This is a genomic window from Pseudomonas sp. P8_241 (genome assembly GCF_034008315.1).
Classification (GTDB): Bacteria; Pseudomonadota; Gammaproteobacteria; order Pseudomonadales; family Pseudomonadaceae; genus Aquipseudomonas.
In genome coordinates this window covers 4093619-4147500 of record NZ_CP125377.1, presented here as the reverse complement: position 1 = coordinate 4147500, position 53882 = coordinate 4093619, and the positions used below count along the sequence as shown (strand labels likewise).

Annotated in this window: 43 protein-coding genes, 2 rRNA genes and 5 pseudogenes (2 of these 50 running past the window's edge); 39 read left to right on the top strand and 11 right to left on the bottom strand. The window is 59.2% G+C overall.

Annotation, left to right across the window (positions count from 1 at the left end; translation table 11 throughout):
• From QMK58_RS18625 to QMK58_RS18605, 5 genes and pseudogenes are all read left to right on the top strand, one after another.
• Nucleotides 1–1698, top strand: a 23S ribosomal RNA gene (locus QMK58_RS18625) (it extends 1195 nt beyond the left edge of the window).
• A 157-nt stretch (nt 1699–1855) separates the two neighbouring features.
• Nucleotides 1856–1971 (top strand): 5S ribosomal RNA (gene rrf, locus QMK58_RS18620).
• 205 nt (nt 1972–2176) lie between these two features.
• Nucleotides 2177–2437 (top strand): annotated as a pseudogene (gene tnpA, locus QMK58_RS28995) (IS66-like element accessory protein TnpA); the annotation flags it as partial.
• 167 nt (nt 2438–2604) lie between these two features.
• A pseudogene (locus QMK58_RS18610) lies at nt 2605–3070 on the top strand (IS66 family transposase zinc-finger binding domain-containing protein); the annotation flags it as partial.
• A 2-nt stretch (nt 3071–3072) separates the two neighbouring features.
• A pseudogene (locus tag QMK58_RS18605) lies at nt 3073–3207 on the top strand (transposase domain-containing protein); the annotation flags it as partial.
• 52 nt (nt 3208–3259) lie between these two features.
• Here the strand turns inward: QMK58_RS18605 and QMK58_RS18600 are convergent.
• Nucleotides 3260–3583: pseudogene (locus QMK58_RS18600) on the bottom strand (zinc-binding dehydrogenase); the annotation flags it as partial.
• Between QMK58_RS18600 and QMK58_RS18595 the strand changes: the two are divergent.
• From QMK58_RS18595 to QMK58_RS18575, 5 genes and pseudogenes are all read left to right on the top strand, one after another.
• Nucleotides 3584–4327 (top strand): annotated as a pseudogene (locus QMK58_RS18595) (LysR substrate-binding domain-containing protein); the annotation flags it as partial.
• Nucleotides 4328–4540: 213 nt separating this feature from the next.
• Nucleotides 4541–5521 carry a quinone oxidoreductase family protein gene (locus tag QMK58_RS18590; RefSeq protein WP_053158333.1) on the top strand — a complete coding sequence of 327 codons (981 nt, stop codon included), beginning with the start codon at nt 4541–4543 and terminating at the stop codon, nt 5519–5521.
• Between the two features lie 14 nt (nt 5522–5535).
• Nucleotides 5536–6384, top strand: coding sequence for a TauD/TfdA dioxygenase family protein (locus QMK58_RS18585; protein ID WP_320395252.1), 849 nt, complete (start codon nt 5536–5538; stop codon nt 6382–6384).
• Nucleotides 6385–6463: 79 nt separating this feature from the next.
• Entirely contained in the window at nt 6464–7516 is a 1053-nt protein-coding gene (locus QMK58_RS18580) for a 3-keto-5-aminohexanoate cleavage protein (RefSeq protein WP_053158339.1), read from the top strand.
• Between the two features lie 96 nt (nt 7517–7612).
• Nucleotides 7613–8938 carry an MFS transporter gene (locus QMK58_RS18575; RefSeq protein ID WP_053158342.1) on the top strand — a complete coding sequence of 442 codons (1326 nt, stop codon included), beginning with the start codon at nt 7613–7615 and terminating at the stop codon, nt 8936–8938.
• 230 nt (nt 8939–9168) lie between these two features.
• Here QMK58_RS18575 and QMK58_RS18570 read toward each other — a convergent pair whose 3' ends face one another.
• Entirely contained in the window at nt 9169–10188 is a 1020-nt protein-coding gene (locus tag QMK58_RS18570; RefSeq protein ID WP_053158345.1) for an AraC family transcriptional regulator, read from the bottom strand.
• 257 nt (nt 10189–10445) lie between these two features.
• On the opposite strand from QMK58_RS18570, the gene QMK58_RS18565 reads away from it, so the two are divergent.
• From QMK58_RS18565 to QMK58_RS18525, 9 genes are all read left to right on the top strand, one after another.
• The gene (locus QMK58_RS18565) at nt 10446–11000 is read left to right on the top strand and encodes an RBBP9/YdeN family alpha/beta hydrolase (protein WP_053158348.1); all 555 of its coding nucleotides are present in this window, start codon (nt 10446–10448) and stop codon (nt 10998–11000) included.
• A gap of 107 nt (nt 11001–11107) precedes the next feature.
• On the top strand, nt 11108–12979 hold the full coding sequence (locus QMK58_RS18560) for a DUF1302 domain-containing protein (protein ID WP_053158350.1): 1872 nt from the start codon (nt 11108–11110) through the stop codon (nt 12977–12979).
• 39 nt (nt 12980–13018) lie between these two features.
• The gene (locus QMK58_RS18555; RefSeq protein WP_053158355.1) at nt 13019–14377 is read left to right on the top strand and encodes a DUF1329 domain-containing protein; all 1359 of its coding nucleotides are present in this window, start codon (nt 13019–13021) and stop codon (nt 14375–14377) included.
• 183 nt (nt 14378–14560) lie between these two features.
• On the top strand, nt 14561–15652 hold the full coding sequence (locus tag QMK58_RS18550; protein WP_053154895.1) for a WD40/YVTN/BNR-like repeat-containing protein: 1092 nt from the start codon (nt 14561–14563) through the stop codon (nt 15650–15652).
• A 16-nt stretch (nt 15653–15668) separates the two neighbouring features.
• Nucleotides 15669–18203, top strand: a complete 2535-nt coding sequence (locus QMK58_RS18545; RefSeq protein WP_053158359.1) for an efflux RND transporter permease subunit — start codon at nt 15669–15671, stop codon at nt 18201–18203.
• Between the two features lie 7 nt (nt 18204–18210).
• Nucleotides 18211–19989, top strand: coding sequence for an acyl-CoA dehydrogenase C-terminal domain-containing protein (locus tag QMK58_RS18540; protein ID WP_053158362.1), 1779 nt, complete (start codon nt 18211–18213; stop codon nt 19987–19989).
• A 17-nt stretch (nt 19990–20006) separates the two neighbouring features.
• Nucleotides 20007–21650 (top strand): fatty acid--CoA ligase, encoded by a 1644-nt coding sequence (locus QMK58_RS18535; RefSeq protein WP_320395251.1) that lies wholly within the window; start codon nt 20007–20009, stop codon nt 21648–21650.
• 53 nt (nt 21651–21703) lie between these two features.
• Nucleotides 21704–23815 (top strand): 3-hydroxyacyl-CoA dehydrogenase NAD-binding domain-containing protein, encoded by a 2112-nt coding sequence (locus QMK58_RS18530; protein ID WP_320395250.1) that lies wholly within the window; start codon nt 21704–21706, stop codon nt 23813–23815.
• 59 nt (nt 23816–23874) lie between these two features.
• Nucleotides 23875–25062, top strand: coding sequence for an acetyl-CoA C-acyltransferase (locus tag QMK58_RS18525; protein ID WP_320395249.1), 1188 nt, complete (start codon nt 23875–23877; stop codon nt 25060–25062).
• A gap of 49 nt (nt 25063–25111) precedes the next feature.
• Here the strand turns inward: QMK58_RS18525 and prpR are convergent, their stop codons facing one another.
• The gene (prpR, locus tag QMK58_RS18520; RefSeq protein WP_053158371.1) at nt 25112–27064 is read right to left on the bottom strand and encodes a propionate catabolism operon regulatory protein PrpR; all 1953 of its coding nucleotides are present in this window, start codon (nt 27062–27064) and stop codon (nt 25112–25114) included.
• Between the two features lie 236 nt (nt 27065–27300).
• Between prpR and QMK58_RS18515 the strand changes: the two genes are divergently transcribed.
• Genes QMK58_RS18515 through QMK58_RS18490 form a run of 6 tightly spaced genes read left to right on the top strand, consistent with a single transcriptional unit; the run spans nt 27301 to nt 32294 of the window.
• Nucleotides 27301–28356, top strand: a complete 1056-nt coding sequence (locus tag QMK58_RS18515) for a phosphotransferase family protein (protein WP_320395248.1) — start codon at nt 27301–27303, stop codon at nt 28354–28356.
• A complete protein-coding gene (locus QMK58_RS18510) occupies nt 28356–28721 on the top strand; it encodes a DUF6285 domain-containing protein (RefSeq protein WP_320395247.1) in 366 nt (121 codons plus the stop codon). The genes QMK58_RS18515 and QMK58_RS18510 overlap by 1 nt, the downstream gene beginning before the upstream one ends.
• Nucleotides 28718–29431, top strand: a complete 714-nt coding sequence (locus QMK58_RS18505) for a histidine phosphatase family protein (RefSeq protein WP_053158377.1) — start codon at nt 28718–28720, stop codon at nt 29429–29431. Before QMK58_RS18510 ends, QMK58_RS18505 begins: the two co-directional genes overlap by 4 nt.
• Before the next feature lie 22 nt (nt 29432–29453).
• Complete coding sequence (locus QMK58_RS18500) at nt 29454–30626, top strand: acyl-CoA dehydrogenase family protein (RefSeq protein ID WP_053158380.1); 1173 nt, start codon at nt 29454–29456, stop codon at nt 30624–30626.
• Nucleotides 30626–31405, top strand: coding sequence for an SDR family NAD(P)-dependent oxidoreductase (locus QMK58_RS18495; RefSeq protein WP_053158383.1), 780 nt, complete (start codon nt 30626–30628; stop codon nt 31403–31405). The genes QMK58_RS18500 and QMK58_RS18495 overlap by 1 nt, the downstream gene beginning before the upstream one ends.
• Nucleotides 31406–31463: 58 nt before the next feature.
• Entirely contained in the window at nt 31464–32294 is an 831-nt protein-coding gene (locus QMK58_RS18490) for an SDR family NAD(P)-dependent oxidoreductase (protein ID WP_320395246.1), read from the top strand.
• A gap of 536 nt (nt 32295–32830) precedes the next feature.
• Here the strand turns inward: QMK58_RS18490 and QMK58_RS18485 are convergent.
• The 4 genes from QMK58_RS18485 to QMK58_RS18470 form a co-directional block, all read right to left on the bottom strand.
• The gene (locus tag QMK58_RS18485) at nt 32831–33838 is read right to left on the bottom strand and encodes a zinc-dependent alcohol dehydrogenase family protein (protein WP_053158389.1); all 1008 of its coding nucleotides are present in this window, start codon (nt 33836–33838) and stop codon (nt 32831–32833) included.
• A 105-nt stretch (nt 33839–33943) separates the two neighbouring features.
• The gene (locus tag QMK58_RS18480; RefSeq protein ID WP_053158392.1) at nt 33944–35002 is read right to left on the bottom strand and encodes an NAD(P)-dependent alcohol dehydrogenase; all 1059 of its coding nucleotides are present in this window, start codon (nt 35000–35002) and stop codon (nt 33944–33946) included.
• A 179-nt stretch (nt 35003–35181) separates the two neighbouring features.
• Complete coding sequence (locus tag QMK58_RS18475; RefSeq protein ID WP_053158394.1) at nt 35182–36639, bottom strand: acyl-CoA reductase; 1458 nt, start codon at nt 36637–36639, stop codon at nt 35182–35184.
• Nucleotides 36640–36643: 4 nt separating this feature from the next.
• Complete coding sequence (locus tag QMK58_RS18470) at nt 36644–38083, bottom strand: hypothetical protein (protein WP_053158397.1); 1440 nt, start codon at nt 38081–38083, stop codon at nt 36644–36646.
• Nucleotides 38084–38370: 287 nt separating this feature from the next.
• Here QMK58_RS18470 and QMK58_RS18465 point away from each other — a divergent pair, with 287 nt between their 5' ends.
• The 3 genes from QMK58_RS18465 to QMK58_RS18455 all read left to right on the top strand — a co-directional run bounded on the left by QMK58_RS18465 (nt 38371) and on the right by QMK58_RS18455 (nt 40691).
• Nucleotides 38371–39522: an iron-containing alcohol dehydrogenase gene (locus tag QMK58_RS18465; protein ID WP_320395245.1), complete on the top strand. Its 1152-nt coding sequence runs from the start codon at nt 38371–38373 to the stop codon at nt 39520–39522.
• A complete protein-coding gene (locus QMK58_RS18460; protein WP_053158403.1) occupies nt 39519–39956 on the top strand; it encodes an acyl-CoA thioesterase in 438 nt (145 codons plus the stop codon). Before QMK58_RS18465 ends, QMK58_RS18460 begins: the two co-directional genes overlap by 4 nt.
• Nucleotides 39957–40022: 66 nt before the next feature.
• Entirely contained in the window at nt 40023–40691 is a 669-nt protein-coding gene (locus QMK58_RS18455) for a TetR/AcrR family transcriptional regulator (RefSeq protein WP_320396548.1), read from the top strand.
• A gap of 627 nt (nt 40692–41318) precedes the next feature.
• On the opposite strand, the gene QMK58_RS18450 is transcribed toward QMK58_RS18455, so the two are convergent.
• A complete protein-coding gene (locus QMK58_RS18450; RefSeq protein WP_053158420.1) occupies nt 41319–41753 on the bottom strand; it encodes a GFA family protein in 435 nt (144 codons plus the stop codon).
• A gap of 75 nt (nt 41754–41828) precedes the next feature.
• The gene (locus tag QMK58_RS18445) at nt 41829–42770 is read right to left on the bottom strand and encodes a carbon-nitrogen hydrolase family protein (RefSeq protein WP_053158423.1); all 942 of its coding nucleotides are present in this window, start codon (nt 42768–42770) and stop codon (nt 41829–41831) included.
• Between the two features lie 104 nt (nt 42771–42874).
• On the opposite strand from QMK58_RS18445, the gene QMK58_RS18440 reads away from it, so the two are divergent.
• Entirely contained in the window at nt 42875–43558 is a 684-nt protein-coding gene (locus QMK58_RS18440) for a winged helix-turn-helix transcriptional regulator (RefSeq protein WP_053158426.1), read from the top strand.
• Between the two features lie 96 nt (nt 43559–43654).
• Here QMK58_RS18440 and QMK58_RS18435 read toward each other — a convergent pair whose 3' ends face one another.
• Both QMK58_RS18435 and QMK58_RS18430 read right to left on the bottom strand, forming a co-directional pair.
• Entirely contained in the window at nt 43655–44257 is a 603-nt protein-coding gene (locus tag QMK58_RS18435; protein WP_320395244.1) for a TetR/AcrR family transcriptional regulator, read from the bottom strand.
• A gap of 157 nt (nt 44258–44414) precedes the next feature.
• Nucleotides 44415–44735 carry a 2Fe-2S iron-sulfur cluster-binding protein gene (locus QMK58_RS18430; protein WP_320395243.1) on the bottom strand — a complete coding sequence of 107 codons (321 nt, stop codon included), beginning with the start codon at nt 44733–44735 and terminating at the stop codon, nt 44415–44417.
• A 351-nt stretch (nt 44736–45086) separates the two neighbouring features.
• Here QMK58_RS18430 and QMK58_RS18425 point away from each other — a divergent pair, with 351 nt between their 5' ends.
• The 10 genes in view from QMK58_RS18425 to QMK58_RS18380 are tightly spaced (at most 49 nt apart) and all read left to right on the top strand, a layout consistent with a single transcriptional unit that may run on beyond the window.
• Nucleotides 45087–46346: an aromatic ring-hydroxylating dioxygenase subunit alpha gene (locus QMK58_RS18425; RefSeq protein ID WP_320395242.1), complete on the top strand. Its 1260-nt coding sequence runs from the start codon at nt 45087–45089 to the stop codon at nt 46344–46346.
• The gene (locus tag QMK58_RS18420; protein WP_320395241.1) at nt 46346–46837 is read left to right on the top strand and encodes an aromatic-ring-hydroxylating dioxygenase subunit beta; all 492 of its coding nucleotides are present in this window, start codon (nt 46346–46348) and stop codon (nt 46835–46837) included. The genes QMK58_RS18425 and QMK58_RS18420 overlap by 1 nt, the downstream gene beginning before the upstream one ends.
• A 49-nt stretch (nt 46838–46886) precedes the next feature.
• Nucleotides 46887–47717 carry an enoyl-CoA hydratase/isomerase family protein gene (locus tag QMK58_RS18415; protein ID WP_320395240.1) on the top strand — a complete coding sequence of 277 codons (831 nt, stop codon included), beginning with the start codon at nt 46887–46889 and terminating at the stop codon, nt 47715–47717.
• A gap of 8 nt (nt 47718–47725) precedes the next feature.
• On the top strand, nt 47726–48454 hold the full coding sequence (locus QMK58_RS18410; protein WP_320395239.1) for an SDR family NAD(P)-dependent oxidoreductase: 729 nt from the start codon (nt 47726–47728) through the stop codon (nt 48452–48454).
• Entirely contained in the window at nt 48451–49356 is a 906-nt protein-coding gene (locus QMK58_RS18405) for an alpha/beta hydrolase (protein ID WP_320395238.1), read from the top strand. Before QMK58_RS18410 ends, QMK58_RS18405 begins: the two co-directional genes overlap by 4 nt.
• An 18-nt stretch (nt 49357–49374) precedes the next feature.
• Complete coding sequence (locus QMK58_RS18400) at nt 49375–50847, top strand: hydroxymethylglutaryl-CoA synthase family protein (protein ID WP_320395237.1); 1473 nt, start codon at nt 49375–49377, stop codon at nt 50845–50847.
• 15 nt (nt 50848–50862) lie between these two features.
• Nucleotides 50863–52065: an acetyl-CoA acetyltransferase gene (locus tag QMK58_RS18395; protein WP_320395236.1), complete on the top strand. Its 1203-nt coding sequence runs from the start codon at nt 50863–50865 to the stop codon at nt 52063–52065.
• 2 nt (nt 52066–52067) lie between these two features.
• Nucleotides 52068–52862, top strand: coding sequence for an enoyl-CoA hydratase/isomerase family protein (locus QMK58_RS18390; protein WP_320395235.1), 795 nt, complete (start codon nt 52068–52070; stop codon nt 52860–52862).
• Nucleotides 52859–53632, top strand: coding sequence for an enoyl-CoA hydratase-related protein (locus QMK58_RS18385; RefSeq protein ID WP_320395234.1), 774 nt, complete (start codon nt 52859–52861; stop codon nt 53630–53632). Before QMK58_RS18390 ends, QMK58_RS18385 begins: the two co-directional genes overlap by 4 nt.
• An 18-nt stretch (nt 53633–53650) precedes the next feature.
• Nucleotides 53651–53882 carry the 5' portion of a 3-hydroxyacyl-CoA dehydrogenase gene (locus QMK58_RS18380; RefSeq protein ID WP_320395233.1) on the top strand. The gene runs 1298 nt beyond the window's last position, so 232 of the gene's 1530 nt are visible here — the first part of the coding sequence; the start codon lies at nt 53651–53653; its stop codon lies off the right edge, out of view.

Here is a 53882-nt window from a genome sequence, read left to right as displayed (position 1 = left end):
CCTGTGAAGGTGAGTTGAGAAGCTTGCTGGAGGTATCAGAAGTGCGAATGCTGACATGAGTAACGACAATGGGTGTGAAAAACACCCACGCCGAAAGACCAAGGTTTCCTGCGCAACGTTAATCGACGCAGGGTTAGTCGGTCCCTAAGGCGAGGCTGAAAAGCGTAGTCGATGGAAAACAGGTTAATATTCCTGTACTTCTGGTTATTGCGATGGAGGGACGGAGAAGGCTAGGCCAGCTTGGCGTTGGTTGTCCAAGTTTAAGGTGGTAGGCTGGAATCTTAGGTAAATCCGGGATTCTAAGGCCGAGAGCTGATGACGAGTGTTCTTTTAGAACACGAAGTGGTTGATGCCATGCTTCCAAGAAAAGCTTCTAAGCTTCAGGTAACCAGGAACCGTACCCCAAACCGACACAGGTGGTTGGGTAGAGAATACCAAGGCGCTTGAGAGAACTCGGGTGAAGGAACTAGGCAAAATGGCACCGTAACTTCGGGAGAAGGTGCGCCGGTGAGGGTGAAGCATTTACTGCGTAAGCCCACGCCGGTCGAAGATACCAGGCCGCTGCGACTGTTTATTAAAAACACAGCACTCTGCAAACACGAAAGTGGACGTATAGGGTGTGACGCCTGCCCGGTGCCGGAAGGTTAATTGATGGGGTTAGCTAACGCGAAGCTCTTGATCGAAGCCCCGGTAAACGGCGGCCGTAACTATAACGGTCCTAAGGTAGCGAAATTCCTTGTCGGGTAAGTTCCGACCTGCACGAATGGCGTAACGATGGCGGCGCTGTCTCCACCCGAGACTCAGTGAAATTGAAATCGCTGTGAAGATGCAGTGTATCCGCGGCTAGACGGAAAGACCCCGTGAACCTTTACTATAGCTTTGCACTGGACTTTGAATTTGCTTGTGTAGGATAGGTGGGAGGCTTTGAAGCGTGGACGCCAGTTCGCGTGGAGCCAACCTTGAAATACCACCCTGGCAACTTTGAGGTTCTAACTCAGGTCCGTTATCCGGATCGAGGACAGTGTATGGTGGGTAGTTTGACTGGGGCGGTCTCCTCCTAAAGAGTAACGGAGGAGTACGAAGGTGCGCTCAGACCGGTCGGAAATCGGTCGTAGAGTATAAAGGCAAAAGCGCGCTTGACTGCGAGACAGACACGTCGAGCAGGTACGAAAGTAGGTCTTAGTGATCCGGTGGTTCTGTATGGAAGGGCCATCGCTCAACGGATAAAAGGTACTCCGGGGATAACAGGCTGATACCGCCCAAGAGTTCATATCGACGGCGGTGTTTGGCACCTCGATGTCGGCTCATCACATCCTGGGGCTGAAGCCGGTCCCAAGGGTATGGCTGTTCGCCATTTAAAGTGGTACGCGAGCTGGGTTTAGAACGTCGTGAGACAGTTCGGTCCCTATCTGCCGTGGACGTTTGAGATTTGAGAGGGGCTGCTCCTAGTACGAGAGGACCGGAGTGGACGAACCTCTGGTGTTCCGGTTGTCACGCCAGTGGCATTGCCGGGTAGCTATGTTCGGAATAGATAACCGCTGAAAGCATCTAAGCGGGAAACTAGCCTCAAGATGAGATCTCACTGGGACCTTGAGTCCCCTGAAGGGCCGTCGAAGACTACGACGTTGATAGGTTGGGTGTGTAAGCGCTGTGAGGCGTTGAGCTAACCAATACTAATTGCCCGTGAGGCTTGACCATATAACACCCAAGCAATTTGATTCCTCGAAAGAGCATCAGATTGCGGTGTGTGAAGACGCAATGAACCGAAAGTTCGAAATACTCACAAAACACCAAGCTATCACATACCCAATTTGCTGAAGCGCGGCCAGCTGGCCACGATTCGGTACCCGAATTTCTTGACGACCATAGAGCATTGGAACCACCTGATCCCATCCCGAACTCAGCAGTGAAACGATGCATCGCCGATGGTAGTGTGGGGTTTCCCCATGTGAGAGTAGGTCATCGTCAAGATTAAATTTCGAAACCCCAATTGCGAAAGCAGTTGGGGTTTTGTTTTTGCGGCGTGGAAATAGCCGAGAGAGTTAAAGCTTTCTGCCGGGGCAAGGATTCAACGTATCCGTCCGGCCAAGTCATCTACCCTGCACCGCAAAGCCAAGACATGGTGTGCACTTAAATTTAGGTGGACACCAGTTCTAGCCTTTTAAGCGGGTATTTCATGCAGCCACAACGACGTTCTTACTCCAAATCCTTCAAGGCCCAAGTCATTCAAGAGTGTGCCCAGCTTGGCGCTTCGATTGCCAGCGTCGCGCTGAGCCACGACCTCAACGCGAACCTCGTCCATAAGTGGATTCGGCTGCAATCGCAGAAAAGTGCCGTCCTGCAACCTGCCTTTATCCCCGTGGCATTACCGTCATCGGCGTCACGATCAGATATCACCCCGGCCATGATCTGCCTCGAAATCCCATACTCACGCGGTACCATCAAAGTTAGCTGGCCGACCGAAAGCGCGGCTACCTGCGCAACCTTTATCAACTGCGCTGCCAGAGCGCGCAGTTGTTCAGGGGTTAGGAGGTCGAGATTGGGCAGCGAAGTAATGCCGTCGATTTTGCCAGAACAGGCGAAAACCCACGACAGACTGATCGGATAATTGCACGGCCAGGCGGGACTTGGCAGAGGCAGTGCGTGGAAAGTCTCGATCAGACAGTCGAGACAATGGGCAAACAAATCCACCGCGACCAAACGATTATCGAGAAGCTGACCCACGAAATTGCACAGCTCAAACGGTTGAAGTTTGCCAAGCGTAGCGAACCGTTAAATCCGCAGCAGGCTAGCTTGCTGGACGATTTGATCGATACCGATATCGCGGCGATTGAGGCTGAGCTTCAGGCATTGCAAACAACTCCGCCTGCGACCGATAAAAAGCAAAAGCCCAAGCGCACGGCGTTGCCGGCGGAGTTCCCACGCACGCTAATCCACCCGCAAGGACAACACTCATTGTCCTTGCGGGTGCGCACTCAAGCGTATCGGTGAAGACGTCAGCGAAAAACTGGATTACACGCCTGGTGTATTTACTGTCGAGCGCCATGTCCGTGGCAAATGGGTCTGTGATGCATGAGTTTGATCCAGTCTGCACGGCTCAACGGGCATGATCCGTCTGCTTATTTGAAGGACGTGCTCACGCGCCTGCCGTCGCAGCGGGCGAGTGAGATTGCCGATCTGCTGCCACATAATTGGGTGGCCATCTAACCGCGCATATTTCGATGCGCAAATCTGCGGCGTAACTTCAAGTGGCTTAATCCTAAGCGATTTTGATTACTACCTTACCAAAGGCGCCTCTGGCCAAATGTTCGTACGCTTCGCGTGCTTGATCGAATGGATACACGTGGTCGATTACCGGGCGAATCTTGTGCTCATTCAAGAATTCGTTCATTCGGTCAAATGACGAGCGTGGAGCAACGGCTATGCCGCGAATCGTTGTTTGTCGGAAAATCATAGGCATCAGGTTCAGGGCAGAGGTTTGGCCTGTCAGAAAGCCGATCTGTGCGATACGTCCACCTGCCTTTGTAGCAGCAATCGATTGATTGATGCCGTCACCGCCTGCCACATCCAGCAGGAGATCCACTCTGCTGAGGGCGAGCGGTTTTACGAACGCGTCAAAGAGATTTTGGCAACCATCGCAGAAACCACTTCCATGTTCGACCGTAGTGGATCGACGCTGCGAGGTCGGCTTCGAATTGACATCCCCACTGCATTTTCCCAGCGCAGCTTCATGGAAAGCCTTAGGAGATTTACAGAGGCATTTCCCGAAATCGAGCTTGCGCTAGGCGTGACCGACCGTACGGTAGATCTCGTCGCCGAGGGCATCGACTGTGTATTGCGAATTGGTGACCTCCCGGATTCAAGCATGGTGGCCAGAGAAATTGGCACCGCCACCATGGTGACCTGTGCGTCTCCAGGTTATCTCCAAGCCTGCGGGGCACCCATAACCCTACAAGATCTAGCAGACCACCAATGTGTAAGCTTCCTTTCCGGTCAAAATAACAGACCGCTGCCTTGGCACTTCTCGGTAGACGGCGAAGATCGTCCACACACGCCTCATGGTGGAATCACTGTGAATGAGTCGAATGCCTACGTTCAATGCGGTGTTGCAGGCTTCGGCATTGTTCAAGCTCCTGGAATTGCCGTTGAGACATTCCTCGCAAGCGGAGAATTGGTTGAAGTGCTCAGGGCATTTCGTCCAAAGCCTCGCCTGGTTTCCGTGCTTTATCCAAGCAGAACGCATCTTGCGCCTCAGGTCGACGCATTTGTGGATTGGCTGAAGGAACATTTTCCTGTGCTACACCCCAGCTGGTTCACAGCGCACTAACCTTCGCTCATATGCTGACCCCGCACCAAAACGGGCTGGTGCAAGATGTGTTCGGCAGACGCTTACGATTGAACCGGTGGATCGCAAACCACTTCTGTCATGAAATGTTCTGCCGTTGTCGTTCGATGAGTCACGTTCAGACTGTCTGCAGCTTAGATTCCAATCAACGTAATTGCCGTAATGCACCCAGAACGTTGATTGGAGAAAAAAAGCATGGCCAAAGTCGTACGTTTTTACGAAACCGGTGGTCCCGAGGTTCTTCGCCTGGAAGAAGTCGAGGTCGGCGACCCCGGTCCTGGTGAGGTCCGGCTTCGTCATGTAGCGGTCGGTCTCAACTATGCCGACACCTATTTTCGCAATGGCACTTATCCTGTTCCGATGCCCAACGGCATTGGCGTTGAAGCCGCCGGTGTGGTGGCAGCAGTGGGAGAGGGGGTCTGCAACGTAGTGGTCGGTGATCGGGTGAGCTATACCGGCTTTACCAACACGCTAGGTGCCTACAGCACTGAGCGCTTGATCCCGGCGGCCCCGCTGATCAAGCTGCCGGAAAATATCTCTTTCGAGACTGCAGCGGCGATGACCATGCGCGGATTGACCTCCGCGTATTTGATGCGTCGTATCTATGATTTCAAGGCCGGTGACAGCATCTTGTTGCACGCGGCCGCCGGTGGCGTCGGTCTGATCGTTTCGCAGTGGGCCAGGCTTCTGGGACTGCGGGTGATCGGTACTGTGTCCAGCGAGGCCAAGGCCGAACTCGCCCGTGCTCATGGCTGTGATCATGTGATCAATTACAGCCATGAAGATGTGGCCAGGCGCGTACGTGAATTGACCGACGGTGCCGGTGTCAATGTGGTGTTCGACAGCGTTGGCAAAAGCACGTTCGAGGGTTCGCTGGATTCACTCAAACGACGTGGCCTGATGGTCTGCGTCGGGACTGCATCCGGTCCGATTGCGCCATTCAATCCTGCTCAGTTGGCGATGAAGGGCTCATTGTTCCTGACTCGCCCGGCCCTGGCCGATTACATTGCCGACCCTGCAGAAAAGGCCGATCTGGCCGGTGAGGTGTTCGGTCTGGTCGGTAGCGCAAAGATCAAGATCGAGATCAACCAGCACTACAACCTGCAGGACGCCGTGCAGGCTCACCGTGACCTGGAGTCACGCAAGACCACCGGCTCATCGATCTTCGTCATCTAAGGAGATCTGTTGCCATGCAAGTCGAACAACTTACCTGCAGCATTGGTGCCGAGCTGATCGGCGTCAACCTCGCCGACGCGGTTCACGATGACGGTCTGTTTGCCGAGATTCGCGCGCAATTGCTCAAGCATCGCGTGGTATTCCTGCGCGATCAGGACATCAGTCGTGCCGACCATGTCGCCTTTGCCCGGCGCTTCGGCGAACTGGAGGATCATCCGGTCGTTGGCAGTCACCCGGATCATCCCGGCCTGGTGCAGGTCTACAAAAATCCTGACAGTCCGGTCGACCGTTACGAGAACTCCTGGCACACCGACGCTACCTGGCGCGAAGCCCCGCCGATGGGTTGCGTGCTGCGTTGTCTTGAGTGCCCGCCAGTCGGTGGCGACACCATGTGGGCCAATATGGTGGAGGCTTACAAGCATCTTCCGGACGACGTGAAGGCGAAGATCGAAGGCCTGCGTGCCCGTCACAGCATCGAGGCGACCTTCGGCGCAGCGATGCCGATAGAGAAACGCCTGGCAATCAAGGCGCAGTACCCGGATGCCGAGCATCCGGTGGTGCGTACCCATCCAGAGACGGGTGAAAAGGTGTTGTTCGTCAACTCGTTCACCACGCACTTCAGCAACTTCCACACTCCCGAGCGGGTACGGTTCGGTCAGGATTACGCCCAGGGCTCGTCCGAACTGCTGCGGTATCTGACCAGCCAGGCCTGCATTCCCGAGTATGAAGTGCGTTGGCGCTGGAAGCCCAACAGCATTGCCATCTGGGACAACCGCAGCACCCAGCACTACGCCGTGATGGATTACCCGGCCTGCCATCGCAAGATGGAGCGCGCCGGGATCATTGGCGAAAAGACCTACTGAGCAATCTCACCTGCACTCAAGCAAATGCCTGCTGCGCACAGCCTGTCGCGCAGGCAAAAAACAAAAAAAGGAGATGACCATGCAGTTTTTCGACGATTCCTTGCACCCGGAAAATATGGAAAAAGTGGTGATTACCGTCGCCCCCTATGCACCCCAATGGATGCCTGGCGACTTTCCGGAAGACATTCCGCTGACCATGGACGAGCACGTGCAAGCGGCCGTCGATTGCTATGAAGCCGGTGCGACCGTACTGCATTTGCATGTGCGCGAGCTGGACGGTAAAGGGTCCAAGCGTCTGTCCAAATTCAACGAGTTGATTGCCGGTGTGCGTGAGGCCGTACCGGACATGATCATCCAGGTTGGCGGCTCGATTTCCTTTGCACCTGAAGGCGACGGTGCAGAAGCCTTGTGGCTTTCCGACGATACCCGGCACATGCTCGCAGAACTGACGCCCAAGCCGGATCAGGTCACCGTCGCCATCAACACCATTCAAATGACCATTACCGAACTGCTGTATCCGGAAGGCATCGAAAACACTTCCCTGTTTGATCCGGCCACCCATGCGGCCTATAGCGAAATGACCGTGCCGGCAGGGCCTGCCTGGGTTGCCGAGCACCTCAAGCGACTGCAGGCCAGCAATATCCAGCCGCACTTCCAGCTGACCGGCATCCATGCCTACGAAACCCTCGAGCGTTTGGTGCGCAAGGGCATTTACAAGGGGCCGATGAACCTGACCTGGATCGGTATCGGTGGTGGTTTTGACGGCCCGAACCCGATGAACCTGATGAACTTCATCAATCGTGTGCCGGATGGTTGCACCTTGACGGCGGAGTCGTTGCTCAAGAACGTGTTACCACTCAATACGATTGCCCTGGCCATGGGGCTGCACCCAAGGCTCGGTAATGAAGACACCATTATCGATCAGCACGGCAAGCGCTTCTCTTCCGTAGAACAGGTCAGGCAAACGGTGCGCATTGCCCACGAGCTGGGGCGTGAAATCGCCTCCGGTAAAGAAGCGCGTGATATCTACCGCATCGGCGTGCAGTACAAAACCGTTGAAGAAACCCTGTTGGCCAATGGCCTGGCGCCGAACCGCGCAGCAGGGCAGAAGGGCATACCACAGCGCGCTTGATCCAGAGGCTGGGGCAGGTATTCTGCCCCAGCACCTTAGCGCGTGAGCAAGACCAAAAAACAATAACAATAGGGTGCTAGACACCGAGGAGACAGCATGGCGTTTCATCACAGTACTGTGGCCGATGAAATGGATACTTCGATTGGCATTCCGCGCCGCTACGCCTGGATTGTGTTTGTGCTGACTTTTGGCTTGTTGATTTCCGATTACATGTCACGGCAGGTCCTCAATGCCGTGTTCCCGATTCTCAAGGGCGAGTGGGCTTTGAGCGACGGCCAACTCGGCCTGCTAAGCGGCATCGTTGCCTTGATGGTTGGCCTGCTGACCATTCCTTTGTCACTGCTCGCCGACCGCTTTGGTCGTGTCAAGAGTCTGGCGCTGATGGCGTTGTTGTGGAGTCTGGCCACCCTGGGCTGCGCTTTGGCACAGAACTACCAGGAGATGTTGATTGCGCGTTTCATGGTGGGTGTTGGTGAAGCGGCCTATGGCAGCGTCGGCATCGCGGTAGTGGTATCGGTGTTTCCAAAAAGCATGCGTGCGACCCTCGCCAGCGCGTTCATGGCAGGCGCTATGTTTGGCTCTGTGTTGGGCATATCCATCGGCGGGGCGGTTGCCGTCAAGCTTGGCTGGCGTTGGTCATTCGCCAGTATGGCGCTGTTTGGCCTGGTGTTGGCCGTGCTCTACCCGATTATCGTCAAGGAAGCCCGAATAGCCCCGCAGCGATTGGCCGAGGTCGGCAGCAAAGTGGCGGTCAAGCGCCCGCTGCGCACCTTGTACGGCACCCGTTCGGTGATTGCCACTTACATCGCCAGCGGCCTGCAAACGTTCGTTGCCGGCAGCATGATTGTGTGGCTGCCGAGCTATTTCAACCGTTACTACGGATTGGGCGAGGGCAAGGCCGGCGCCGTGTCCGGTGTCATGGTGCTGTGCTGTGGAGCCGGCGCAATCCTGTGCGGTATGCTCAGCGATCGCCTGTCCCGTCAATCGCCGTTGCGCAAGATCGAGATGTGCATGGTGTTCTGCCTGGCCAGTTGTTTGCTGATGTCGCTGGCACTGGTTCAGTCGTCGGGCCCTGTCCAATTGGGACTGATCGGCCTGGCGATGCTATTCGTCACTGGCGCCAACGGCCCGATCATTGCCACGGTCGCGAACCTGACGAACTACAAGGTGCACGGCACCGCGTTTGCTGTTCTGACCTTGGTCAATAATATGCTCGGCCTGGCGCCGGGGCCCTTCGTGACTGGAAGGGTGTCCGATCTCATCGGCTTGCACGGGGCCTTCCAGTGGGTGCCGTTGATGAGCATCGCGGCGGTAGCGGTGTTTTACTATGTCCGTTCTCACTATCTCGACGACATCGCGCGTGCGCACAGCGAAGAGGTCGAACAAACGTCGGCAAAAACCATGATGGAGGTGTCGTCGTGACGGTGACAGACGTGTAGTCAGGCGCGCTGTCGAGGGTCGCCCCTCGCAGCGGACGACTCGAATACGAGTCAGGGTGGTGCCCCGAATGTGCTCCTTTAGCGGTCGCCTGTTGTAGCAGGCGGCCGTTTTTTTTCAATGGGCAATACCAGCAGGTGCAGCAAACCAGGCAGCCAAGCCGGGTTGTCCGCTGGTTAAGCACGACGACTCACGGCGGGTCGCAGCATGCTGCATCAGCTGTCTTTGCGCATCCCGATCCGGTGTTCACTGCGCCAGGTGGCGGGTGGCATATTGAACTGTGAAACGAACCAGCGGGTGAATGAGTTGGGCATGGAATAGCCGAGCATGTCGGCGATACGCCCCAGCGAATAGGCCGGGTTCTCCAGATAGCGAACGACCAGGTCGCGGCGCACGCAACTGATCAACTCACTGAAACTGGCCCCTTCTTCGCCCAGGCGGCGCTGCAGGGTGCGCACGTTCATGCCCAGGCTCTGGGCAATTTGCGCAATGGTCGCACGGCCCATGGGGAGCAACAGGTAGATGGATTTGCGCACATCGAACGCTACGGAGTTACCGTATTCGCGCAACAGAGAATCCAGGTAGCGCTGTGCATGTCGGGCCATGGCCTCGTTGGCCAAAGGATTGGCGGCGTCGAGGTTGGAGGCAGGGCAAACGATGCCGTTGAACTCACAACCGAAGTCCACTTTGCAGCCGAAGATCCGCCGATGCACCGAGAGGTCCGCCGGCGCGTCATGAGTGAAACAGACGTTGATCGGGTTCCAGTGTGCGCCGAGCAGGGCCGCGCAAAAGCGGTGCATCACGGCGATGAGCAGTTCGATCGACTGGCGATTGTTGGTGCCCATGTCGGTCACCAGTTCTTCGCGAATGATCACCGTCTTGCCGGATTCTTCGACGAAAATCGCCAGTGAATCGTTGATCAGTTGACGGTAATGCACGATCACTTTCAGCGCGTCACGAAGATTGTTCTGGTGACTGAGCAGCAGACTCACTTCACCAAAATCTGCCAGTTGACGCAGCTCGGCCATACGCAGGCCGAAGGTGTCACACCCACTCAGAAGCGCTGATTTCTCCAGCAGGATGATGCCGGTCGTGGCCGGAATACGCTGGCTTTGGTCGGCCAGCATCGAAGGGCTCAAACCCACTTCGGCCAGCAGGACGTTGGCGTTCAGCCGCAGATGGCGAGCCACATCCAGGTAGTTGGTCAGTACGGCGGTTCGTGCTTGTACGGGCATGGCGTAAATACATTCCATGTAGTGACAAATGAGATCTCGCTGTCGCAATTGCCTGCCAGTTATAGAGACTTGGTCGGCAAATGGAAAGTGCCGATGGTGCTAAATCCACCACGCTGATTACGGCTTATTGTCACGAAAAGGGAAGTCGCTGACGCTAAATGTAACCCGCTCCGATAGGGCGAATTCTACTGTGCTGCTGGCAGGGTTCGAGACATTCGCGAACCGTTCGATGGATTGTGCAAGGGGTGAAAAGGGCGATGAGTGACACCACGATTTTGATAGTTCCCGGCTTGCGTGATCATGTGCCGGAGCATTGGCAAACGCTGCTGCAAGCCAGGTTGGACAAGGTCCGTTCGGTGCCTCCCCTGGAAGAGAACAAGCTCAGTCTGGCGGCGCGTGTGGAAGCTATCCAGCGCGAACTGGAGACGATTTGCGGTCCGGTCATTCTGGTGGCCCACAGTGCCGGTGTGTTGATGGTCGTGCACTGGGCCGCTCGACATGATCGCCCGATCAAGGGTGCCTTGCTCGCCGCACCGCCGGATCTTGAAGCCAGTTGGCCAGCCGGCTACCCGTCCCCTGAAAGCCTGCGGGCCAATGGCTGGAATCCGCTGCCAACAGCACCTCTGCCATTCCCTTCGATTGTCGCAGCCAGTACCAACGACCACCTTGCGAGCCTTGCGTCCGTGACTCGGATGGCCGGGCAATGGGGCAGCCAGTTGGTCAATCTCGGCGCGGTAGGTCATCTCAATCCGGCCGCCGGATACGGTGAGTGGCCTCAAGCCGAAGGCTTCATCGACACGCTGGATCGCTAAGCGCACATACCAAAAAAACCGCTTGATCAGACACTCACGTCAGCGCCAGGACCGGACGTGAGCCGTTGTTGATACCCAAAACAAAAACAAAAAATGGAGACAACGCAATGAATACCTCTACAGGTCACAGCGCCTTACTGCCCAGCCTGCTGTCCACTGCTATTTCACTCGCCGTCATGCCGGCAGCCCAAGCCTTTGAGTTCAACAATGGCAGTGAGGACTGGACCGTACGTTTCGACAACACGCTAAAGGCCAGTTATGGCCAACGGGTCGAAGGCGAAAATTCGAAGATTGCCAACACCTCCAACCTCAACGACGGCGACAACAATTTTGGCGTCGGCAGCGCAGTCACACAGCGGGTCGACTTGCTGACTGAACTGGACGTAGTTTACCAACGGAAAATGGGTTTTCGTGTCAGTGGCGCGAGCTGGTACGACCATGCCTATGACAATGTCGGGTCCAACTCCAACCCTTTTCCGGGGCAGGCGGGCAACGCGGGCAATCTGGTTGCAGCGCGTCAGGCCGGTTCGATTCAGCCGGGTACCTCGCTGAACGGCCACGCGGCCAGCAGACATGGATTGAGCAACTACACCGACCGTTATTACAACGGACCTTCCGGCGAAATCCTCGATGCCTTTGTGTTCTACAGCACCGAGGTCGGTGAGGAGTCGATGTTCAGTGCCAAGCTTGGCAAGCACAACGTGTATTGGGGCGAAACCCTGTTCAACGCGGCCAACGGCATCAACTACGGACAGTCAGCGCTGGACATTGCCAAGTTGTACAACGTGCCAGGCACCGAAACCAAGGAGCTGTTCCTGCCGCGTAACCAACTGTCCATGTCGTTCACGGTCAATCCGCAACTCACCCTGGGCGCACAGTACTTCCTGGAGTTCCAGAACTCCCGGCTGCCCGAGGGCGGGACCTACATGGGCGGCTACGACATGCTTGGCGAAGGGGCTGATGTGTTCTGGCTGCCCTTGCCGTCGCTGCTTGGCGGGGCAGGTGCCTTTTACGGCGCGCCGCGTGGGCACGACGTCAAACCGCATAACTCTGGCGACTTCGGGCTGATGGCCAAGTGGAGCCCGGAATGGCTGAATGGCACCTTGGGTTTCTACTACCGCAACACCTCGGACACGATGCCGTCGGTGTTGATCAATGCGCCTAACTTGCACAAGCCTGGTCTGGCGGGTCTGGAAGGCATTGAGTACCTGACGGCCTACGCCGATGACATCGACATCTACGGTATCAGCCTGTCCAAGGGTGTCGGCCCGGTCAGTGTCGGTCTCGATTTGAATTACCGCGAAAACATGCCGCTGGTGAGCAACTTCAGCACCATCAATCCGACCTTGAATACCCTGGCCGGCGAGGGCCTGGTCAACGGTGCCAACCTGATCGGTGCCGTACCGGGCAAAGGTGAAACCGGGCTGGCCCGCGGCAAGACTTTTCACGTGGTACTCAATGGCCTGGTGAGCTTTGGCGACACCCCGGTGTGGGACGCCTCATCCCTGGCGGTAGAAGGCACGCTGACCCATCTGGTCAGTGTCGATAAGGGCAAGCAGACCTTCAAGGGCGACTCCAGCTATCGAGGCGTGGATAAGGTTGATACCAATGCCTACACCCTCGCCGCCAACTTCACACCAACCTGGTTCCAGGTATTCCCGGGTGTCGATCTGTCCATGCCCCTCTCCTACAACGTTGGCCTCAAGGGCAACTCGGCCGTTCAGTTAGGCGGCAATGAGGATGCTGGCAGCTACTCCGTCGGCGTCGCCGCGGACGTTTATCAAAAATACAAATTCGACCTCAAATACGTCGATGCCTTTGGTCCATTCGATACCTGTGAAACCGGGCTCGATAACAACACACCCGGTGCCAATGGTCGGTACGAATGCATCCCCGGTCAGATCACCTCCCAAGCAGGCCTGTCACCGCTGCTGAAGGACCGCGGGATGGTCACGGCCTCGTTCAAAACCACCTTCTGATTGACCCTCGGATTACAACAACAAGTGGAGAGAGTTCAGATGAGACTTCTATACAGCGTGCTGGCGATTTCCCTCGCAGGCGTCATTGCGGCTCAAGCTCAAGCCGGAGTATCGACTGAAGAAGCGGCGAAACTGGGCACCAGCCTGACCGGTGTCGGCGCCCAAATGGCCGGCAATGCCGATGGTTCAATCCCTGCCTATAAAGGCGGGCTGACCACGCCGCCGGCCAGCTTCAAGGCCGGCGACAGCATGCGTCCGGACCCTTTTGCCGATGAAAAACCGCTGCTGGTGATCGATGGCAAGAACGTCGATCAGTACAAGGGCATGCTCACAGCGACCGCGGTGGAACTGGCCAAGCGTTATCCCAGTTATCACATCAATGTCTATCCGACTCACCGTACGGTAGCCCTGCCTCAGTCGGTGTTGGACAACAGCCGGAAAAACGCCACGGGCGCCAAGTCTCTTGAAGGCGGGCTGTCGATTGACAATGTCCTGCCCGGCGTTCCGTTCCCGATTCCCCAGTCAGGTAGCGAGGCGATGTGGAACCACTTGCTGCGTTATCTGGGTGTCAACCTCACGTCAAAATATGACTCCTGGACCGTCGACGCCGCCGGTGTACCGACCCTGGCCACCACCGGTTTGTCGTACATGAATTATCCGGTCTACGAAGACATGTCGAAGCTGATCAGCAGCACAGACATTTTCTACCAGATGAAGCTGTATTACACCGGCCCCGCGCGTCGTGCGGGGGAAGCGATCATGCTCAAGGATTCGGCCAATCCCCTGGTGCAGCCACGCAAGGCCTGGCAGTACCTGCCGGGTCAGCGTCGGGTGAAACTGGCGCCGGACCTGGCCTACGACACGCCTAACCCCGGTACTGCAGGGACCAACACCTACGACGATACCTTTGTGTTCAACGGTGCGCTGGATCGCTTCGACTGGAAGCTGGTGGGCAAGCAGGAAATGATCGTGCCCTACAACACTTACAAGCTCACCTACGCGCAGGACCCCAAGGTGCTGACCACGCCGAACCATCTTGCCTCTGACTATGTGCGCTGGGAGAAGCACCGGGTCTGGGTGGTGGAGGGCACGCTCAAGTCCGGTTCACGCCACATCTACCACAAGCGCCGTTTCTACCTGGATGAAGACAGCTGGATCGCTCTGGCCTCGGATCAATACGACGCCCGTGGTCAGCTCTATCGCGGCTCCTTCGCTTTCCTCAGCCAGAGCTACGACAAACTGACCCCCGATACTTCACCGTTCATGATCTACGACCTGGTGGGCGGTAACTACAACATCAATGGCATCGTCGGGCCGTACGGTGGCGTCAAGTACATCGAGCCTCTGTCGAAGGCGCAGTGGGTGCCGGATGCTCTCGCAGGCTCCGGCATTCGCTAAGCCAACCGCATTGTGGGAGCGAGCCTGCTCCGGGCGGCGTTCCGACGATGGACCAGAGGGCGACGCGGGCATCCAGACAGCACGTGTCATCGTTAACGTCCATCGTCGGAATGCCGCCCGGCGCGTGCTCGCTCCTACAAACGGCAGGACTTGCAGGGCGCGGTTTTCCGAAGAGGACGCAGTATGTGTTCATATAAAAATAACAGGTTGCTACTGGCCCTTGGCGTTGTGCTCTGCCTGTCGCAGGGCGTCACCCAGGCGGCCGAATATGTCGACGTGCTGGACCTGCCTGCCAGGGTCAGTGCCTTGGCCATCAACAGCCCGCTGTCGGGCATGACCCGCGCCGGTGAGCGCGTGATTGCCGTCGGCCAGCGTGGCCATATTCTGTTTTCCGATGATTCTGCAAAGCACTGGCAACAGGCCGCCGTGCCGGCCAGTGCCGACCTCACTGCGGTGAATTTTCCGACAGCCACCCAAGGCTGGGCGGTGGGTAACGACGGCGTGGTGCTGCACAGCAGCGACGCCGGCGCGACCTGGCAAAAGCAACTCGACGGTCGTCAGATCGGCGCCTTGCTGGTCAAGCATTACACGGCTTTGGCGAGTGCCGAGCCGAGCAACGAGCAATGGCCCCAGTTGGCTATGGAAGGCCAACGACTAGCCGATCAGGGCGCGGACAAACCGCTGCTCGGCGTCTGGTTCGCCAACGAAAAAACCGGCTACGTGGTCGGCGTGTTCAACCTGATCCTGCGCACCGACGACGGTGGCCAGACATGGACGCCGTATCAGGACCGCACCGAGAACCCCCAGGGTTTCCACCTCAACGCCATCGCCTCCACCGGCGACAGTGTGTACATCGCTGGCGAGCAAGGCCTGTTGCTCAAATGGGATGACAGCGCCCAGCGTTTCGCCGCCGTGCCAACGCCGTATCAAGGCAGCTTCTTCGGTGTCGTCGGCCAGCCCGGCGAAGTGCTGGTGTATGGCTTGCGCGGCAACGTGTTGCGCAGCACCGACGGCGGCCAGAACTGGACCGCGCTGGACAGCGGCCTGCACGTCAGCATCACCGCCGGCCTGATCGATGCCCGTGGCCATTACCGCCTGTTCACCCAGGGCGGGCAGATGCTGGTCAGCCAAGGGACTGGCGCGCAAATGCGTCTGACGCAGCAACCGGCGCGCGCACCGGTTGCCGGCGCCACCCAGTCCGCCGATGGTGCACTGGTGGTCGCGGGCAGCCGCGGCGCCCAGACGCTGACCGTCGATCCAGCCCTCGAACCCTAAGAGCGAGAACCCAGACATGGGCAATATCAAACAAGACGCCATGCCGGTGATTCGCGAACTGCGCGATTTCGACCAACGCTCCGGCAACCTCCTCGAACGGCTGGTGTTCAACTACCGCCCGCTGTTCATGCTGCTGATGGCGCTGGCCACCGTGGTCCTGGGTTTCATGGCCGTGACGCGCCTGGAGTTGCGGCCAAGTTTCGAAAAAATGATTCCGCAGAGCCAGCCCTACATCCAGAACTTCCTGGAAAACCGCGCTTCACTGCGCGGCCTGGGCAACTCGGTGCGGGTGGTGGTCGAGAACACCCAGGGCGATATTTTCGACCCCGCTTACCTCGATGTGCTCAAGCAGGTCAACGACCAGCTGTTCCTCACCGAAGGCGTCGACCGTGCGTGGATGAAGTCGCTGTGGAGCCCGGCCGTGCGCTGGACCGAAGTCACCGAGGACGGTTTCCAGGGTGGCCCGGTGATGCCCGACAGTTATCAGGGCTCGCCTTCGGACATTGAACAGCTGCGCCAGAACATCTCCCGTGCCGGTATCGTCGGCAGCCTGGTGGCCAGCGATTTCAAGTCGACCATGCTGATCGTGCCGCTGATGGACAAGGCCGCCGCCGGCGGCCAACGCATCAACTACCACGCCTTCTCGCAGATGCTCGAAGAGCAGTTGCGCGACAAGATCGAATACGCCGGCGACAGCGCGGCGCGTAAATCCGGGGTCGAAGGCAGCGGCCATTACAAAGTCCGGGTGATCGGCTTCGCCAAACTGATGGGCGACCTGATCGACGGCCTGATCCAGGTGATGATGTTCTTCGGCCTGGCCGTGGTCACCTCGCTGATCATCATCTATGCCTACACCCGTTGCGTGCGCAGCACCCTGCTGGTGGTCGGCTGCTCGCTGGTTGCGGTGGTCTGGCAACTGGGCATCGTCGCCTGGCTCGGTTACGCCATCGATCCGTACTCGGTGCTGGTGCCGTTCCTGATCTTCGCCATCGGCGTGTCCCACGCCGCGCAGAAGATGAACGGCATCATGCAGGACATCGCCCGTGGCACCCATAAACTGATCGCCGCGCGCTACACCTTCCGCCGTCTGTTCATCGCCGGGGTCACCGCGCTGCTGGCCGACGCCGTGGGCTTCGCGGTGCTGATGCTGATCGACATCCCGGTCATCCAGGACCTGGCGATCACCGCCAGCATCGGTGTCGCGGTGCTGATCTTCACCTCGCTGTTGCTGATGCCAGTGGCATTGTCTTACGTCGGTGTCGGCGCGAAAGCCGCCGAGCGTGCGCTGAAAATCGACAACCGCGCCGAGAAGCACAAAGGCTTCGGCAAACTGTGGGACGCGCTCGATCGCTTCACCACGGCCAAGTGGGCCACCGGCGCCGTGCTGGTCGCGGTGTTGATGGGCATCGGCGGTTTCGTGGTCAGCCTTGACCTGAAGATCGGCGATCTGGAAAGCGGGGCGCCGGAGCTGCGCGCCGACTCGCGCTACAACCGCGACAACGCCTACATCACCCAGCATTACGCGCTGTCCAGCGACCTGTTCGCGGTGATGATCAAGACCGCACCGGAAGGCTGTCTGAACTACAAGACCCTGGTGCTGGCCGATCGTCTGGCCTGGGAGCTGCAACAGTATCCGGGCGTGCAGGCGACCTCGTCGTTGGTCAACGCGGTACGCCAGATCACCGCCGGTACTTATGAAGGCAACCCCAAGCTCAACAGCATCCAGCGCAACCAGGACGTGCTCAACTACGCCGCGCAGCAAGCCTCGGTCAACTCCCCGGAGCTGTTCAACACCGACTGCTCGCTGATGCCGGTGATCGCCTTCCTCAAGGATCACAAGGCTGAAACCCTGGACGCCGTGGTGGCGATCGCCGACAAGTTCGCCAAGGAAAACAGCACCGAAGACCGCCAGTTCCTGCTCGCGGCCGGCAGCGCCGGGATCGAAGCGGCGACCAACATCGTGGTGCGCGAAGCCAACCACACCATGCTGTTGTACGTGTATGCAGCGGTGACCTTGTTCTGCCTGATCACCTTCCGCAGCTGGCGCGCCACGCTGGTGGCCCTGTTGCCGCTGGTGCTGACCTCGATCCTCTGCGAAGCCTTGATGGTGGCCATGGGCATCGGCGTGAAAGTCGCGACCCTGCCGGTGATCGCCCTCGGGGTGGGGATTGGCGTGGACTACGCCTTGTACCTGCTCAGTGTGCAGTTGCACTTCCAGCGCCAAGGCCTGCCGTTGTCCGAGGCCTACCGCAATGCCGTGTCGTTCACCGGCCGGGTGGTCGGGCTGGTGGGCATCACCCTCGCTGCTGGCGTGGTGTGCTGGGTCTGGTCGCCGATCAAGTTCCAGGCCGACATGGGCATCCTGCTGACCTTCATGTTCCTGTGGAACATGCTTGGTGCGCTGATTCTGATTCCTGCGCTTTCGTACTTCCTGTTGCGCACGCCCTCGCTTATCAAACAGGCGGCACCGGAGCAGCCGGTGGTGCGTGTCAGTGGGCACGACTCTTCCGAAAAACCGGGGGCGCGTCATGCCCTCACACTGTCTGAGTAATTCAATCATGTCCGATTACAAAGCCCCTCTGCGCGACATGCGCTTCGTGCTCAATGAAGTTTTTGAGGTCTCCCGGCTCTGGGCCAGATTGCCCGGTCTGTCCGAGGTCGTTGACGAAGAGACGGCTGCCGCCATCCTCGAAGAAGCCGGCAAGATCAGCGCAGGTATCATCGCGCCGCTGCGTCGTAGCGGTGATGAACAAGGCTGCGCCTGGAACAACGGTTTGGTGACCGTTCCGGACGGTTTCGCCGAGGCCTATCAAGCCTTCGCCGCGGGCGGTTGGGTCGGTGTCGGCGGCGAGTCTCGGTTCGGCGGTATGGGCATGCCCAAGGCGATTTCGGCGCAGGTCGAAGAGATGGTCGCTTCCGCCAACCTGTCGTTCGGCACGTATCCGATGCTGACGGCGGGGGCCTGCCTGTCGCTCAATGTCCACGCCAGCGAAGCGCTGAAAGCCAAGTACCTGCCGAACCTGTATGCCGGCGTCTGGAGCGGCTCGATGTGCCTGACCGAAGCCCATGCGGGCACCGATCTGGGCATGATTCGCACCAAGGCCGAACCCCAGGCTGACGGCAGCTACAAGGTCAGCGGCAGCAAGATTTTCATCACCGGCGGCGAGCATGACCTGACCGAGAACATCATCCATCTGGTACTGGCGCGCCTGCCCGATGCACCGGCCGGACCGAAAGGCATTTCGCTGTTCCTGGTGCCCAAAGTGCTGGTCAATGACGACGGCTCGCTGGGTGAACGCAACGCGCTGTCCTGCGGCTCCATCGAACACAAGATGGGCATCAAGGCATCGGCCACGTGCGTGATGAACTTCGATGGCGCCACCGGCTGGATCGTCGACGCACCGAACAAAGGTCTGGCGGCGATGTTCACCATGATGAACTACGAGCGTCTGGGCGTGGGCATCCAGGGCCTGGCCCAAGGCGAGCGCTCCTATCAGAACGCCGTCGCGTACGCCCGAGACCGGCTGCAAAGCCGCGCGCCTACCGGCGCGCAGCACAAGGAAAAATCCGCGGACCCGATCATCGTCCACCCCGACGTGCGCCGCATGCTGCTGACCATGAAAGCCTTGAACGAAGGCGGGCGCGCATTTTCCAGCTATGTCGCCTTGCAACTGGACACGGCCAAGTACAGCGAAGAGGAGACGGTACGCACTCGCGCCCAAGAGCTGGTGGCGTTACTGACGCCTGTGGCCAAGTCATTTCTCACCGACATGGCGCTGGAAAGTACCCTGCACGGCCAGATGATTTTTGGTGGCCATGGCTACATTCGCGAGTGGGGTCAGGAGCAAGCGGTGCGTGACGTGCGCATCACGCAGATCTACGAAGGCACCAACGGCATCCAGTCCCTGGACCTGGCCGGGCGCAAGATCGTCGGCAGTGGCGGGGCGCTTTACCGGCTGTTTGCTTCGGAAATTCGCAACTTCACCGCCAACGCCAGCGCCGACCTCGCAGAATTCACCAAACCCTTGAACGCCGCCGTGGATACCCTCGACGAATTGACCGCGTGGTTGCTGGATCGCGCCACGAACAGCCCGAATGAAATCGGCGCGGCCTCGGTCGAGTACCTGCAGGTATTTGGCTACACCGCCTACGCCTACATGTGGGCGCTGATGGCCAAAGCCGCCTTGGGCAAACAGTCCGAGGATGACTTCTACGCCAGCAAGCTCGGTACGGCGCGTTTCTATTTCTCCCGTCTGCTGCCACGTATTGACTCACTGAGCGCATCGGTCATGGCCGGTAGCGAAAGTCTTTATCTGCTGGAGGCGGCGCAGTTTTGAATCAGGAAAGCCAGACCATGCTGAAGACAAAAATAATCCCGCCGGCAGCCGGTGCGTACTCCTATCCGTTGCTGATCAAAAGCCTGTTGCTGTCGGGGGTGCAATACGCACCTGGCAATGAAATCGTTTACGCCGACAAGCTGCGCTACAGCTACAAGACCCTCATCGAGCGGATCCATCGGCTGGCCAATGCGCTGACGGCGGCTGGGGTCAAGGCCGGGGATACCGTGGCCATGCTCGACTGGGACAGTCACCGATACCTGGAGTGTTTTTTCGCCGTGCCGATGATCGGCGCGGTGCTGCACACGGTGAATATTCGCCTGTCACCGGAGCAAGTGCTGTTCACCATGAACCACGCCGAGGATGACCTGGTGCTGGTGCATGATGATTTTCTGCCGATGATCGAGCAGATCCACGAGGGGCTGAGCACCGTCAAAGGCTATATCCGCCTGACGGATGACGCTGCAACGGATAACGGGCTGCCGGTGTTGGGCGAGTATGAAAGCCTGCTGTCCCAGGCCGCCAGTCAGTATGACTTCGCCGATTTCGACGAGAATTCGGTGGCGACGCTGTTTTACACCACCGGCACCACCGGCGAGCCGAAAGGTGTGTATTTCAGCCATCGCCAATTGGTGCTGCACACCTTGAATGCCGTCGGCACCCTGGGCGTTTACCAAAGCCTGCCGTTGCTGCGTTCGGATGACGTGTACATGCCGATTACCCCAATGTTTCACGTTCACGCGTGGGGCGTGCCGTATGTCGCGACCTTGATGGGCATCAAACAGGTCTACCCTGGCCGTTACGAGCCCAATAGTCTGGTTCGGCTGTTTCGGGAAGAGAAGGTGACTTTTTCCCATTGCGTGCCGACGATCCTGCAAATGATCCTCGGCTGCGACGAAGGTCAGAGGACCCGTTTCGACGGCTGGAAAATGCTCCTCGGTGGCAGTGCGCTGACGTTGGGGGTCGCCAATCAGGCGAGTGCCAAAGGCATTCAAGTCCACAGCGGCTACGGCATGTCCGAGACCTGTCCGATGCTGTGCCTGAGCTTCTTGCGGGCCGAGGAGCTGGAACAGTCGGCCTGCGCGCAGCTGCCCACTCGTATCAAGACCGGCCTGCCGATTCCTATGGTCGACTTGAAAATCATTGATGCCAACGGCGATGCCGTCGCCCATGACGGCGAGTCCCTGGGTGAAATCGTGGTGCGTGCACCGTGGTTGACCCAAGGCTATTTGAAGTCACCGGAAAAAGGCGCCGAGCTCTGGGAAAACGGCTGGTTGCATACCGGTGACCTGGCGTCCATCGACCTGCGAGGCAGGGTGGAAATCAAGGACCGCATCAAGGACGTGATCAAGACCGGCGGCGAGTGGATCAGCTCCCTGGACCTGGAGAGCCTGATCAGCGAGCACGCATCGGTCGCCTCCGTCGCCGTGGTCGGCATTGCCGATGAGCAATGGGGCGAACGGCCCATGGCGCTGGTGGTGTGTGAATCGGGGCAGTTTGTCGACAAGCAGATGCTCGAAGCCCATCTGCAACAGTTCGTGGCCTGCGGCCGAATCAACAAATGGGCAATCCCCAAGCAATTCAAGTTCGTCGCCGAAATCCCCAAGACCAGCGTCGGCAAGATCAACAAGAAGCTGATTCGGGAAAGCGCGTTGAGCTGAGGGAATCGAGTTCCTCACGGTATCCGCGCCTTTACCCGAACGAGAAAATATCCATGAATGATTTGATCCATTATCAAAACGAAGGCCCCCTGGCCCTGATCGGCCTCGCCCGTGCCCCCGTCAACGCCCTCGGCCAGGCCTTGCGCGAACAATTGCTGGAGGCCTGCGAGCGTGCCGCTGCCGACGACAGCGTGAAAGCGATTGTGCTCCACGGCGCTGGATTGCCGTTCAGCGCCGGCGCGGACATTTCCGAGTTCGGTAGCCCTGCATCGTTCGCCCGGCCGGACCTGCCACATCTGTTGACTCGCCTGACCGAGTTGGACAAACCCTTGATTGCCGCCATCGGTGGCCTGGCGTTCGGCGGTGGGCTGGAACTCGCCTTGGCCTGCGGCTACCGCGTGGCGCAAGCCGGGGCGCGTCTGGGATTACCGGAAATCAAGCTTGGCTTGCTGCCCGGCGCGGGTGGCACTCAGCGCTTGCCGCGTCTGATCGGTGCCGCCGCGGCGCTAGAGATCATTGCATCCGGGCAGCCGATCAACGCCAGTCGAGCACTGGCATTGGGACTGCTCGATCGTGTCACGGATACCACCGATAGCCTGCTCGAGGCGGCCAAGGCTTTCGCCGCAGAGCTGATTTCCAGGCAGGCACCGGCGCGTCCGGCCTGGCCGCATCCGAATCCGGGTGCAGCCCTGCCAACGAATTATTTCGTCGACCACCGCGCTGCCAATCAGTCGCGTTGGAAAGGCCAGAGCGCGCCGCAGCGGGTGGTCGCGGCCATTGAGGCAGCTTGCCATTTACCATTGGTCGAGGGGCTGGCCAGAGAGGGCGAGCTGTTCAAGGAGGCCGAAGCTTCCAGCGAATCCGAGGCTCTGCGCCATGTATTCTTCGCCGAGCGTGAAGTCGGCAAACTGCCGGGTCTGTACGCGGATACGCCGATCCGGCCGATTGCCCGGGTTGCGGTGATTGGCGCCGGCACCATGGGCGGCGGGATTGCCATGAACTTCGCCAACGCGGGGATGGCGGTGACGCTGCTGGAGCTCAAGGCCGAGGGGCTGGAGCGCGGATTGGCACTGATCCGCAAGAACTACGACAGCAGTGTCCAGCGCGGCAAGCTCTCGCCTGAGCAAATGGAACAGCGCTTGGCACTGATCCACGGCTCCCTGGACTACGCCGATATCACCGACGTCGACCTGGTGATCGAAGCCGTGTTCGAGAGTCTGCCAGTCAAGCAGCAGGTGTTCCGAACCCTGGACGAGGTGTGCAAGGAAGGCGCGATTCTAGCCAGCAATACCTCCACGCTGGATGTCGACGCCATTGCCGCTGTCACCCGCAGGCCACAGGACGTCGTCGGCCTGCACTTCTTTAGCCCGGCCAATGTCATGCGCCTTCTTGAAGTGGTGCGCGGCACGGCTACGGCGGCCGATGTCCTGGCCACGACGCTGAAAATCGCCAAGCGCATCGGCAAGATCCCGGTGGTGTCCGGGGTGTGCTTCGGCTTCATCGGCAATCGCATGCTCGAACCCTATTCCCGCGAGGCGCACCGTCTGCTGCTGGAAGGCGCCGCGCCTGCGCAGATCGACAAGGTGCTCACCGGTCTCGGCATGGCGATGGGCGTGATCGCCATGCACGACCTGGCCGGCATCGATGTCAGCTTCCTGGTGCGCGAGTCGCGCCGTGAGCTCATTGCCCATGATCCGGGCTACTGCAAACTCGCCGATGCGCTCTATGCCCTCGGCCGTTTCGGTCAGAAAACCAGTCGAGGCTATTACGTCTACGAAGGTCGCGAGCGTAAGGATGATCCAGAAGTGGTCGCACTGGCCGAGCAAATCGCCGGTGAGTTGGGCATCCCGCGTCGAGTGATCAGCGATCAGGAAATCCACGATCGCTGCCTGCTGATGCTGATCAACGAAGGGATTCAGTTGCTCGACGAGGGCATCGCCCAGCGCAGCAGCGACATCGACCTGGTCTGGATCAACGGCTACGGCTTCCCGGCCTGGCGCGGTGGACCGATGCATTACGCCGAAGGGCTGGGGCTGGCCCAGGTGTTTGAACGCATCGGTCATTACCGCCAGGCACTGGGTGCCTATGGCGCGATGTGGTTCCAGCCGGCAGCGCTGTTGGAGCGTCTGGTGGCCAGCGGCAAGTCCCGCATCGAACGCATCTGATCATTCGGCGGCCACCGCGCGGTGGCCGCTCCAATCTGTCACGCAAGGAGTTTTCGATCATGAAAGAAGCCGTCATTCTCTCCACAGCCCGTACACCGATCGCCAAGGCGTTCCGGGGCGCATTCAATACCCTAAAGTCGCCGACCATGGCCAGCCACGCCATTCGTGCCGCAGTCGAACGTGCCCGCATCGAAGCCGGGGAAATCGAAGACCTGGTCATGGGCACCGCACTGACCAGCGGCACAGCCGGTTTGAACCTCGCCCGCATGGCGGCGCTGGCCTCGGGGCTGCCGTTGTCGGTCAGCGGCCAGACCCTGGATCGCCAGTGCGCCTCGGGACTGATGGCCATCGCCACCGCCGCCAAGCAGATCATCGTCGACGGGATGCCGGTCACGGTGGGGGCCGGTCAGGAAAACATCAGCGCCGAGCAGCACCGCAACATGGAATGGGCCTACGCCGAGCGTGATCCGCAGGTGGAGCGCAATGCCATCCACGCCTACATGCCGATGCTGAAAACCGCGGAACTGGTTGCCCAGCGCTATGGGATCAGCCGCGAGGCGCAGGACGCGTACGCCCTGCAATCGCAGCTACGCACCGCAGCTGCGCAGCAGTCCGGACTGTTCGACGGCGAAATCATCCCGGTCAGCAGCCTGCGCCAGGTGACCGATAAAGCCACAGGCGAAACACGTCTGGAGCAAGTCACCTTGCGTGCCGATGAGGGCAACCGTGCGCAGACCCGTCTGGAAGATTTGGTCAACCTCAAACCGGTGATCGAGGGCGGCTGCATCACCGCCGGCAACGCCAGCCAACTGTCGGACGGCGCCAGCGCCTGCGTGTTGATGGATGCGCGTCTGGCCGAACAGCGCAATCTCAAGCCGTTGGGTCTGTATCGCGGCATCGCCGTGGCCGGCCTCGCCCCGGAAGAAATGGGCATCGGCCCAGTGCTGGCGGTGCCCAAACTGCTCAAGCAACACGGTCTGAAGGTCGCCGATATTGGTCTGTGGGAACTCAACGAAGCCTTCGCCTGCCAGGTGCTTTACTGCCGCGACACCCTGGGTATCGATGACGCCCGCTTGAATGTCAACGGCGGCTCCATTGCCATCGGTCATCCTTACGGCATGAGTGGCGCACGCATGGTCGGGCACGCCTTGCTGGAAGGTCGGAGGCGCGGTGTGAAGTACGTGGTGGTAACCATGTGCGTGGGTGGCGGCATGGGCGCGGCCGGGCTCTTTGAAGTGTTCCAGTAAGCCCCCGGTCACCCCGCACACAGGATTGCGCGCGGGGTGCAATGCCGATTTATTGCAGGCGCCGCCACAAGGTGGATCGACTGATGCCCAACTGAGTGGCGGTTTGCGCCAGGTTGCCGTTACAGGCCTGGAGCATTTCGAGGATGTGTTGTTTTTCCTTTTCCTTGGCGATGTTCTTCAAGTCGGTGGTCATCGGCGTTGCCTGCGCTGTGGCCTGAGGCAAGGCTTGGCTTTTCAGCAGTTCGGGCACCACCAGGGCGAGGGTTCGCTCATCAATCGCGGTGCCTTGCAGCAGCTCTTGTGCTGAAAGCACTGCCCGTTCGACGATATTTTCCAGTTCGCGGATATTGCCGGGCCAGGCATACGCCATGAGCTTGGGCAGCAGTGCATCGAGCAAGCGTTCCTGCAATCGCGGCACGTGTTTGTCTGCATTCAGGCGCAGCACAATGGCGCGGGCGATGTCGGTGATGTCTTCACGACGTTCGCGCAAAGGCACTGTCTGCAGGCGCAGGATGTTCAAGCGATAGTAGAGGTCGCTGCGAAAGTCTCCGGCTTCAATGGCTTGGGACAAGTCCTGATGGGTGGCGGCGATGATCCGGATGTCGATGCTGATCGGTTCGGTGGCGCCGAGGCGCAGCACCTCGCGTTCCTGCAGTACTCGCAGCAGACGAGTCTGCAATGACACCGGCATGTCGCCGATTTCGTCGAGGAACAACGTGCCGCGATGGGCGGCCTCGATCAATCCGGGCTTGCCCCCTTTACGCGAGCCGCTGAAGGCACCTTCCTGGTAGCCGAACAGCTCGCTTTCCAGCAACGACTCGGGAAACGCCGCACAGTTTATCGCGACAAACGGCCCGCGCTGGCGAGTACTGACATTGTGCATGCCTTGCGCCAACAACTCCTTGCCGGTGCCACTTTCGCCGGTGATCAGCACGGTAGAGGAGGTGGCCGCATAGCGCTCGGCGAGCTTGAGCAACTGGTGAGTCGCCAGGCTTTTGCCGTTGATTTGCTCCAGGCGGTATTTGGCCGAGAATCCGCTGGGACGGTGCGTCGCGCGAATGCGCTGGTCGGCACGCTGGACCGCCGAGATGTCCTGGCAAGTCAACACCAGTCCGGTGCGTTGGCCGTCTTCCAGGATCGGCAGGATATTGCTGACAACCAGATTCTGGCCCACGCGGATGACGGTGTTTTCTTCGCCGACGCCACTGCGCAGTACGTCGTCCAACGCCAGTTCCGGGCAAAACTCCTGCAACGGACGGCCCAGCAGACGGCTTGCCGGCATGCCCAGCAACGCTTCCAGTGCAGGGTTCAGCGATTGCACGATGCCCTGATTGTCGACCGCCGCCACACCGGTCGGGATGTGCTGCAACACCCCGTCCAGATGTCGGCGTTTGGCGATTTCGACGCGTTGGCTGTGGAGGATACCCAGCGCTTCTTCCAGCGCTTTGCGCACCGTGTCCTGGCTCAATGAAAGCACGCCGTGCAAGCCGGCACGCTCGGCCAGTTCAACCACAGTGGATGAGCCAATCACCGTCTGGTAACCGAGGTTGCGGGCATGCTCCACCGCTTTGCGGGCTTCTTCCAGTGTGAGGTAGCTCGCCTGATGGATCTGCACGGTGAACAGTGACGCCATCGACTCAAGATCGGCGTTGATCCGCGCATAGCTGAGGACGGCGATATGCGGTGAAAGCAGTCGCGCCTGTTCCAGGGCTCGCAGCAGATCGGCCCCACCCACGCGCATCGACAGCACCGGGCGGCTCAGGTGTCTGCGCAAGTGGGCGGCGGTAGCACCTGCGCAGATAAAGACTTGCGCTTCGTCGTTCTGCTCCAGCTCGCGGGCCAGTTGCAAAGACTCGGCGACAGTGGTGTCGAGCACGCGGATGCTGGTTTCGGCCGAATAGTCAGCCAGCACGCTATTGACCACGCGCGCCAGACGGCTTTGTTGCAGCGGGCGTTCCAGGTGGCTGATGAGAACGATGATGCGGGGCTGGCGGGGCTGCATGGTGAGCGAGCTCTCAGGAATGTTTCAGCAATGTTTCATAGTTGAAAGCAGTTGTTTCATTAATGCAATGCCGATCTTCCTGAAAACGCCGGGCCATGTTCAGGTGAAGGGCTGCAGGCCAGGTTTTATAAGGCGCTAAGCGGTCTAGCGCGTTGCATTGAAAAGCTGGCCCGGCAATTGCTCAACTGCATCCATCCTTTTCAACAACAAGTCCAACAGGTCAGGTGCGGCGTCTAATGAGCAGTCCGAACGTAGCAGCGGCGGGAGTACCGCAACCCGAAACACAACTGAAAAAAGCCAGGCTTGAAGCCTTCCTCTGTGCTCAGGCCGGCGCACTACGGGTGACCGTCGACAACCAGCAGCGCCTGTCTGGTGGTGCCATTCAGGAAAACTGGTTGCTCGAGGTGAGTGTGGAGGGGGGCGTGTTTGCAGGCGTCCAGCGCTGGGTGCTGCGCAGCGATGCGCAATCGGCCGTGCAGGAGAGCCTGAGTCGCGCTCAGGAGTTCGCCGTGTTGAGTGCGGTGCACCGAGCCGGGGTCAAGGTACCCCGGCCCCTTTGGTTGTGCGAAGACACCTCGGTACACGGGCGGTCATTTTTCGTTATGGAGTGGGTGTCCGGCATCACTGCCGGCCATCGACTTACCAGTCACTCAGGGGTCCAAGGCGATCAACAGTTGGTTGTCGATTTGGGCGCCAACCTGGCCCGTATCCATTGCATCTCACCTGGCGAGGCAAGCCTGGCGTTCCTTGGCGACCCGCAGCAGGTTTCGGTGCCGGCCTCGATTGATGCCCTGCGTGCCATATTGGACCGCCTCGGCGCCGTTCAACCCGTACTGGAGTGGGGCTTGCGCTGGTGTGAATCAAACGCGCCACAAAGCACCGCCCGGTGCTTGCTCCACGGTGACTTCCGCACCGGCAATTATCTGGCCGAGTCCAGCCGGTTGCAGGCGGTACTGGACTGGGAATTCACCGGTTGGGGTGATCCGCGCGAAGACATCGGCTGGTTCACCGCCCGCTGCTGGCGGTTCGCCCGGCCTGACCTGGAGGCGGGCGGCATCGGCACGCTGGAACATTTCATGCGGGGTTACACCGAGGTGTCTGCCCTCAACATCGAACCCGAAGAATTGGTCTTCTGGCAGGTCATGGCCACCTTGCGTTGGGCGGTCATCGCCCAGCAGCAGGCCCAGCGGCATTTGTCCGGTGAGGAACCGTCGCTGGAGCTGGCCCTGACCGGCACGCTGGTCCCTGAACTGGAACTGGACATATTGCGGTTGACCGGAGGACTGCGCTGATGAACATCCGTCTCGATGCGAATGAATTGCTGGCGATTGCCCGTCAAACCCTGCTCGATGAATTACTGCCGCAGCTGCCGGCCAACCTGCGCTATCCAGCGCTGATGGTCGCCAATGCCATGGCCATTGCCGGGCGCGAATGTAATGAAGGTGAACAGGCGCTGGCCGCGGAAACACAATGGCTGACAGGACTGCTGGGGGATGACCATGGCTCACTGGCGGATGCACGTCAGGCCCTGTGCCGGGCTATTCGCCAAGGCCGTTTCGACACGCCCGGTGTTGAACAGGATCGCCTGTTGTCGGCGCTCCTGGCGATCACTCGGGCGCGGCTGTCCATCAGCAATCCGAAGGCGCTTGGCCAATGAATGCTCCAACGGTTATGCGACGTCGTTGCTACCTGGTACGCCATGGGCATGTGGATTATTTCTCGCCCGAAGGCCAGCCGCTGGACCCGCGCAGCGTGCCGCTTTCCGCTCTGGGAGAAGAGCAGGTGCGGCAACTGGCGCAGGTGATGACGCCGATCCATTTCGACCGAGCGCTGTGCTCCGATTACCCACGCGCCCGGCAGACTGCCGAGGGGCTGCTGGGCGATCGTCAGATCGAACTCCAGGCGTGCGCGCAGCTACGGGAAGTGCGTGCCGGTCGTCTGCGCGAGATTGCACCGCAGCAACTGCAACAGCAGGTCAGCTACGCCTACGACACCTTTGCCGATCCTGAAGGCCGCTTCATGGGTGGCGAGCGCTGGAGCGATTTCGACCGTCGGGTCATGACGCGCTTCGAAGAAGTGCTGGCCGAACCCGAATGGCAAAGCTTGCTGTTGGTCAGTCATGACGCCGTCAATCGCCTGTTGCTGGGATGGGCGCTCGGTGGTCCGAGCGGTTGCGCCGCCGCCCTGGAACAGGACAACGCCTGCCTGAACATCATCGATATCGACATGCAGGCCGGTCGCGTCCTGCGCTGCCATGTGCGTGTCGTCAACCTGACGCCCTGCGACCTTGCCAAGACAAACCAGCGACACACCGTGATGGAGCGCATTTACGCGCAACTCGCGCCGCTTGCCGAACAACGACTCTAGTCGAACATAAACCAGGACCCCCATGAACTTTACGATCCCTCAAGAGTTGCTGGACCTGCGCGAAAAGACCCGCGCTTTTATCGCCGAACAGGTGATCCCCATGGAAGCCGATCCGCGCTTGACGGCGCACGGCCCCAGCGAGGAGTTGCGCCAGGAGCTACTGGCCAAGGCGCGTATCGCCGGACTGTTGTGCCCCCATGCCAGCCGCGAAATGGGCGGTGCAGGCCTGAGCCACTTCGCCAAAGCCATCGTCTTCGAAGAGGCCGGATACTCGCCGCTGGGCCCGATTGCACTGAATATCCATGCGCCGGACGAAGGCAACATTCACCTGATGGACGAGGTTGCCACCCCAGCGCAGAAAGATCGCTGGCTGCGGCCTCTGGTCAGCGGCCGGATTCGCTCCTGCTTTGCCATGACCGAGCCGGCGCCGGGTGCGGGCTCCGATCCTTCTATGATGCAGACTGTCGCCGTGCGCGACGGCGATCACTACGTGATCAATGGTCGCAAATGGCTGATCACCGGGGCCGATGGCGCCGGGTTCGCCATCATCATGGCGCGCATGGAGGACGGCTCGGCGACCATGTTCCTGACCGACATGAACGCGCCGGGGATTATCCACGAGCGGCAACTCAAGACCCTGGACAGCTGTTTTTCAGGTGGCCACTCCGTGCTGCGTTTCGAAAACCTGCGGATTCCCGCCACCGATGTGCTGGGTGAAATCGGCAAGGGTTTTCGCTATGCACAAGTGCGCCTGGCGCCCGCGCGGCTGACCCACTGCATGCGTTGGCTGGGCGCTGCCCGGCGTGCCCATGACATTGCCTGCGACTACGCAAGAACCCGCGACTCGTTCGGCAAGACCCTGGGCGAGCACCAAGGGGTGGGTTTCATGCTGGCCGACAACCAGATGGCGCTGCACAGCACCCGCCTGTCGATCTGGCATTGCGCCTGGGTGCTGGACGAAGGCGGTCGCGGCAATGTCGAGTCAAGCATGACCAAGGTGTTGAGCGCTGAAGCCCTGTGGCATGTGGTTGATCGTTGCGTACAGATTCTGGGTGGCCGCGGCGTGACCGGTGAAACGGTGGTCGAGCGCATCTTCCGCGACATCCGCCCGTTCCGAATTTATGACGGCCCAAGCGAAGTGCACCGCATGAGCCTGGCGAAAAAAATCCTCGAAGGACACAAGGAGTTTTCTTGATGAAACCTGCAATCACTCAGCTGTTTGATCTGACGGGCCGGCGTGCCCTGGTCACGGGTGCTTCCAGTGGTCTCGGTCGGCATTTCGCCCGGACGCTGGCGGCGGCGGGTGCCGAAGTGGCGGTAGCGGCCCGGCGGGTCGAGCAGTTGCAGACCCTGGTCGAAGAAATCGAAGGCGATGGCGGGTGTGCCCGTGCGTTCACTCTGGACGTGACTGACCGAGCCTCGGTCAACCATTGCCTGGCGCGGATTGCCGAAGACATGGGGCCGCTGGATATTCTGGTCAATAACGCCGGTGTCAGCGACAGCCTGCATGTGCTGGAGTACACCGATGAAGATTGGGACCGAGTGGTTGGCACCAACCTCAAGGGCGCCTGGATCGTCGCGCAGGAAGTGGCACGACGCATGGTCGAGGCGCAGCGCGGCGGCAGTCTGATCAACGTGACGTCGATTCTCGCCAGCCGCGTTGCCGGCAGCCTGAGCCCCTACGTCGCGGCGAAGGCTGGCTTGAGCCATTTGACCCGATCCCTGGCGCTGGAACTGGCGCGCCACGAGATCCGGGTCAACTCCATCGCCCCCGGCTATGTGATGACCGAGCTCAACAGCGATTTCCTGCGCAGCGAGGCGGGCGAAAAGTTGCGGGCCCGTATTCCCACCCGGCGTTTTTGCACGCCGGCGGATCTGGACGGTGCCTTGCTGTTGCTGGCCTCCGATGCCAGTCGGGGCATGACCGGCAGTGAGATCCTCGTGGATGCCGGGCACCTGTGTAGCACGTTGTAGTGGTTGCATTGACAAGCGCTACAGCCTTTTACGGATTGAATAGGACTGGAAAACCAACATGAGCCCACTGCACGACAAAGTCGCGGTGATCACCGGGGCCGCCAGCGGCTTTGGTCGCGAACTGGCGATAGCTTGCGCCAACGAAGGCATGCACCTGGCGTTGACCGATATCGATGAAAAAAACCTGCAAGGCACCGTTGCCCTGCTGCCGATGGGCACTCAGGTACTGACGATGACCTGCGATGTCGCGCGGGCCGAGCAGGTCGAGCAATTGGCGGTTGCCACTTATGCGCGCTTCGGCGCCACGCACCTGCTGTTCAACAATGCCGGAGTATTGGTCGGCGGCCCGCTGTGGGCCACGACCGAACAGGATTGGGCGTGGATGTTCGGCATCAACGTGATGGGTGTTGCGCATGGTATTCGCAGTTTTGTGCCGCGGATGCTGGCGCAGAAGGATCAATGCCATATCGTCAACACAGCCTCGGTCGCCGGGTTGCTGTCGGTGCCGGGCAATGGCATCTACTGTGCGACCAAGCATGCGGTGGTGACGATGTCCGAATGTCTGCAACTTGAACTGGAGGAAGAAAACGCCTCAATCGGCGTGTCGGTGCTGTGCCCGGCCTTCGTTCCGACAGGCATTGCCGACGCCGGACGCAATCGTCCGGCCGAATTGGCTGCGACCAATCCGCTGAGGGAAAAGTACGAAGAGCAGACGCGCAAGGCGACCTTGGCCGGCAAGCTCAGTGCGACGGACATCGCACGCATCACCCTCGATGCCGTGAAAGAAAATCGCTTCTACATTCTGCCGCATCAAAAGATCAAGAGCCTGATCGAAGTGCGCATGGGCGATATTCTCGAAGAGCGCACCCCGCGCAAAACCTCGCGCTGAAGAAGTGGCGCAAGTGTAGGAACAAGCTTGCTCGCGATGGTCCTCAACGATGACGCGGGCTGCCTGATGGAACGCGTTGCCCTGACGTTTTTCGCGAGCAGGCTCGCTCCTACAAGGATGCGTGGTGTACCTGTAATCGCAGCCCTGGCGCATAACCCGTAGGAGCAAGCTTGCTCGCGATGGTCCTCAACGATGACGCGGGCTGACTGATGGAACGCGTTGCCCTGACATTTTTCGCGAGCAGGCTCGCTCCTGCAAGGATGCGTGGTGTACCTGTAATCGCAGCCCTGGCACATAACCCGTAGGAGCAAGCTTGCTCGCGATGGTCCTCAACGATGACGCGGGCTGACTGATGGAACGCGTTGCCCTGATGTTTTTCGCGAGCAGGCTCGCTCCTACAAGGATGCGTGGTGTACCTGTAATCGCAGCCCTGGCGCATAACCCGTAGGAGCAAGCTTGCTCGCGAAGGCGGTGTGTCAGTCAACATCGCGGCTGCCTGTCGAGACACCATCGCGAGCAAGCTTGCTCCTGCAGGATTAGTAGTGCAGGCAGATCTTGCCAAAATGCCCGGCGCAAAGTTGATGGGCAAAGGCTTCGGCAATCTGTTCCAGCGGATAGCGGCTGTCGATGACCGGGCGCCAGCTGAAGTTTTCCAGCGCCCGCACCATGTCCTGTTGCTGTTCACGGCTACCGACGATCAGGCCACGCAGCGTCTGCTGTTTGCGCATCAATTCCAGTGTCGGCACGCTGCCGGCAAACCCGGTGAGCACGCCGATCAGCGCAATGTGGCCACCGGCTGCGCAAGCGCGGATGGACTGCGGCAATGTGCCCGGGCCACCCACTTCCACCACGATATCGGCTCCGTGGCCGTCGGTTGCGGCGAGCACTGCATCACCCCATTCAGGCTGGTCCTTGTAGTTGATGACATGGTCCGCCCCCAGTGCCAGCAAGCGTTCTTTCTTGGCTTCGGAAGACGTCGTGGCAATGACCCGTGCGCCCATGGTCTTGGCCATTTGCAAGGCAAAGATCGAGACACCACCGGTGCCCAGCACCAGTACGGTGTCGCCAGCCTTGATCTGAGCATCGACCACCAGCGCACGCCAGGCCGTCAGGCCGGCCGTGGTCAGTGTGGCGGCTTCTTCGAAGGTGTAGCCCTTGGGCGCCAGGGTGAACGCCTCGATCGGCAGGTTGATCAGCTCGCGGGCAAACCCGTCCACGCCGTCACCAGGGACAGTCTGGAAGGTCGTCGGTACGACACGACCCGATTGCCAGTGCGGGAAGAAGCACGACACCACGCAATCACCCACGGTGAATTCTGTCACGCCGTCGCCCACTGCGGTGACAACACCGGCGCCATCGGCCATGGGGATACGGCCATCCGCTGCTCCGGCGTGGCCGGTGACGACACCGAGGTCATGGTAGTTGAGCGAGCTGGCGTGTATGCGCACCTGGATCTCGCCGGCTGCGGGAGCACCGGGTGCGGTCATGTCGACCAGACGCAGATTGTCGAGGCCGGCGGGGTGTTGGAGTTGGATGGCTTTCATGTGTGTCCTTGAGTCAGTCCGTGCGACGGGGATTGGAGATTGTTCGTTTGCGACAGCCACCTCAAGAGGCCGCTGCGGTGAAGTCCACCGCAGCGAACACCATGATCACTGCGCAACGTCGTGCAGGCTGTTCATGTCGATCACGAAGCGGTACTTCACGTCATTGCGTTGCAGGCGTTCAAAGGCCGTGTTGATGTCCTTGATATCAATCATTTCACAGCTGGGCAATACCTGATGCTCGGCGCAGAAATCCAGTAATTCCTGGATCGCCTGAATGCCACCGATCAGCGAGCCAGCCAGGGTGCGATTGTTGCGAATCAGCAAGCCGCCATGAATAGGTTCAAGGGGTTCGATGGCCCCGACCAGCACCAGAACACCATTGCGCCCCAACAGCATCAGGTACGGGTTGACGTTGTGCCGGCTGGGAATGGTGTCGATGATGAATTCGAAGGCATTGGCTGCTGCCGCCATGGCTGGCGAATCATTGGACAACAGCACGTGATGAGCACCGAGGGCGATGGCATCGTCGGCCTTGCCCGGTGACGTGGTGATGACCGTGACTTCGGCACCCAGGGCCGCCGCCAGTTTCACCGCCATGTGCCCTAGACCGCCAAGACCGACCACAGCGATTTTAGAATCCTTGCCGACGCCATAGCGACGCATCGGGTTCCAGACGGTAATCCCGGCGCATAGCAGCGGTGCAGCGAAACGTGGATCGAGGCTATCCGGCATACGCAGCACGAACTGTTCGCGGACAATGATGTGCTCGGCGTAACCGCCGTAGGTCATTTCGCCGGTGTGACGATCCTTCCCATTGTAGGTCGGCGTAGGGCCGTGGATACACAGTTGCTCCTGATGCTCAGCGCAGGGCGCGCATTGCAGGCAACTGTCGACCTGGCAACCGACCGCGACCCGGTCGCCAATCTTGAAGCGGCTGACGTTGCTGCCGACGGCCGTGACATATCCGACGATCTCGTGACCGGGCACGATGGGATAGACCGTGTTGTTCCAGTCGTTGTGTACCTGATGCGCATCGGAATGGCAGACGCCGCAAAAGGCGATATCGATGGCCACATCATCGGCGCGCAGCGGCCGCCGCTCGAAGCGAAACGGGGTAAGGGCAGTGTGGGCACTGTGTGCGGCAAATCCCAGGCAGGTGGTCATGGCTCAAATATCCTTGAATGAAGTTGGAGTTCCGGCTGCGCCGCCATTGCCTGCAGGAGCGAGCACGCTCGCGATGAGCCCGAGAACACCGCGCAGTGCCAGGTTCCCAGCGTTATCGTTAGCGACCATCGCGAGCCTGCTCGCTCCTACAGTGACTCTGCGTTAAACCGGAGGGCAGATCAGATCGATGGACGCAACCAGGGCGCAGGGGTCATTTCCGGCGAGGCGATCTGGTTGACGATCCACTTGCCCATGCGCCGTAGCGGCTCAATGGAGTCTTGCGGCCCCGCCCATTTCAGTCCCGCCGCGTAGCCCAACGAGACGATGCGTTGGGCGCCATACAGCGGCAGGATGTCCTTGAGTTCATCCTTGATGCTTTCCGGGTAGACACCGACGGTCTGGGTGTAGGCATCCACCGCATCCATCATCTCGTTGAGGTCATCGACGGGGACCAGATTGGCGGTGCGGTCGTCGAGCCGGGTGGCGAATGACACCGCTTCCGGCAGTTGCGAGCAAATGACCGCACCTTCACCGTCCTGGCCACCGATCACCTGATACCACTCGTCATCCAGGCGCAGTGCGTCGACTTCGGCCTTCAAGCCCTGGTCGTAGCGTTTGGGCACGGTGCTGAGGGTGTTGGGCAGGGTTTGCATGGCGTCGTAGACATAACGACCAAAGGTGTTCAGTTGCGCCAGGCCGGCCTCATCGGTGCCGCTTTGTACGTAGACCACCCGGGCGCACACGCAGGCCTTCTGGTTCAGTGCGCCGATGTCGCTGGCCAGACGCACGGCGGCCTCGCGCATGGTTGCTTCGTTGTCGAAGGTGTCCTTGCCGATGATGCTGGCGCTGCGTTTGGGGTCCAGGGAAATCAGTTCCAGCCCCGGCTGGATGTAGCGGGTCACGTGCTTCATCGATGCATAGCCGCCCCAGGCCACGATCTTCTCCAGGTTCTGCGGCTGGTACAGACGCTCCTCGAAGGCTTGATCGCCGCCTTTCCAATAAGCGACGCTGAGGTGTTTGGTCAAGGGATGGTCCGGCGCCATTTCCACCATGGTGCGGGCGATGGCGAGGGCGGTGAAAGGGTCGTTGGACGGTGCCTTGATGATCGCGTCACTGCGCAGCACCATGTTGCGCAAAATGGTCAACAGCGATAGCCCGGTGGCATTGCCCGCGACGATGTGCAGGGTCCGCGCGCCGAAGCAGCGTACCTCCAGTTCGGTGCCGTCGAGCAAACGCTGCCTGACCCAGCTTTCGAGGTATTTGACGCCCACTGAGCTCTCCACCTGTTCGGTGACCGACTCGCGGGTGAGCATATGGCGCAGCCCCATGTAGCTGCCCTTGACCATGCTCGGTGTGACCGGTGCTGTCAGGTAGGACAGCTCGCAGGCTTCCTGCAAAAAGGGGTTTTTATCGAACTCCAGGCGTTCACCAAGGGCTTCGGCGTAGTCGAGGATGTCCTTGAAGCTGAGGGTGTACAGGTCGGCGAGTCTGGCCGGATTACCCAGTGGCAACTGGTCGATGTATTGGTGGGCATCCGGGGTCTGAAAGATCAGGTCGCCGCCACGGCCGCCGACGTCGATCAGGTTGTCGGTGATGACGTTGCCACGGATGATCATTGGCGCGATGGGTTTGCTCATGGGGTCAGCCCTCCAGGGTGTTGAGGAAGTCCATCGCCTGGCGATGGGAGTCTTCAGTTGCGGCGCAGGTGATCTTGTCGTCACCGCCATTGAGTTCGCTGTAGCGCTGGATCGGCCCGACCACGTAGCAACTGGGTCGACCGCAGGTGCAGGGCTGGTCCCATTCGATGGTGATTTCATCGCCGGTGATAAAGCCGCCCCAACGGATCTCTGCGCCGAGGTCGAAGAATGCGGCACGACCGGTGACGCGGCCGGTGCGCGGCAATGGCTGGCTGGTTTGCGGATCGAGCAGGTAGGGAATGACCGTAGGGGCGAAGTGGAAGTGGCCAGCTTCGCAACGGGCATGCGCGCCGCCGACAATTTCCGACATGGCATAGGATTCGTTGAGGGTCTTTGCCCCGGTAAAGCGCAGCACGTCTTCGCGCCAGCCCTCGGGTTGCACGACGCCTTTGCCGCCACCGGAAGTGTGCACGAACGAGTCAGGGTGGAAGACACCTTCCAGTCCGCGCGCCAGGCCAGCCTTGGCCATGCTGTGCAGCAGGTTCCAGGTGGCAGCGACGTAGACACGCTGGCCCCTGAGTTCGGTGGACATGTGATCGAAGAAGGTCGCCAGATGCGCAGGCATGTCGGCCTGCAACCGGTCGAACGCCTTCTTCTTTTCCAGCAATTGTGGGCTGATCACCAGCCGGTCGAGGGTGCCTTTGGACTGCGCCGCACGCAGCTTGGCGCCCAGATGCAGCACGTCAGTGCTGAGAGTGGTCGGGTACGCCGCATGGAAATGCGATTCGTCAGGCAACAGCGCCGGGATCATCGCGGCGTGGACGCGCACATGGCTCAGGTAGCCCCTGCGATAGTAAGGGTAGATCGTGTGCAAGTTGGGCGATGGGGTGTCCGGACCGTCCATGCTCCACACCATCATTTTGCGCAGTTGGGCGAATTTGTCCCACTCATGCACGCCCTGGGGCAGGAACGACAGGGTGCCGGAAGTGCCCGAAGTGTGGCTGATGCGCAGTTGCGGCACAGCCTCGTCCATGGTTTCGAACCATTCATCGAGGCCCTGGCAATCGCTGACGTTCACCGCCGCGATAGCCTCGGCAATGTCCGGGGTCACCAGTTTGCTCAGCCACTTGTTGATCTGGCCAAAGCTGCGCTTCTCCAGCAACGAAGGCGGGTAGGACTTGTATACGGTGTGTTCGAACAGCAGCGGCACGACGTCGTCGAGTTGCTCGAGCTGTTCGATGCCTTGGGCGTCGGCGAGTTTTTTCAGTACCGGTATGCGCTGGCGCAGTTCGGCGAAACGCTGCTTGAGTCCATTGAGCTGTAACGCGTCGATGTCGGCGCGAGGCAATTGGTTCCAGGCGTGCTGGGAATAATTAACCAAGTCTGCCGGGTTGTTCAGCAACAGCTGGGTTTTTTGTTCTATCGACAGGGGGGATGTGGGCATTGTCTGGCTCGCTACTCGTGAAGTGGGAACCGGCGAGGCCGGGGGGGGAGTGCGGCTCAAGTATGGGCAGGCCAATTTGGATTTTGTTCCGGATTCCCGTGTTCTGTACTTCTTCTTAAGTTGCTGAAAATAAACGATTAAAAATGAAGTTCGTGCCGATCGTGTGAAGCATTCCGGATTCGCTGCGGGTGAACGTTTTTCAGGCGAAAACACGCTGTTTGCTGACATACACTCAGCCGCCAACGCCGTGAAAAACTCAGTGCAACATTCCCATTCGTGAGGCTTCCATGTTGAAAATGGTATTTCAGACAACCCCGTCAATAATCATCGAACGCGGTGCTGCGACCCGACTCGCCGTGCAGGTGAGCGCCATGGGGTGCAGGTCGGTTCTGGTGGTGACCGATGCGGGGGTGGTTGCGGCTCGCTTATTGGATGCGGTACTCGCCGGCCTTGAGGATCAGGAGATAACCGTCAGCGTGTTTTCTCAGGTACAGGCCGACCCACCGGAGTCCGTAATCCTCGCCGCGGTGGATGCCGCAAAAGCCTGTGGCGCTGATTGTGTGGTGGGGCTGGGCGGTGGCAGTTCGCTGGATGCCGCCAAGCTGGCCGCACTGTTGGCGCGCAGTGGTGAGTCGTTGAATCAGGTCTACGGGATCAACCGGGCCAAGGGCCCGCGCCTGCCGTTGATTTTGGTGCCGACCACGGCAGGGACCGGTTCGGAGGTGACGTCGGTTTCGGTGGTCACCACCGGGGCGGGTGAAAAAAACGTGGTCTACTCACCGATGCTGTTGCCCGACCTGGCGGTGCTGGACGCGGAGCTGACCCTGGGCCTGCCGTCCCACGTCACGGCCGCGACAGGGATTGATGCCATGGTCCATGCCATCGAGGCCTTTACCAGCAAGCATCTGAAAAATCCGATATCCGATTGTCTGGCGCGTGAGGCGCTTCGTCTGTTGTCCGGCAGCCTGTTCCAGGCCTGTCAGGACGGTAGCAACTTGCAAGCACGGGAAAATATGTTGCTGGGTGCCTGCCTGGCGGGTATGGCATTCGCCAATTCCCCGGTGGCCGCGGTACATGCCTTGGCGTACCCGCTGGGTGCACGTTTCCACATACCCCATGGCCTTTCCAATGCGCTGGTACTGGGGCCGGTGATGCGTTTCAATCTGTCGACGGTGGCATCTCAATATGCGCAGTTGGCAAGCATTGTCCTGCCTGGCTTCAGCGGCTCTGATCAGGATAAAGCCTTTGCCCTGGCCGACTACCTCGGCAGCCTGGCCGGTGAGCTGGGCCTGCCGACGCGCCTGCGCGATCTGGGTATTACCGAGTCCGACATCGAGCCGCTGGTGGTAGACGCCATGCGCCAGACACGCCTTCTGGGTAACAATCCCCGGTCAGTCAGTGAAGCGGATGTACGCTCGATCTACCGGGAAATCCTGTGAGCGGCAAGGTCAACCGGCCACACCGGAATCAGTTTCGGCGTTTCACCCAAATGCCGACGCGCTGGGGGGACCAGGACGCCTATGGGCATGTGAACAACGTGGTCTATTACTCGTACTGCGAGTCGGCAATCAGCGCGTTTCTGGTCGAGCAGGGCACCCTGGACACTGCCGACAGCCCGGTGATCGGCTTGATCGTCAACTCGGGCTGTACTTATTACTCATCAATCTGTTTCCCCGACCAGATCACGGTGGCGATGAAAATCTCCCGCCTGGGCACCAGCAGTGCGCGATACGAATTGGCCCTGTTTCGCAATGACGAGAACGAAGCGTGCGCCGCGGCGCACATCGTCTACGTGTATATCGACCGGGCCAGCCACACCTCGGTGCGCATCCCGGAAACAATACGTACTGTGCTCGCCAGACTCGCTGACTAAGCGAGCGTGCTCGGCCATACTCCGGTTTGCCGCCGTGGAGAAGGGCGGCACTCTGGAGAGGACGGCGTGATCAAACCAACTCAAGACAAGAAAGCCGTGCAGGTAGAAATACCTGCAGAACCTCGCAAAGAGCCGCGTCAGGCTCGCTCAATTGCGCTGGTTACAGCACTGAAGCAAACCGGTCGACAGATCCTCGAAAACGAAGGGCGGGACGGCTTGAGTGCCGTACGCCTGGCCGAAGACTCCGGTGTAGCGATCAGTTCGATCTATGAATACTTTCCAACGATGGAGGCATTGATCGCTGCGGTGTTTGAAGATTATCGATCTGAAGCCCGCAATGAATTGTTCGCCAACATCATGGGCTTGCCGGCAGAGGTGACCTTGTTCGAAGGTATTTTGCTGGCGCTTCGCGCGGTGCTGGCCAGCCATCAAAAAAAGGTGTTGTTCGATCCGGCCTTCAGTGTGCGCTCCACTCATTATGATGAGCTGGTGCGGCTGGATGTGGTCCAGGCCAAACAACTCTGGACGACCACGGCAACCTCAGCGTTGATGACCCGTTTCGCTAACGACATCCGGGTGAAGGATCGAGAGAAGGGTGAATTTCTGGTCTACCAGACTCTGATGGCGCTCCCTCGGGCAATCCTTCTGGAAAAGCCGTGCTATCTCAATGATGACGACACTCCCAGGCTGATGGCGCGAATGCTTCACGCAATGCTGACTGATCCGCTTCCCTGAGCACCGTGAAGTGAGGCCCGCAGTCAATTGCGGAACATGATCTACCGCCTGGATGTGAATTCTTCGGTGTAACCCGGGTTGTTCCTGGCACCTCCTGATGGGCCTCAATTCGAGGCATGGAGGAGTCTGAGAAACCCGGGGTGATTCACCCCTTTGTATCCTGATTTTCAGCACAACAGTCGATCATTAAAATTGCTGTTCATTCGCCATCCAAGCTCGTTTTTCGCGTCGCGCTGGGCGGCGACACTACGTGAGTCTGGACTGCTCCCTTCAGAAGTAATTGGGCCAACTGAATCACATTCTGTTTCATAGATATATCTGAACGGTTAGTAGCCAGTAGCCTTCACACCGGCGCTATCATTACCGCGTGCGTCATCTTGATGAATTCTAAATTTTGATCGATGGCTTCCAGAGTTGCGCGCTCGTTGTCGGCGACATCAGCCGCAAACGGCTGCTCGACCAAGCTCGAGAGCTCTATGGCGGATGAGTTTTTACTGCTCTGTAGGACGCTGATATCAAGGTCGTCACTTTACTTGCGGAAACGAGTCTCGCGATTTTCCGCAGCATTGCGCTTCGACAACCGACCCATTGCGGTCCGTCACGGTGGGATCACGCACCCTGCTAGCGCTATTCGTCGATGCTGACGCCCGATCCCCCTAAATCGTTGGGGACATCCTTCAGCTTGGGCAATCCATCTTTGATGCGTAACACGGTCTCCTGATAGTGGACGTGAACGCCTGGCGTATAAGCGAGATCCGGGATGACAGCGGCATACACGTCGATGAGTCCCATCCCTGGGTGTTCGGTGAAGATGTGCCCGCCGCAACTCTTGCACCATTTTCGGTAACTCTGCGTTGTCTTGTTGTAGGTGCCGATGTTGTCAGCCCCCCGAGTTATGTGCAGCGCCTCGGGTTTCCATAGCGTGAAGGCATTGACCGGTCCTGCTGACCAATGCCGACATGACTCGCAATGGCAATAGCCCATTGCGGCGGGTTCACCGCTGACGATGAATTCGACTGCGCCGCAAAAACAACTGCCTTTGTAAGACCTTTGAATGCTCATGGAATGACTCCTTGATAAGTTGTCAGGTGATACCGCTGCTGATGCAGTGGATCGCCTCAAAGTTGCCTGGTGGCTTCACCCGTCGATGTAGCGCACCGCTGTCGCTGGCGTGCGCCGAACCTGCAGTTCGAAAATGTCAGGGCGCGCATAGTGCCCGGTGACGTCGAGTGCCCGCCGCGCTGGCGCCACGAGTGAGACGTCGATGTCCGCATACAGAATGCCTGCCTCCCGGTGTAATGGACCGGCCACGAGTCGGCCTTGAGGATTGACCACCACCGAGTCGCCGTCGTTGATCCACTCGTCCGGATCGGGAAACAGTTGTGTACGCGCCGGAAAGTCATCGGGTATGTCGCTGCCGCGCAGCGAAGTGCCACTGCCGAGCACAAAACATCTGCCTTCGAGTGCAATGTGACGCATCGTGCTGATCCAGCCCTCGCCAGTGTCGTACGTGGGGGCGATGTAGATTTCCACCCCTTGGGCATACAACGCATAGCGCGCCAGAGGCATGTAGTTTTCCCAGCAGATGAGCGCACCAACGCGGCCGACCGCTGTATCGACCGTACGCAAGCCGGACGCATCACCGAAGCCATGCACCATACGCTCGGGATTCGTTGGCATCAGCTTGCGGTGTCGGTTGAGCACTTCGCCGCTCGTTCCGATAACGACTACGCTGTTGTAGAGAGTGCCGCCTCCATTGCGACGGTCGCATTCATTGATGCCGCACACGATCGTCACGGCGTGAGCTCTGGCGGCCTCGCACAATTGGCTCAGGTCACCGTTGGCGATATCAACGGCGTTGGTCAGCAGCCGCGTGTGCAACTGGCCCATTAAAGCCCCGTCCTTTCCTGCCGCCAGCCGCCAGATCCACGACGGATAACCTGGAATGAACGATTCGGGTAAAACAATCAGCGAGGCTCCGGCCGCCGCAGCTTCAGCGACCGATTGTACGGCTCGGACGATCGTCGCACTGCGATCGAGCAGCACGGGCGGGCGCTGAATGATGGCTATTTTGGTCATGACGTTCCCCTGTGGTGGTTGGCTTTGGAAGGTTCAAGCGTGCGCCTGGGGAATTCGCGAGGCTAGTTCAGAATCTGAAGCGTTGTAGTTGCGGAGTACAGGCGATGGATGAAAGCTACGGTCAGTTCTGCACGGTCGCGCGCGGTGCTGAAGCGCTGTGTGAGCGCTGGACACCGTTGGTCGTGCGCGAATTGCTGTGCGGAAGCAAGCGTTTCAATGAACTGCACCGCGGCGTACCGCGGATGTCCACCAGCTTGCTGGCACAGCGGCTGCGCCATCTGGAAGATATCGGTGTCGTTCATCGCACGGCCGCAGGCAAAGTCTGGGAGTACAGCCTGACCGAGGCGGGCGAGGATTTGCGCCCCATCATTATGGCGCTAGGGCATTGGGGCGCGCGTTGGATAGGCAGTCGCCTTCGCGATGACGAACTCGACGCGGGCCTGCTCATGTGGGACGTGCGCCGGTTTGCGTGCATCGAGAAGTTTCCGTCCCGGCCGGTGGTCATTCACTTTAAGTTCCGCGACGCTCGATCTGGCGAGCAAGAGTGGTGGCTTGTGGTTGAACAGGGTGTAGCAGATCTATGCCGCGACGACCCTGGACGCGAACTGACGCTCGTCGTGGATTCTAGCGTGCGCGCGTTGACTGAGGTGTGGACTGGGGACCGCACACCGAGTGATGTTCTTCAGTCGCGAGACCTGCGTGTAGATGGCGCAGTGCAGGATGCGGAAAACCTGTGGCGCTGGCTTGGCACGAGTGCGTTCGCCAGAACCCGGAGCGCTGCAATCTAGCCTTTAAGCCGTGCTCGATGAAGAGATCAATGACATTTATTGGGGAGCTGATGACTCTGGTGAAAAGTGGGTGTTAGCGTTCTCGCGCTTTTGGCACTAATTCTTTTTGCCTCTGGCAATAATACCCAGGGCAAAATTAGTCAGGGTCTCTGTCAGGCGCTGCTCGCTCACCTCGATGTTGTTCCATAGGGAGTGCCCGTAGAGCATTCCAATGGTCGCATGGGTGACCAGGAAAATATCCTCATCAAGCCGGTCTGTCTCTCGATATTCAGCGGCAATTATGGCGCTGAGCAGAGAAGCATGTGCGCCTTTCAGTTGGTTGATTTGCTGCTTATATTCTTCGCTAAGGTTTAGAAATTCACGGGTAACCAACAGCAGTCGATTCCTTTCCGATAGATCGAAGGCGACGAACGCTTGAACAAAACTCCATAACTGGTCAGAGGGGGTCTTGGCGCCTTTCATCAGAAGCTTGGTGCTGTTCAATAGATCCGACAGGGCTGATTCAATAAGCTCGAACAGCAAGCTCTGTTTGTTTTCAATGTGGTGATAAAGGGATCCGGCGCGAAGCCCCAAATGGCTAGCAAGGTCACGCAAGCTAATTGCTTGGTAGCCGTGGGTTGCAAATAGCTCGATCGCGGCATCGAGAAGACGGTCGCGGGCGCTGGGTGTTTTACTGAAGGAGACGACGGCCGCAAGCATGTCGGAGTCCTGTATTCATTAAGAGGGACCATTTGCCGGACAGCTATCGTGCAAACTAGGGTTGACCAATGTATGACACCAGGCGGTCCAGGTATGCCGTCGCCTGTTCAGATCCGACTGCTCTGCTAAACCCCAGGAGACTACCCCGACGTGCTGGCTAAAATTGTTCCGCCGGCACCCGAATTACCATGCCGTCAATCGAATCAGTCACCTTGACTTGGCAGCTCAGGCGACTACCTGCTTGTGCGTCAGATACTCCCTCGATCAGGAATGACTCGGTTTCGGACATGGCGGGAAGCCTTTCCAGCCATGCGACATCAATCATTACATGGCACGTGGCGCAGCTGCAGATTCCGCCACAATCCCCCAGTATGCCGGGCACCATGTTTCTTAGCGCCACCTGCATCAGATTTTGACCGGGGGCGGCGTTGACGCGGTGGGTAGTTCCATTGCTTTCGATATAGATCAACTCAGGCATGGTGAGCACTCCTGCCAGATGATGGTTGTTGTTTTAAAAAGACCGACCGGACGGAATATTAATTGAGTAAAAAAGACTTGTCTAGCAGGGATGATGGCCGTGGCTGGTCTCCAGGGGATCGCGACGGTTTTCCTAAGCCAAAAGGGCTTGGTGTGGTAATTACGCTTCAAGCGAGCGCTTCGGGAGGGGCTCTAGAATTTTACTGTTTACAAGACCGGCTGGACGGACTATTTTGTGGTCGTGGAAATGTGATTGTCAGCTGATTGCTTCCTGCTACCTGGATGACGGGAGGGTAGATGCGACGACGGTGCACAGGTTTTCAACTACAACAATCGATCTGAGGGTGGTGTCATGGGAGAAATTCCGACAGGGCGCAAATGGGGTGAGTTTTTCAAGGGCGAATATGTCCATGGTTCGGTATACACCAACAAGGAAATTTTCGAGGAGGAGCTCGAGAAGATCTGGTACCGCACCTGGGTCTATGTCGGTCATGAAAGCGAGGTTAAAAACCCGGATGACTTCGTAATGAAGTCCATCGGGTTGCAGCCGGTGATCATGACGCGTGACCGTGAAGGGCAAATTCATCTATTGCTCAACCGTTGTGCGCACCGTGGCAATCAGGTGTGTCTGTCGGAAAAGGGCAACTCACGTTCTTTCACCTGTCCTTACCATGGCTGGACTTTTACCAATACAGGTCAGCTGCGGGGCTATCCATTCCCTTCTGGCTATGAAGGCGTCGACCGAACGAAGTTGGGTCTGGGTAAGGTGCCGCGCGTCGAGTCCTATAAAGGGTTTGTATTTGGCTCATTCGCTGAGCAGGGCCCGAGCCTGGAAGAGCATCTGGGCGGAGCTAGAGAAGCCATCGATCGCCTGGTGCGTAACTCGCCGGAGGGGGAAGTGGAAATCACCGCTGGTTTCCTCAAGCACCAGGCCAAGACCAACTGGAAGTTTGTGGTCGAGAACGAGACGGATGGCTACCACCCGCAGTTTGTTCACGCTTCCATTTTCAGTGTGGCAGAGAGCGGTATTGGCGATCTGTATAGCAGTGAATCGACGGCTGTTACTCGCTACCTGGGGAATGGTCACTCGGAGTGCGACCTGCGTCCGGAATTCCGCAAATTGGACAAGCCGCTGGGTTGGTTTGGAACCACAGAAGAGCGCATGCCCGCGTATGTCGGGGATATGAAAGCCGCATACGGAGAGGAAAAAGCACGAGAAATCATGATCGACGGTACGCCGCACACCATGATTTTCCCCAATCTGTTTATTGCTGAAATCCAGATATTTGTGCTGCAACCACTGGCAGTGGATGAAACCATCCAGCACGTCACTGCGTTGCAGTTCAAAGGTGCGCCTGAACTTAATCGCCGCATGCGTCAGCAAACGATGGGATCTGTTGGACCGGCCGGATTTCTTCTGGCGGATGATTCAGAGATGTATGAGCGTAACCAGCGAGGTGTTCAGGTCCGCAAGCCGGAATGGGTGTTTCTGGGCAGGGGCAAGCACCGTGAACGAATCGATGAGGATGGATTCATGGTTGGTGATGCGACGGACGAAGTTCCGTCTCGGGGCATGTGGGCGCATTACCGTTCCCTGATGGAGGCGAAATAATGAGCGCTTTTGAGCACGATGATGCGTTGCTGCGCGAAGTGACCCGCTTTATCTATGCGGAGGGGCGTTATCAGGACGAGCATGAGTACGATGCCTGGGAAGCGCTCTGGACTGATGATGGCGTCTACTGGATTCCGGCCAATGGTGACGGCGGTGACCCTGAGCACGACATGTCGATTGTTTATGACAACCGCTCGCGCATCGCGCTGCGAATCCGTCAGTTACATACCGGCAAGCGGCACAGCCAGTCGCCGCGCTCCAGCTTGCGTCGTCTGATATCCAACATCGAGGTGCTTGATGTTCAAGGCGATGAAATTCGTGTGACCTCTAATGCCTTTGTTTACGAAGTCAATTTGCGTGGCGAGACGATCTGGCCGTCGCGTAACGATTATCGGCTGCGGCGGGTTGATGGCGAGCTGCGGATGGTGCTCAAGAAGGTCAGGCTGACCAATAACACGAAGCCGCTCTACTCCATGTCCTTCCTGATCTGACGGCTGTGCGAGCGTTGCCCCGACGAAAACAACTACAAGGAATTAGCTGATGAATGCCTTACAAGACAGTGGTATCCGCGTGTTGGTTGCACAAGGACCTGTGCTGTTGGATATGCACGAGGATGGTATTGCGCATATCCGTCTGAATCGTCCAGCTTCATCCAATGGCCTGAATATCGAACTGCTACGAGCCCTGCATGATGTGATCATGCAGTGTCACGGCGAGCCTGGTGTTCGAGCTGTTTTGCTGACTGGCGAAGGCAAACACTTTTGTGCCGGTGGTGATGTGCATGATTTCGCCAGCAAGGGAGAAGGGCTTGCCCACTACTTGCGCCAAGCGACTTCCTATCTGCAGATTGCGGCCTCCTCGCTGATGCACCTGAATGCGCCGGTCATTGTTGCCGTCCAGGGATTTGCGGCCGGTGGCGGGGGCATGGGGCTGGTCTGCTCTGCCGATTTGGTTGTCGCTGCGCGTTCTGCGAAATTCCTTGCTGGAGCCACTCGGGTTGGCATGGCTCCTGATGCGGGTGTCTCCGTGACGCTCGCACGTTTGGTGGGTCTGCGCAAAGCCACCGAAATTCTGCTGACCAATCCGGTGCTCGATGCACAGCAGGCGTTGGAGCTTGGCTTGATCAATCGCATTGTCGAAGACGATGAGCTGCAGTCCAGTGCATTTGCCTGGGCGCGAGAACTGGCCGCTGGAGCGCCTCTGGCGCTGGCTGCCACCAAGCGTTTGCTTTGGAGCGGGCTCGGGCTGGGCGTCGAAGCCTGTCTGCCTGAAGAAAGCCGCACGGTATCCGAACTCTCAGGTACAGCCGATGCTCGTGAAGGGTTGGCGGCTGTGATTGAACGCCGCAAGGCTGTATTTACCGGCCGCTAGGAGTCGCTATGACTGATCTTGCAGGGCGCCGCGCCTTCGTTGGCGGCGGTGCCAATGGGATAGGTGCGTCTGTCGTTCGACGTTTGGTAGCGGATGGCGCGCAAGTGTTCATCGCCGATCGTGATGTGCTGGCAGCAGAGGCATTAGCTCAAGAAGTAGGAGCAAGCAGCGCTTGTATTGATTTGAGCGATTACGACCAGGTCAAGGCCTTCGCCGGACAGCCTTTCGACATTTTGGTCAACTGCGCTGGTGTCGACCAACACGCCTTCTTCACTCATACGTCGGTAGAAGAATGGAATCGCCTGATGGCGGTGAATCTTTACTCGGTGCTCAATACCACTCACCTGCTGTTGCCGGCGATGCAGGCGGGTGGCCACGGACGCATTGTGAATATCGCCTCAGAGGCGGGTCGTATGGGGTCGCGCGGCGGTGCTGTATATGCTGCTTCCAAAGGTGCGGTCATTGCCTTTACACGTTCGATTGCGCGTGAGAGTGCTCGTTACGGCGTCACGGCTAATGTCATCACGCCAGGCCCCATCGATACCCCGCTACTGCGTCAAGCGGTGGCTGAGGGTGGAGATAGGCTGCTGGACGCCATGTGCTCGTCGACCCTGGTCGGGCGCCTGGGCACTCCGGATGAGGTCGCTGCTGCAGTGTCTTTTCTGGTGTCTCGCGAAGCGGCCTATATCACTGGCGAAGTGCTGGGCGTATCCGGTGGCATGGGGTGCGGCCAATGAGCATCGACCAGGTGATTGAGCAGGTCCAGGCGGTGTACGGCAGCTGGGGGCGCGAGACTACCGTGGCTCAGATGCGGGCCGATTGGGATCGTCTTTTCGGTGAGACAGTGTCACCAGACAGTTCCCAGCCTGTGGATGCCGACGGTGTTTGCGCCGCCTGGATTGACGCGCCTGAAATCGATAGGGATCGGGTGTTGTTGTACTTCCATGGTGGTGGCTTTCAAGTGGGGTCGGTGCGTTCGCATTTCGACCTGATGCATCGACTATCGGCAGCAGCGCGTTGCCGGGTACTGGCAGTGGATTATCGCCTGGCGCCCGAACACATTTTTCCGGCCGCTCTGGATGATGCGCTGAGCGCTTACGCTTGGCTGCTGGAGCAGGGCGTACCTGCAACGAACATTGCGCTGGCCGGTGACTCGGCTGGGGGTGGGTTGGCGTTGTCACTACTGCTACAGCTACGTGAGGCAGGTATGGCGTTGCCAGCCAGTGCCGCGGTGATGTCGGCCTGGACGGATATGACTGCCAGTGGTGAAAGCTACCAGACGCGAGCTGATAGTGACCCTATCCATCAGCGTCGGATGGTGTTGGCCATGGCCGGCAATTACCTCGGCCAGCAGGATGCGTCGGATCCTCGTGTTTCTCCGTTGTTTGCTGAGCTCCAAGGGCTGCCGCCGTTACTGCTACAGGTCGGTGATCGCGAAACTGTACTTGATGACTCACGGATGTTCGCCCACAAGGCACAGGCTGCCGGAGTGGCTGTGCAGTTGCAGGTATACGACGCAATGATTCATGTGTTTCAGCAGTTCCCCCAGCACTTGACACAGGCTCAGGAAGCCATCGCCGCAGTCGGGCAGCACTTAGAGGCGCATTGGCCGCCTCATTCAAATCCTTACAACTCTTAAACGCAGAAGGCTCTCGCAATGATCGGGATTCTCGGATATGGCAGTTATGTACCTCGCCTGCGACTCAGTCGGCAGGCAGTAGCGCAGGCTAATGCCTGGTTTGCGCCAGGTTTGCAGAATAAGGCCAAAGGCGTGCGCGCCATGGCCAACTGGGATGAAGACAGCATCACCATGGCAGTGGCGGCCGCGCGTGACTGTCTGGGGCCGTCGGATGATCGCAACCATGTGCGTTCGCTGTGGCTGGCCTCGACCACGCTGCCGTTCGCCGACCGTCTCAATGCAGCGGTGGCAGCCGAAGCCTTGACCCTGGATAGCGGTATCGATGCCCGTGACCTGGGAGGCTCGCTACGGGCGGGCCTTGGGGCGCTGCAGGATGCGTTGCATCAGGTTGATAGCCGCAAGGGCTGCGCGCTGGTGCTGGCTGCCGACAACCGTCACACCCGTGCTGCGAGCTCTGCCGAGCTGGATTATGGTGATGGCGCAGCGGCTCTGTTGGTGGGGCGTGGTGAGGTGGTGGCTGAGCTACTGGGCAGCGCGACGGATACTCTGGACTTTGTCGATCACTTCCGCTCTGCAGGCCAGGAGATCGATTACCACTGGGAAGAACGCTGGGTTCGCGAGGAAGGCGTTGGCAAGATCGTCCCAGGCGTGATTCAGGCTGCACTGGAAAGCGCCGGCGTGAAGGCCGAGCAAGTTGATCATTTCATTTTCCCAAGTGTGATGGCCAAGCTGGATCAGAGCGTCGCCAAAACCCTTGGGATGCGTGCCGAGGCGGTGGTGAACAACCTGGCGGCGACTGTGGGCGACACGGGTACTGCGCACGCCTTGTTGATGCTGACGGCTGTGTTGGAAACCGCCACTCCCGGCCAGATTATTGTGGTCAGCCAGTTTGCCAGTGGTGCCCAGGCGCTCGTATTGCGCACGACCGAGCACATTGCTCGCTTCCGCCCTCGGTTGGGCGTGTCGGGCTGGCTCGCGCGCGGTGTAGAGGAAAGCAACTACACCAAGTTCCTCTCGTTCAATAATCAGCTGCGCCTCGAGCGTGGTATGCGTGGCGAGCAGGACAAGAAAACGGCACTGACAACCCTGTATCGGCACAAAAGCGCGATTCTCGGGCTGGTTGGCGGGCGCTGCAGGGAAACTGGGCGTGTGCATTTCCCACCGTCGCGCCTGTCTCATGATCCGGCAGGTGCTCTGCTCGACTCACAGGTGCCCTACAAGCTGGCCGAGCGCCGTGCGCAGATCCTCAGCTGGTCTGCGGAATACCTCTCGTATCACCCTGCCCCCCCGAATTACTACGGGCAGGTCGACTTCGAAGGCGGTGGCCGCATCCTGATGGAGTTCACTGATCTGGATAAGGGCGATGTGGATTCCGGAACCACGATGGAAATGGTTTTCCGGATCAAGGACATCGATGAGCGACGCGGCTTTGTCCGTTATTTCTGGAAGGCCACCCCGGTGCGCAACCAGGCTAAATCCGCCGACAACTGATTTTTGGAGTGACTTATGAGTACTGGAATCAAAGACAAGGTTGCCATCCTCGGAATGGGTTGCAGCCGTTTTGGCGAGCGCTGGGATGCAAGCCCCGAAGATCTGATGATAGAGGCTTATAACGAGGCCATGCTGGATGCCGGTATCGAGCCGACTCAGCTGGATGCGGCCTGGTTCTCGACCCATATGGACGATGTCGGGGTGGGCCGTGGCGGAACTCCCTTGGGCATTGCTCTACGTCTGCCGAACATTGGTGTTACTCGCGTGGAGAACTTCTGCGCCGGTGGCTCCGAGGCAATTCGTGCGGCGGTCTATGCCGTGGCTGCTGGGGCCTGTGATATTGCCCTGGCGGTGGGAGTGGAGAAACTTAAGGACACCGGTTATGGCGGTTTGCCGCTCGCCAGTGTGGGCACCTTGATTCCGCAGTGGTACCCCAACGCCGTCGCACCGGCAAATTTTGCGCAATTGGCCTCGGCCTATCGTCGTCGCCATGGGGTGCCGGTGGATCTGCTCAAGCGCGCAATTGCGCATGTTTCGGTCAAGAGCCACGCCAACGGTGCGAAGAACCCCAAGGCGCACCTGCGTAAGCACATCACCGTAGAACAGGTGCTCAATGCGCCGATCATCGCCGAACCGCTGGGGCTGTTTGATTGCTGTGGTGTATCCGATGGTGCAGCGGCAGTGATTGTGACCACACCGGAAATTGCCCGCAGCCTCGGCAAGAAAGATCTTGTGACCTTCAAGGCGTTGCAGGTATCGGTATCCAATGGCTGGGAAATGCAATCCAACGAGTGGGACGGCAGCTACGTGCATACCGCCCGCATCGCTGCCCGCAAGGCCTATATGGAAGCTGGTATACGCAATCCGCGGGAAGAGATCAGCATGACGGAGGTACATGACTGCTTCTCGATTACCGAACTGGTGACCATGGAGGATCTGATGCTGTCCGTCGAGGGGGGTGCGGTTGCGGATGTGCTGGACGGTGTGTTCGATGCCGACGGCAAGATCCCTTGTCAGATTGATGGTGGGCTGAAGTGCTTTGGCCATCCCATCGGGGCGAGCGGAATTCGCATGCTGTACGAAATGTATCTGCAGTTGCAGGGCCGTGCAGGTACCCGTCAGCTAGCCAACCCGACCCTGGGTCTGACCCATAACCTGGGCGGTCAGCCGTCGCAGAACGTCTGCTCCGTGTCGATCGTTGGTCTGGAAGGACGCTGATCATGGCCGAGCGAGTAGTGCTGAGGGATGATCCCGCACCTGGAGTGGCGCGGCTGCTGATCAACCGCCCGGATAAGCGCAATGCGATCGACTACGACGTGCGTCAGGCGCTGATCGAACATCTGAGTGAAATCAGTGCTGATCCTGGCGTACGTGCGTTGGTGTGTGGTGGTGTGGGTGGCATCTTCTCTGCGGGCGGCGATGTGCCCAGCATGGTGGGGTTGACTGAAGCGCAAGCGCGTTCCCGGATGACCCATATCCGTCGGCTCTGCTTGAGTCTGGCGGCTTTACCTGTCCCGGTCGTTTCGGCGCTGGAAGGTTTCGCCGCCGGAGCGGCCGTAGGCCTTGCTCTACTGGGCGATCACATTGTGGTGGGACCTGGCAGCAAGATCCTCTTCCCCTTCATGAAACTGGGGCTGACACCGGATTGGGGCACCCTACGCACGCTACCCGCGCGGGTCGGTCTGCCCTGTGCCCGAGGTTTGTTGACAAGCGGTCAGGTGTTGTCGGGAGAAGAGGCTGTAAGTCTTAGGCTTGCTGACGAGTTCGTCACTGATGGCGACATCATGGCCGGTGCTTTGCATCGGGCCGAACAAATGGCCCGGTTGCCGCAGGAAGCCTTTGCTCGCATGAAGCAGCGTTTGAACCATCCTGCTGAGGACTTGCCGAGCGAGTTGAAGCGGGAGGAGGACGATCAGGCAGACCTGCTGCTAGGCGCCGATTTTAAAGAAGGTTTTGCGGCGTTCAGTGCCCGGCGAGATCCCGATTTCACGCTGACAGCGAGGCTCAAAGTATGAGTGAAGAAATGGTCGTGATTGAGCGTGACGGCGACGTCGGTGTGTTGCGCCTGAATCGTGAGGCCAAGCGCAATGCGCTAGATCTGCACATGCGTAGCGCAATTGCCAACGGCGTGATCGAGTTGCAAGGCGAGGTCGGCATCAAAGTGATTGTTATCACCGGTGGCAATGAGGTTTTCGCAGCAGGAGCCGATCTCAATCTGCTGGTTGATAAGGGTGCGCAGGACGTCGCCGAACTCGACCTTGGGCAGTATTGGGCGCCGCTCGCGCAGAGTCGCAAGCCGTTGATTGCCGCGGTCAGCGGTTTTGCCCTGGGAGCCGGCTGCGAACTGGCAATGATGTGTGACTTCATCGTGGCGGATAGCAGTGCCCGCTTCGGCCAGCCAGAGCTCAAGGTAGGGATTATGCCGGGGGCCGGCGGCACCCAGCGCCTGATGCGAGCGGTTGGGCGTCCGGTGGCGAGCATGCTACTGCTCACGGGCGATCTGTTGTCGGGGGAGCGTGCCTGGCAGCTGGGCATGGTGGCAGAGCTATGCGAGCCGGGGCAGGCTGTCGAAAGAGCCAAGGCATTGGCTCGGCGGATTGCAGCAATGCCACCTCTGGCGGTGACGGCGACGCGTCGGGTATTGGCCCAGGGTGGGGATATGTCTCTGGATGCCGCGCTGGCCCTGGAGAATCGTGAGTTCTTGTTGCTGTTCGATACTCAGGATCAGGAGGAGGGCATGCGCGCCTTCCTGGAGAAAAGAACACCGAGCTATATCGGCCGTTGATCACGACAGGGTACGAGCATGAACACGAATAAGATTATTGGCGTGATCGGCGCGGGCACAATGGGCCGCGGCATCGTCCAGTTGTTCGCCGAAGCGGGCTATCGGGTACGACTATTCGATGCCTTCACCGGAGCGGCGGGCAAGGCGCTCGAGTACATCGCTGAGATGGTTGGCAAAGGCGTTGGCAAGGGACGTTTCAGTGCCGAGCAGGGCCAGCGGATCCTTTCCTCGATCGAGGTGGTTGACCAGT

Coding starts and splice junctions, on each gene's coding strand:
- QMK58_RS18590 (WP_053158333.1), top strand. CDS start 4,541: ATGGCCAAAGTCGTACGTTTTTACGAAACCGGTGGTCCCGAGGTTCTT.
- QMK58_RS18585 (WP_320395252.1), top strand. CDS start 5,536: ATGCAAGTCGAACAACTTACCTGCAGCATTGGTGCCGAGCTGATCGGC.
- QMK58_RS18580 (WP_053158339.1), top strand. CDS start 6,464: ATGCAGTTTTTCGACGATTCCTTGCACCCGGAAAATATGGAAAAAGTG.
- QMK58_RS18575 (WP_053158342.1), top strand. CDS start 7,613: ATGGCGTTTCATCACAGTACTGTGGCCGATGAAATGGATACTTCGATT.
- QMK58_RS18570 (WP_053158345.1), bottom strand. CDS start 10,188: ATGCCCGTACAAGCACGAACCGCCGTACTGACCAACTACCTGGATGTG.
- QMK58_RS18565 (WP_053158348.1), top strand. CDS start 10,446: ATGAGTGACACCACGATTTTGATAGTTCCCGGCTTGCGTGATCATGTG.
- QMK58_RS18560 (WP_053158350.1), top strand. CDS start 11,108: ATGAATACCTCTACAGGTCACAGCGCCTTACTGCCCAGCCTGCTGTCC.
- QMK58_RS18555 (WP_053158355.1), top strand. CDS start 13,019: ATGAGACTTCTATACAGCGTGCTGGCGATTTCCCTCGCAGGCGTCATT.
- QMK58_RS18550 (WP_053154895.1), top strand. CDS start 14,561: ATGTGTTCATATAAAAATAACAGGTTGCTACTGGCCCTTGGCGTTGTG.
- QMK58_RS18545 (WP_053158359.1), top strand. CDS start 15,669: ATGGGCAATATCAAACAAGACGCCATGCCGGTGATTCGCGAACTGCGC.
- QMK58_RS18540 (WP_053158362.1), top strand. CDS start 18,211: ATGTCCGATTACAAAGCCCCTCTGCGCGACATGCGCTTCGTGCTCAAT.
- QMK58_RS18535 (WP_320395251.1), top strand. CDS start 20,007: ATGCTGAAGACAAAAATAATCCCGCCGGCAGCCGGTGCGTACTCCTAT.
- QMK58_RS18530 (WP_320395250.1), top strand. CDS start 21,704: ATGAATGATTTGATCCATTATCAAAACGAAGGCCCCCTGGCCCTGATC.
- QMK58_RS18525 (WP_320395249.1), top strand. CDS start 23,875: ATGAAAGAAGCCGTCATTCTCTCCACAGCCCGTACACCGATCGCCAAG.
- prpR (WP_053158371.1), bottom strand. CDS start 27,064: ATGCAGCCCCGCCAGCCCCGCATCATCGTTCTCATCAGCCACCTGGAA.
- QMK58_RS18515 (WP_320395248.1), top strand. CDS start 27,301: ATGAGCAGTCCGAACGTAGCAGCGGCGGGAGTACCGCAACCCGAAACA.
- QMK58_RS18510 (WP_320395247.1), top strand. CDS start 28,356: ATGAACATCCGTCTCGATGCGAATGAATTGCTGGCGATTGCCCGTCAA.
- QMK58_RS18505 (WP_053158377.1), top strand. CDS start 28,718: ATGAATGCTCCAACGGTTATGCGACGTCGTTGCTACCTGGTACGCCAT.
- QMK58_RS18500 (WP_053158380.1), top strand. CDS start 29,454: ATGAACTTTACGATCCCTCAAGAGTTGCTGGACCTGCGCGAAAAGACC.
- QMK58_RS18495 (WP_053158383.1), top strand. CDS start 30,626: ATGAAACCTGCAATCACTCAGCTGTTTGATCTGACGGGCCGGCGTGCC.
- QMK58_RS18490 (WP_320395246.1), top strand. CDS start 31,464: ATGAGCCCACTGCACGACAAAGTCGCGGTGATCACCGGGGCCGCCAGC.
- QMK58_RS18485 (WP_053158389.1), bottom strand. CDS start 33,838: ATGAAAGCCATCCAACTCCAACACCCCGCCGGCCTCGACAATCTGCGT.
- QMK58_RS18480 (WP_053158392.1), bottom strand. CDS start 35,002: ATGACCACCTGCCTGGGATTTGCCGCACACAGTGCCCACACTGCCCTT.
- QMK58_RS18475 (WP_053158394.1), bottom strand. CDS start 36,639: ATGAGCAAACCCATCGCGCCAATGATCATCCGTGGCAACGTCATCACC.
- QMK58_RS18470 (WP_053158397.1), bottom strand. CDS start 38,083: ATGCCCACATCCCCCCTGTCGATAGAACAAAAAACCCAGCTGTTGCTG.
- QMK58_RS18465 (WP_320395245.1), top strand. CDS start 38,371: ATGTTGAAAATGGTATTTCAGACAACCCCGTCAATAATCATCGAACGC.
- QMK58_RS18450 (WP_053158420.1), bottom strand. CDS start 41,753: ATGAGCATTCAAAGGTCTTACAAAGGCAGTTGTTTTTGCGGCGCAGTC.
- QMK58_RS18445 (WP_053158423.1), bottom strand. CDS start 42,770: ATGACCAAAATAGCCATCATTCAGCGCCCGCCCGTGCTGCTCGATCGC.
- QMK58_RS18440 (WP_053158426.1), top strand. CDS start 42,875: ATGGATGAAAGCTACGGTCAGTTCTGCACGGTCGCGCGCGGTGCTGAA.
- QMK58_RS18435 (WP_320395244.1), bottom strand. CDS start 44,257: ATGCTTGCGGCCGTCGTCTCCTTCAGTAAAACACCCAGCGCCCGCGAC.
- QMK58_RS18430 (WP_320395243.1), bottom strand. CDS start 44,735: ATGCCTGAGTTGATCTATATCGAAAGCAATGGAACTACCCACCGCGTC.
- QMK58_RS18425 (WP_320395242.1), top strand. CDS start 45,087: ATGGGAGAAATTCCGACAGGGCGCAAATGGGGTGAGTTTTTCAAGGGC.
- QMK58_RS18420 (WP_320395241.1), top strand. CDS start 46,346: ATGAGCGCTTTTGAGCACGATGATGCGTTGCTGCGCGAAGTGACCCGC.
- QMK58_RS18415 (WP_320395240.1), top strand. CDS start 46,887: ATGAATGCCTTACAAGACAGTGGTATCCGCGTGTTGGTTGCACAAGGA.
- QMK58_RS18410 (WP_320395239.1), top strand. CDS start 47,726: ATGACTGATCTTGCAGGGCGCCGCGCCTTCGTTGGCGGCGGTGCCAAT.
- QMK58_RS18405 (WP_320395238.1), top strand. CDS start 48,451: ATGAGCATCGACCAGGTGATTGAGCAGGTCCAGGCGGTGTACGGCAGC.
- QMK58_RS18400 (WP_320395237.1), top strand. CDS start 49,375: ATGATCGGGATTCTCGGATATGGCAGTTATGTACCTCGCCTGCGACTC.
- QMK58_RS18395 (WP_320395236.1), top strand. CDS start 50,863: ATGAGTACTGGAATCAAAGACAAGGTTGCCATCCTCGGAATGGGTTGC.
- QMK58_RS18390 (WP_320395235.1), top strand. CDS start 52,068: ATGGCCGAGCGAGTAGTGCTGAGGGATGATCCCGCACCTGGAGTGGCG.
- QMK58_RS18385 (WP_320395234.1), top strand. CDS start 52,859: ATGAGTGAAGAAATGGTCGTGATTGAGCGTGACGGCGACGTCGGTGTG.